At 65.4% G+C, this 54,017-nt stretch carries 59 protein-coding genes (2 of these 59 running past the window's edge); 30 read left to right on the forward strand and 29 right to left on the reverse strand.

Annotated features, from left to right (window positions below; genetic code table 11):
- The 4 genes in view from AC3ANU_RS07070 to AC3ANU_RS07085 are tightly spaced (at most 2 nt apart) and all read right to left on the reverse strand, a layout consistent with a single transcriptional unit that may run on beyond the window.
- Positions 1-64, reverse strand: partial view of a thiamine pyrophosphate-requiring protein gene (locus AC3ANU_RS07070; protein WP_488315743.1) — the 5' portion only. Its footprint begins 1,727 nt before the window's first position; the window shows 64 of its 1,791 coding nt (coding positions 1-64); the start codon lies at positions 62-64; its stop codon lies beyond the left edge, outside the window.
- A gap of 2 nt (positions 65-66) precedes the next feature.
- Positions 67-1,722, reverse strand: a complete 1,656-nt coding sequence (locus AC3ANU_RS07075; protein WP_488315744.1) for a GMC family oxidoreductase — start codon at positions 1,720-1,722, stop codon at positions 67-69.
- Positions 1,719-2,384, reverse strand: coding sequence for a gluconate 2-dehydrogenase subunit 3 family protein (locus tag AC3ANU_RS07080; protein ID WP_134163994.1), 666 nt, complete (start codon positions 2,382-2,384; stop codon positions 1,719-1,721). Before AC3ANU_RS07080 ends, AC3ANU_RS07075 begins: the two co-directional genes overlap by 4 nt.
- Complete coding sequence (locus tag AC3ANU_RS07085) at positions 2,381-2,848, reverse strand: hypothetical protein (protein ID WP_018768701.1); 468 nt, start codon at positions 2,846-2,848, stop codon at positions 2,381-2,383. The genes AC3ANU_RS07080 and AC3ANU_RS07085 overlap by 4 nt, the downstream gene beginning before the upstream one ends.
- A gap of 84 nt (positions 2,849-2,932) precedes the next feature.
- Between AC3ANU_RS07085 and AC3ANU_RS07090 the strand changes: the two genes are divergently transcribed.
- Positions 2,933-3,433 (forward strand): MarR family transcriptional regulator, encoded by a 501-nt coding sequence (locus tag AC3ANU_RS07090; protein WP_051081332.1) that lies wholly within the window; start codon positions 2,933-2,935, stop codon positions 3,431-3,433.
- A 121-nt stretch (positions 3,434-3,554) separates the two neighbouring features.
- Here the strand turns inward: AC3ANU_RS07090 and AC3ANU_RS07095 are convergent, their stop codons facing one another.
- From AC3ANU_RS07095 to AC3ANU_RS07110, 4 genes are all read right to left on the reverse strand, one after another.
- The gene (locus tag AC3ANU_RS07095; RefSeq protein ID WP_018768699.1) at positions 3,555-4,523 is read right to left on the reverse strand and encodes an aldose 1-epimerase family protein; all 969 of its coding nucleotides are present in this window, start codon (positions 4,521-4,523) and stop codon (positions 3,555-3,557) included.
- Positions 4,520-5,593, reverse strand: coding sequence for a glucose 1-dehydrogenase (locus AC3ANU_RS07100; protein ID WP_018768698.1), 1,074 nt, complete (start codon positions 5,591-5,593; stop codon positions 4,520-4,522). Before AC3ANU_RS07100 ends, AC3ANU_RS07095 begins: the two co-directional genes overlap by 4 nt.
- A 133-nt stretch (positions 5,594-5,726) precedes the next feature.
- The gene (locus AC3ANU_RS07105; RefSeq protein ID WP_235509848.1) at positions 5,727-6,419 is read right to left on the reverse strand and encodes a phosphatase PAP2 family protein; all 693 of its coding nucleotides are present in this window, start codon (positions 6,417-6,419) and stop codon (positions 5,727-5,729) included.
- A 222-nt stretch (positions 6,420-6,641) separates the two neighbouring features.
- The gene (locus AC3ANU_RS07110) at positions 6,642-8,747 is read right to left on the reverse strand and encodes a transglycosylase domain-containing protein (protein WP_051081330.1); all 2,106 of its coding nucleotides are present in this window, start codon (positions 8,745-8,747) and stop codon (positions 6,642-6,644) included.
- Positions 8,748-9,182: 435 nt separating this feature from the next.
- Here AC3ANU_RS07110 and AC3ANU_RS07115 point away from each other — a divergent pair, with 435 nt between their 5' ends.
- From AC3ANU_RS07115 to AC3ANU_RS07135, 5 genes are all read left to right on the forward strand, one after another.
- Positions 9,183-9,647 carry a hypothetical protein gene (locus AC3ANU_RS07115; RefSeq protein ID WP_018768695.1) on the forward strand — a complete coding sequence of 155 codons (465 nt, stop codon included), beginning with the start codon at positions 9,183-9,185 and terminating at the stop codon, positions 9,645-9,647.
- Positions 9,648-9,720: 73 nt separating this feature from the next.
- A complete protein-coding gene (locus AC3ANU_RS07120) occupies positions 9,721-10,773 on the forward strand; it encodes a S1C family serine protease (RefSeq protein WP_488315745.1) in 1,053 nt (350 codons plus the stop codon).
- Positions 10,774-10,997: 224 nt separating this feature from the next.
- The gene (locus tag AC3ANU_RS07125; RefSeq protein ID WP_488315746.1) at positions 10,998-12,347 is read left to right on the forward strand and encodes an MFS transporter; all 1,350 of its coding nucleotides are present in this window, start codon (positions 10,998-11,000) and stop codon (positions 12,345-12,347) included.
- A gap of 517 nt (positions 12,348-12,864) precedes the next feature.
- Positions 12,865-13,077, forward strand: coding sequence for a hypothetical protein (locus AC3ANU_RS07130; protein WP_018768692.1), 213 nt, complete (start codon positions 12,865-12,867; stop codon positions 13,075-13,077).
- 54 nt (positions 13,078-13,131) lie between these two features.
- Positions 13,132-13,671: a hypothetical protein gene (locus tag AC3ANU_RS07135; RefSeq protein WP_488315747.1), complete on the forward strand. Its 540-nt coding sequence runs from the start codon at positions 13,132-13,134 to the stop codon at positions 13,669-13,671.
- Positions 13,672-13,780: 109 nt separating this feature from the next.
- Here AC3ANU_RS07135 and AC3ANU_RS07140 read toward each other — a convergent pair whose 3' ends face one another.
- From AC3ANU_RS07140 to AC3ANU_RS07165, 6 genes are all read right to left on the reverse strand, one after another.
- Positions 13,781-15,925, reverse strand: coding sequence for an Ig-like domain-containing protein (locus AC3ANU_RS07140; RefSeq protein ID WP_488315748.1), 2,145 nt, complete (start codon positions 15,923-15,925; stop codon positions 13,781-13,783).
- The gene (locus tag AC3ANU_RS07145) at positions 15,922-16,419 is read right to left on the reverse strand and encodes a hypothetical protein (RefSeq protein WP_488315749.1); all 498 of its coding nucleotides are present in this window, start codon (positions 16,417-16,419) and stop codon (positions 15,922-15,924) included. Before AC3ANU_RS07145 ends, AC3ANU_RS07140 begins: the two co-directional genes overlap by 4 nt.
- Before the next feature lies 1 nt (position 16,420).
- Positions 16,421-17,557, reverse strand: coding sequence for a COG1470 family protein (locus AC3ANU_RS07150; protein WP_488315750.1), 1,137 nt, complete (start codon positions 17,555-17,557; stop codon positions 16,421-16,423).
- A gap of 78 nt (positions 17,558-17,635) precedes the next feature.
- Positions 17,636-18,088: a hypothetical protein gene (locus tag AC3ANU_RS07155; protein ID WP_488315751.1), complete on the reverse strand. Its 453-nt coding sequence runs from the start codon at positions 18,086-18,088 to the stop codon at positions 17,636-17,638.
- 892 nt (positions 18,089-18,980) lie between these two features.
- On the reverse strand, positions 18,981-19,442 hold the full coding sequence (locus AC3ANU_RS07160) for an Lrp/AsnC family transcriptional regulator (protein ID WP_018768683.1): 462 nt from the start codon (positions 19,440-19,442) through the stop codon (positions 18,981-18,983).
- 180 nt (positions 19,443-19,622) lie between these two features.
- Positions 19,623-19,850, reverse strand: a complete 228-nt coding sequence (locus AC3ANU_RS07165; protein WP_056392926.1) for a hypothetical protein — start codon at positions 19,848-19,850, stop codon at positions 19,623-19,625.
- 343 nt (positions 19,851-20,193) lie between these two features.
- On the opposite strand from AC3ANU_RS07165, the gene pdhA reads away from it, so the two are divergent.
- From pdhA to AC3ANU_RS07190, 5 genes are all read left to right on the forward strand, one after another.
- Positions 20,194-21,420, forward strand: a complete 1,227-nt coding sequence (gene pdhA / locus AC3ANU_RS07170; RefSeq protein WP_018768681.1) for a pyruvate dehydrogenase (acetyl-transferring) E1 component subunit alpha — start codon at positions 20,194-20,196, stop codon at positions 21,418-21,420.
- The gene (locus tag AC3ANU_RS07175; protein ID WP_018768680.1) at positions 21,417-22,544 is read left to right on the forward strand and encodes an alpha-ketoacid dehydrogenase subunit beta; all 1,128 of its coding nucleotides are present in this window, start codon (positions 21,417-21,419) and stop codon (positions 22,542-22,544) included. Before pdhA ends, AC3ANU_RS07175 begins: the two co-directional genes overlap by 4 nt.
- A gap of 2 nt (positions 22,545-22,546) precedes the next feature.
- Positions 22,547-24,040 carry a dihydrolipoamide acetyltransferase family protein gene (locus AC3ANU_RS07180; RefSeq protein ID WP_488315752.1) on the forward strand — a complete coding sequence of 498 codons (1,494 nt, stop codon included), beginning with the start codon at positions 22,547-22,549 and terminating at the stop codon, positions 24,038-24,040.
- Positions 24,041-24,211: 171 nt separating this feature from the next.
- Complete coding sequence (locus AC3ANU_RS07185) at positions 24,212-24,358, forward strand: lmo0937 family membrane protein (protein ID WP_018768678.1); 147 nt, start codon at positions 24,212-24,214, stop codon at positions 24,356-24,358.
- A 966-nt stretch (positions 24,359-25,324) separates the two neighbouring features.
- The gene (locus AC3ANU_RS07190; protein ID WP_018768677.1) at positions 25,325-26,053 is read left to right on the forward strand and encodes a glycoside hydrolase family 16 protein; all 729 of its coding nucleotides are present in this window, start codon (positions 25,325-25,327) and stop codon (positions 26,051-26,053) included.
- Positions 26,054-26,330: 277 nt separating this feature from the next.
- On the opposite strand, the gene AC3ANU_RS07195 is transcribed toward AC3ANU_RS07190, so the two are convergent.
- Positions 26,331-27,578, reverse strand: coding sequence for an RNA polymerase sigma factor (locus AC3ANU_RS07195; protein ID WP_488315753.1), 1,248 nt, complete (start codon positions 27,576-27,578; stop codon positions 26,331-26,333).
- Positions 27,578-27,913, reverse strand: coding sequence for a YciI family protein (locus AC3ANU_RS07200; RefSeq protein WP_018768675.1), 336 nt, complete (start codon positions 27,911-27,913; stop codon positions 27,578-27,580). Before AC3ANU_RS07200 ends, AC3ANU_RS07195 begins: the two co-directional genes overlap by 1 nt.
- A 195-nt stretch (positions 27,914-28,108) precedes the next feature.
- On the opposite strand from AC3ANU_RS07200, the gene AC3ANU_RS07205 reads away from it, so the two are divergent.
- Complete coding sequence (locus AC3ANU_RS07205) at positions 28,109-29,560, forward strand: FAD-dependent monooxygenase (protein WP_488315754.1); 1,452 nt, start codon at positions 28,109-28,111, stop codon at positions 29,558-29,560.
- Between the two features lie 14 nt (positions 29,561-29,574).
- Here the strand turns inward: AC3ANU_RS07205 and AC3ANU_RS07210 are convergent, their stop codons facing one another.
- The 3 genes from AC3ANU_RS07210 to AC3ANU_RS07220 form a co-directional block, all read right to left on the reverse strand.
- On the reverse strand, positions 29,575-29,991 hold the full coding sequence (locus AC3ANU_RS07210) for a VOC family protein (protein ID WP_056392939.1): 417 nt from the start codon (positions 29,989-29,991) through the stop codon (positions 29,575-29,577).
- A 90-nt stretch (positions 29,992-30,081) separates the two neighbouring features.
- Positions 30,082-30,273, reverse strand: a complete 192-nt coding sequence (locus tag AC3ANU_RS07215) for an ANTAR domain-containing protein (protein ID WP_488315755.1) — start codon at positions 30,271-30,273, stop codon at positions 30,082-30,084.
- Positions 30,274-30,281: 8 nt separating this feature from the next.
- Positions 30,282-30,818: a GAF domain-containing protein gene (locus tag AC3ANU_RS07220; RefSeq protein ID WP_488315756.1), complete on the reverse strand. Its 537-nt coding sequence runs from the start codon at positions 30,816-30,818 to the stop codon at positions 30,282-30,284.
- A 143-nt stretch (positions 30,819-30,961) separates the two neighbouring features.
- On the opposite strand from AC3ANU_RS07220, the gene AC3ANU_RS07225 reads away from it, so the two are divergent.
- Entirely contained in the window at positions 30,962-32,200 is a 1,239-nt protein-coding gene (locus AC3ANU_RS07225; protein WP_488315757.1) for an acyltransferase family protein, read from the forward strand.
- Between the two features lie 16 nt (positions 32,201-32,216).
- Here the strand turns inward: AC3ANU_RS07225 and AC3ANU_RS07230 are convergent, their stop codons facing one another.
- Together AC3ANU_RS07230 and AC3ANU_RS07235 are read right to left on the reverse strand one after the other, a co-directional pair.
- Positions 32,217-32,945, reverse strand: a complete 729-nt coding sequence (locus tag AC3ANU_RS07230; protein WP_488315758.1) for a cation diffusion facilitator family transporter — start codon at positions 32,943-32,945, stop codon at positions 32,217-32,219.
- Positions 32,942-33,268 (reverse strand): ArsR/SmtB family transcription factor, encoded by a 327-nt coding sequence (locus AC3ANU_RS07235; protein ID WP_488315759.1) that lies wholly within the window; start codon positions 33,266-33,268, stop codon positions 32,942-32,944. Before AC3ANU_RS07235 ends, AC3ANU_RS07230 begins: the two co-directional genes overlap by 4 nt.
- Positions 33,269-33,447: 179 nt before the next feature.
- On the opposite strand from AC3ANU_RS07235, the gene AC3ANU_RS07240 reads away from it, so the two are divergent.
- Positions 33,448-35,037: an HNH endonuclease signature motif containing protein gene (locus AC3ANU_RS07240; RefSeq protein WP_488315760.1), complete on the forward strand. Its 1,590-nt coding sequence runs from the start codon at positions 33,448-33,450 to the stop codon at positions 35,035-35,037.
- Positions 35,038-35,054: 17 nt separating this feature from the next.
- Here AC3ANU_RS07240 and AC3ANU_RS07245 read toward each other — a convergent pair whose 3' ends face one another.
- The gene (locus tag AC3ANU_RS07245) at positions 35,055-36,590 is read right to left on the reverse strand and encodes an LCP family protein (protein WP_268001806.1); all 1,536 of its coding nucleotides are present in this window, start codon (positions 36,588-36,590) and stop codon (positions 35,055-35,057) included.
- Between the two features lie 203 nt (positions 36,591-36,793).
- Between AC3ANU_RS07245 and ftsW the strand changes: the two genes are divergently transcribed.
- Both ftsW and AC3ANU_RS07255 read left to right on the forward strand, forming a co-directional pair.
- A complete protein-coding gene (gene ftsW / locus AC3ANU_RS07250; protein ID WP_488315761.1) occupies positions 36,794-38,095 on the forward strand; it encodes a putative lipid II flippase FtsW in 1,302 nt (433 codons plus the stop codon).
- Positions 38,079-39,413 (forward strand): MFS transporter, encoded by a 1,335-nt coding sequence (locus AC3ANU_RS07255; RefSeq protein WP_488315762.1) that lies wholly within the window; start codon positions 38,079-38,081, stop codon positions 39,411-39,413. The genes ftsW and AC3ANU_RS07255 overlap by 17 nt, the downstream gene beginning before the upstream one ends.
- On the opposite strand, the gene AC3ANU_RS07260 is transcribed toward AC3ANU_RS07255, so the two are convergent.
- Together AC3ANU_RS07260 and AC3ANU_RS07265 are read right to left on the reverse strand one after the other, a co-directional pair.
- The gene (locus tag AC3ANU_RS07260) at positions 39,410-39,556 is read right to left on the reverse strand and encodes a hypothetical protein (protein ID WP_155845532.1); all 147 of its coding nucleotides are present in this window, start codon (positions 39,554-39,556) and stop codon (positions 39,410-39,412) included. The genes AC3ANU_RS07255 and AC3ANU_RS07260 overlap by 4 nt on opposite strands.
- A 295-nt stretch (positions 39,557-39,851) precedes the next feature.
- Complete coding sequence (locus tag AC3ANU_RS07265; RefSeq protein ID WP_018768663.1) at positions 39,852-40,601, reverse strand: ANTAR domain-containing protein; 750 nt, start codon at positions 40,599-40,601, stop codon at positions 39,852-39,854.
- A 228-nt stretch (positions 40,602-40,829) separates the two neighbouring features.
- Here AC3ANU_RS07265 and AC3ANU_RS07270 point away from each other — a divergent pair, with 228 nt between their 5' ends.
- Positions 40,830-41,348, forward strand: a complete 519-nt coding sequence (locus AC3ANU_RS07270; RefSeq protein WP_018768662.1) for a MarR family winged helix-turn-helix transcriptional regulator — start codon at positions 40,830-40,832, stop codon at positions 41,346-41,348.
- Positions 41,349-41,410: 62 nt separating this feature from the next.
- Positions 41,411-41,854: a hypothetical protein gene (locus AC3ANU_RS07275; RefSeq protein WP_224084048.1), complete on the forward strand. Its 444-nt coding sequence runs from the start codon at positions 41,411-41,413 to the stop codon at positions 41,852-41,854.
- Positions 41,855-41,995: 141 nt separating this feature from the next.
- Here the strand turns inward: AC3ANU_RS07275 and AC3ANU_RS07280 are convergent, their stop codons facing one another.
- Complete coding sequence (locus tag AC3ANU_RS07280) at positions 41,996-42,319, reverse strand: aminoacyl-tRNA hydrolase (RefSeq protein WP_018768660.1); 324 nt, start codon at positions 42,317-42,319, stop codon at positions 41,996-41,998.
- A gap of 156 nt (positions 42,320-42,475) precedes the next feature.
- Here AC3ANU_RS07280 and AC3ANU_RS07285 point away from each other — a divergent pair, with 156 nt between their 5' ends.
- The gene (locus AC3ANU_RS07285) at positions 42,476-42,910 is read left to right on the forward strand and encodes an arsenate reductase ArsC (protein ID WP_488315763.1); all 435 of its coding nucleotides are present in this window, start codon (positions 42,476-42,478) and stop codon (positions 42,908-42,910) included.
- A gap of 22 nt (positions 42,911-42,932) precedes the next feature.
- On the forward strand, positions 42,933-43,910 hold the full coding sequence (gene trxB / locus AC3ANU_RS07290) for a thioredoxin-disulfide reductase (protein WP_142071539.1): 978 nt from the start codon (positions 42,933-42,935) through the stop codon (positions 43,908-43,910).
- A gap of 51 nt (positions 43,911-43,961) precedes the next feature.
- Here the strand turns inward: trxB and AC3ANU_RS07295 are convergent, their stop codons facing one another.
- On the reverse strand, positions 43,962-44,303 hold the full coding sequence (locus AC3ANU_RS07295; RefSeq protein WP_018768657.1) for a thioredoxin domain-containing protein: 342 nt from the start codon (positions 44,301-44,303) through the stop codon (positions 43,962-43,964).
- Positions 44,304-44,490: 187 nt separating this feature from the next.
- On the opposite strand from AC3ANU_RS07295, the gene AC3ANU_RS07300 reads away from it, so the two are divergent.
- A complete protein-coding gene (locus AC3ANU_RS07300) occupies positions 44,491-45,105 on the forward strand; it encodes a PAS and ANTAR domain-containing protein (RefSeq protein ID WP_056392957.1) in 615 nt (204 codons plus the stop codon).
- Positions 45,106-45,112: 7 nt separating this feature from the next.
- On the opposite strand, the gene AC3ANU_RS07305 is transcribed toward AC3ANU_RS07300, so the two are convergent.
- A complete protein-coding gene (locus AC3ANU_RS07305) occupies positions 45,113-45,508 on the reverse strand; it encodes a hypothetical protein (RefSeq protein ID WP_223992407.1) in 396 nt (131 codons plus the stop codon).
- 193 nt (positions 45,509-45,701) lie between these two features.
- Here AC3ANU_RS07305 and AC3ANU_RS07310 point away from each other — a divergent pair, with 193 nt between their 5' ends.
- A complete protein-coding gene (locus tag AC3ANU_RS07310; protein WP_268001802.1) occupies positions 45,702-46,133 on the forward strand; it encodes a hypothetical protein in 432 nt (143 codons plus the stop codon).
- A 91-nt stretch (positions 46,134-46,224) separates the two neighbouring features.
- Complete coding sequence (locus AC3ANU_RS07315) at positions 46,225-47,442, forward strand: MFS transporter (RefSeq protein ID WP_018768653.1); 1,218 nt, start codon at positions 46,225-46,227, stop codon at positions 47,440-47,442.
- A gap of 48 nt (positions 47,443-47,490) precedes the next feature.
- Here AC3ANU_RS07315 and AC3ANU_RS07320 read toward each other — a convergent pair whose 3' ends face one another.
- Positions 47,491-48,168 carry an NADPH-dependent F420 reductase gene (locus tag AC3ANU_RS07320; RefSeq protein ID WP_488315764.1) on the reverse strand — a complete coding sequence of 226 codons (678 nt, stop codon included), beginning with the start codon at positions 48,166-48,168 and terminating at the stop codon, positions 47,491-47,493.
- A 140-nt stretch (positions 48,169-48,308) separates the two neighbouring features.
- Here AC3ANU_RS07320 and AC3ANU_RS07325 point away from each other — a divergent pair, with 140 nt between their 5' ends.
- Both AC3ANU_RS07325 and AC3ANU_RS07330 read left to right on the forward strand, forming a co-directional pair.
- Complete coding sequence (locus AC3ANU_RS07325) at positions 48,309-48,887, forward strand: TetR/AcrR family transcriptional regulator (protein ID WP_488315765.1); 579 nt, start codon at positions 48,309-48,311, stop codon at positions 48,885-48,887.
- Between the two features lie 105 nt (positions 48,888-48,992).
- Entirely contained in the window at positions 48,993-49,694 is a 702-nt protein-coding gene (locus tag AC3ANU_RS07330) for an esterase/lipase family protein (RefSeq protein WP_018768650.1), read from the forward strand.
- Here AC3ANU_RS07330 and AC3ANU_RS07335 read toward each other — a convergent pair.
- Positions 49,663-50,790, reverse strand: coding sequence for a flavin-containing monooxygenase (locus AC3ANU_RS07335; protein ID WP_488315766.1), 1,128 nt, complete (start codon positions 50,788-50,790; stop codon positions 49,663-49,665). The two genes, AC3ANU_RS07330 and AC3ANU_RS07335, sit on opposite strands and share 32 nt — an antisense overlap.
- A gap of 148 nt (positions 50,791-50,938) precedes the next feature.
- On the opposite strand from AC3ANU_RS07335, the gene AC3ANU_RS07340 reads away from it, so the two are divergent.
- The 5 genes from AC3ANU_RS07340 to AC3ANU_RS07360 all read left to right on the forward strand — a co-directional run.
- Positions 50,939-51,592: a TetR/AcrR family transcriptional regulator gene (locus AC3ANU_RS07340; RefSeq protein WP_018768648.1), complete on the forward strand. Its 654-nt coding sequence runs from the start codon at positions 50,939-50,941 to the stop codon at positions 51,590-51,592.
- Positions 51,593-51,749: 157 nt separating this feature from the next.
- Positions 51,750-52,301 (forward strand): alternate-type signal peptide domain-containing protein, encoded by a 552-nt coding sequence (locus tag AC3ANU_RS07345; RefSeq protein WP_488315767.1) that lies wholly within the window; start codon positions 51,750-51,752, stop codon positions 52,299-52,301.
- A gap of 74 nt (positions 52,302-52,375) precedes the next feature.
- The gene (locus tag AC3ANU_RS07350) at positions 52,376-52,984 is read left to right on the forward strand and encodes a hypothetical protein (protein ID WP_488315768.1); all 609 of its coding nucleotides are present in this window, start codon (positions 52,376-52,378) and stop codon (positions 52,982-52,984) included.
- The gene (locus AC3ANU_RS07355) at positions 52,974-53,618 is read left to right on the forward strand and encodes a signal peptidase I (RefSeq protein ID WP_018768645.1); all 645 of its coding nucleotides are present in this window, start codon (positions 52,974-52,976) and stop codon (positions 53,616-53,618) included. Before AC3ANU_RS07350 ends, AC3ANU_RS07355 begins: the two co-directional genes overlap by 11 nt.
- Positions 53,619-54,017: the 5' portion of a hypothetical protein gene (locus AC3ANU_RS07360; protein ID WP_488315769.1), read on the forward strand. 96 nt of this gene lie beyond the right edge of the window; the window shows 399 of its 495 coding nt (coding positions 1-399); its start codon is at positions 53,619-53,621; its stop codon lies beyond the right edge, outside the window.

Consider the following 54,017-nt stretch of genomic DNA (forward strand, 5'->3'; position numbering starts at 1 on the left):
AGACCTTGTCCACACCCCACTCACCGAGGCGTGCGAGCAGGTAGTCGGCCACTGTGGTTGCCATGATCAGTCTTCCTTTGCGCTCATCGTGGCGCCGCGGCGGGCGCCTTGGACCAGGACGCGGGCGGCGCGGGCCGCCAGCGCCATGATGGTCAGGGCGGGGTTGGCGCTGCCCTGGGTGGGCAGCACGCTGCCGTCCGTGACCAGGAGGTTGCGTACCGCGAAACTGCGGCAGTTCCGGTCCACCACACCGGCGTCCTGGGTGGCTGCCATCCGGGCCCCGCCCACCAAGTGGGCATAGCGGTTGATGGTGATGACTTCCTCTGCCCCTGCAGCGGTCAGGATTTCTTCCATGACCTGCTGTGCTGCGGACATCAGCTGCCGGTCGTTGTCGCACTGGCCGTAGCTGAAGCGCGCCACGGGAATGCCGTGCCGGTCCGTCTCGTCAGCCAGCGTTACCCGGTTCTCCTTCAGGGGGAGGAATTCGCACAGGGCGCCCAGGCAGGCCCAGTGCGGGTAGTCGCTCATGTAGCGGCGCAGCGCCGGGCCCCAGTGCCCCTGCGCGGCAACATGCTCGGCCCAGGTAATGGGCAACGGGGACACGCACTGGATGGAGAATCCCCGCTTGTATGGCTTTGCCGGGTCCGTTTCGTAGAAGTCCTCCGTGCTGACTTCGGGGGGAGGGGCCTTCCACATCCGCACCTCGGCCTGGAACCGTCCGGCGGTTTGGGGCGCGCCCTGGACCATCAGGTACCGTCCCACCTGGTCGAAGTCGTTGCACATCCCGTCCGGGAAGCGCGGCGTGGCGGAGTTCAGCAGCAGCCGCGGGGTTTCGATCGAGTAGCCGGCCACGGCCACCAGGCGGGCCCGCTGGAACTTCGTGACACCGCCCTGGACATATTCGACGCCGGCTGCCAGCCCGCTGCGTTCGTCAAAGCCGATCCGGGTGGCCATCGAGTCGGGGCGGATTTCGGCGCCGTGGGCCAGCGCGTCCGGGACGTGCGTGATCAGCGGGGATGCCTTGGCGTTGACCTTGCAGCCCTGGAGGCAGAATCCCCGGTAGATGCAGTGCGGCCGGTTGCCGAACCTGCCGTTGGCGATGGCCACCGGACCCACCTTCGCGGTGATGCCGCGGGCGTTGGCGCCGCGCAGGAACAGCTCGCCGTTGCCGGACACAGGATGCGGCCGGTGCGGGTAGCCGTGCGGGTCGCCCCACGGCCAGCGCTCCCCGGCGACCGGCAGTTCCGCTTCGATGTCTTCGTAGAACGGCCGCAGTTCCGCGTACTCCAGGGGCCAGTCGGCGCCCACCCCATCAGCAGTGAAGGTCCGGAAATCGCTGGGGTGGAAACGTGGCGTGTACCCGGCGAAGTGGACCATGGAGCCGCCCACCCCCCGGCCCGAGTTGTTTGACCCCAATGGCACGGGATCAGTCCCGGCAATAACCCGTGGTTCGGTCCAGTACAGGTGGTGGGATCCGGCTTCATCGCTGACCCAGTCCTGCTCGGGTTCCCAGAACGGACCCGCCTCCAACGCCACCGCCCGCCACCCGGCCCGTGCCAGGCGCTGCAGCAGCGTGGAACCTCCTGCTCCGCAGCCCACGATGACCATGTCCACCTCATCGGTTTCGGCGTACCGCCGCATGTTCTCCCGCAGCCGAAGGTTGCTGCCGGGTCCGGAAGGGAGCAGCCACGCGGACTCATTGCGTTCGCGGACCCTGTTCACCGGTCTGCCCCGTGGCCTGCGTCGTGGGTTGGCCCGTGGGTGGGGTCAGCATCGGGGCGGATGTCGCGCACCTCGAACGGCTCCAGGCGGTTCACACCCAGGTTCTTGTAGCCGCGCGGGTAGGCCGGTCCCGCGAAGCCGATTTCGTCCCAGGCCAGGGGATGCGAGTAGAAGGCGGTGCAAGCGTACCGGGTCCAGAGGCTCCACACCCGGTCCGCCGGCAGGCCGTGCCAGAGTTCCCGGTGCAGATTGCAGATGTCCTGCAGGAGCCCGGCCTGCTGCTCTGGATCCAGGCCGGCAAAGGTGGAGCCGGCACGGGAGTGCGCTTCACGGTCCAGCGCCGCGAGCGTTGCCCGCCACGCTTCGCCGTCCCTCGGCATGTTGTCATAGTGCCAGCCGTCGGTTTGCTCATCTGCCAGGCGGGCGTCCACCATGTTCACCACCGGCACCCGGGGCTCGCCCTGCTGGCCCAGTAACTGGTCGAAGAGGGCGCGCGCTGCGGCCTCCTCTGCGGGCGTGAAGAAACGGACGTCCGGCGGCATACCCAGGCGGGACTCGACGACGGCGGCTGTCGCCCGGTCCCAATGGCCCGCCTGGGCGCGGGTGCTGAAGCCGGGGTAGCGGCCGCCGCCGTCGGACATGTCCAGTGGGAGGCTGCTCATGGTTCCCGCCTCAGGACGGAGGCCAGCACCCCCATTCCGCCCACCAGGGTGACCAGCAGCGGCGCGAACAGCGGCGGACCCATCTCCAGGTTGTAGCGCAGGTTGGACAGGCCGCCCGGTTTCTGCCGGATGCCCTGCAGGTGCAGCCAGGTTCCTTGCAGCCCGTTGGCAATGATCGCGGCGCTGGCCAGCGGGAGGGCGGTCTTGGCCATGCGGCGGCTGAATACGCCGGCTACTCCCGCGGCGGCACCCAGCGGGCCCAAGGCAACGGGAACCCACATCCACTTGTTGCCGAAACTGGCCTTGTCATGTTCCAGATAGATTTCCGCCGCCGTGACCAGGGCACCGGCAGCCGTCAGGCCTGACAGGGAGCGCTCAAACCTCCCCGTCTGCACATTCCGTACAAGCCGGTCGATGCCATTCACCGTGCTGCGGACCGGATCTGCCGGGTGTTGCGTCTTCATGATTCTCCTTCGGGCCGCCTGCGAACAGACGAGGGAAGCTGGCAAACTTTGCGGGACAGCAACCATTAGAGGAAACTGGTGCCCATGGATACATCTGCCGGATCTGCGTTGATCCCTGAACCTTCAAGTCGGGAAGTCGAAGCGGTGATGGGCGCCGCCGACACTCTTCTGCGCGTGGTGGCCCGCTCTGTTGCTGAGGTTGAGGACATCGTCAATACGCCACAGCTGCGGGTGCTGGTCCTTATCCATACCCGCGGACCACAAAACCTCGGCGGCGTCGCCGCAGAGCTTGGCGTGCACGCATCCAATGCCACCCGCATCTGCGACCGGCTGGTAGCGGCTGACCTGCTGCAGCGCCGTGAAGACCCCGCGGACCGCCGATACATCCGGTTGGAGTTGACCAGCAAGGGCAAGGAACTGGTCAACTCCGTGTTGGAGCACCGGCGGCAGGCCATCGCAGAGGTGATTTCCAGGATGCCTGCGGGCCGGCGTCCTGCGCTGGCCGCCGCGCTGGAGGCCTTCGCAGCCGCCGCCGGTGGCCAGGGTACCTCCGACGGTCGCTTTACGTTGGGAGCCGGTACGTGACGTGACCGGATCCTGGTGCGGCAAGCCATGTTTTCATTGAAACCCAATATTTGCGTTTGCGCAATAGTTGGCAAAAGTGGGATGTCTTCTCTGCTGGACCCGGATCGGCGGAGGGAATCCTTCAGGCTGGCTTGATGCCCCACTGTCCGGTGTGGGATTGCCCGGGGTCCAGGGTGATCAGGCCTTCGCCGGAGTTGAAGGCGTCAGGGGCGCACGTCATGGGCTCCACGCCCAGCCCGGTCCGGCGGCGGTCCCGTTGGGGGAGGGTGTCCCCGGTGAAGATCTCCAGGTAGGGGTATGTGTCGTCCACCCACAGCTCAACTCCTCCGGAGCGGTCCGGGCGCAGCAGCCTTACGCGGGCGCGCCCATCCCCGCCGCGGAGAAGGTCGGTGTAGGCCACGTCGATGTGCCGGCCACCAAGTTGCTGGAGTTCCCGCAGGTCGTACTTTGTGCCGTCCACACGCTCGTGCCCGGTGGGGATGCCGCGTTCATCCACGGGCAGGTACGTCCGCCCCGGCACCTGGACCAAGGCGGTGTCGATAGCGCCCGCGCGCAGCGTTCCTGTGCTGAGGTAAGGATGCGCCCCAGTCCCGTAGGGGCACGGCGAGTCGCTCCGGTTCACCGCCGTGCTCCGCACCGTCAATCCGTCCGGACCGAGTTGATAGTCCAGCCGGCAGTCGAGGACCCAGGGCCAGCCTTGGCAGGCGTGCAGGGTGTAGGCGAAGGAGATGGATTCGTCGGTCTGCTCCACAACCGGGGCATTCCAGTTCCGCCAGCGGGTCAGTCCGTGGATGGCCCCGCCTTTGTCCGGCTCGCTCAGGTCAAGCTGGAGCCGACGGCCTTCCCACTCATAGCTGCCGGCCTTGATCCGGTTCGGCCAGGGGATGAGCGACTGACCGCGTGCGCCCGTGCACATCTCATCCGGTCCATACCCGTCCAGCAAGGTGCGGCCGTCCAGCAGGTAGTCCCGCAATGCCCCGCCAACCTCCGTGAGGTGCGCGGTTTGCCCGCCGTACCGGATTTCGTACTGGAGCCCGGACGGGTGCCGGTGGTCGATGGTGGCTTCTGTTGGTTCCCGGCGGGGAATCATCGCTGGTCGCCTCTGCCGCCGCGGGACTTTTGCAGGTCCAGCACAACCTTGACGTCGTCAGGCCTGTGATGGAAGGCCTCAGCGTAGTTTTCGAGGGGTACCCGGCGGCTGATGAGGCGGCGCAGCCAGTCGGGGTTGGCAGAGGACAGGGCCTTGGCGCCGGCATCGTAGTGGCGCCGGTTGGCGTTGACACTGCCGAAGACCACGCCGTTCATCAGCACTTCCTCGCGGTTGAGGGCGCCGACATCCACTTCCGTTTGGTTCCCGGTTCCCGAGACGCCGGTCAGGCAGGTGATGGCGTCCTGGGCGCGGCAGCGCAGTGCGTCCAGGACCACGGGGGTGACGCCCGTGCACTCAACCAGGACGTTCGGTTTCAGGCCGGAGTCCGGCAGTGATTCGCTGTGGTAGATGGCTCCGAGGTCCCGGACCAGCTCCGGCTTGGGCCCGTCCTTGACGATGTCGAAGACGTGGACTTCCAGGCCCTGCTGGACGCCCAGAAGTGCGGCGAGCAAGCCAACGGGTCCGGCTCCGGTCACCACGGCGATATGAGGGTCGAAGAAAGCCCGCTGCCCGATCCTGGTGATCTGTTCCCAGGCCTTGGCCACGATGGTAGTGGGCTCCAGCAGCACACCCACGTCTTCCAGCCCCGCCTCCAGTTTCACTATGGACTGCGGGTCGGCGCGCCATTGCTGGCGCGCGAATCCGTCCAGGCCTTTGATGCCGTGCTCGGTGTACTTGCCGTTCAGGCACATGTCCCACTCGCCGGCGGCGCAGGCTTTGCAGGGTTCGGGATCGGGCCTGCGGACAATGCCCACCACCAGGTCTCCCTCGGCGAGGCCGGAATCCCGCGGAGCTTCCCGCACCCGGCCCAGGTTTTCATGGCCCAGCACCAGGTAGTCCTGGCCCGGCGGAGCCTCGCCGTAATCTGCCGCGATGATCTCGGCGTCGGTGCCGCAGAGGCCAACCGCCAGGGCATCCACCAGCACTTGTCCTTCACCCGCTGCCGGTTCCGGAATGTCGCGCAGGTGAAGGGAGTCCTTGACTCCCGGGGTCACTGTCAGCGCACGCATGATGTCTCCCTTTAGCCGTGGTTGTCCTGGCCAGTGTCTCGCTTTATTTGCGATGACGCAACAGTGTGGGGGAAGCAAGCGCTAACGTCCATCGAGCCCGCTCAGCAGCCGGGCAGCCAGTCGGCTTTCGCACTCATTGTTCTGCCGCATGGCCGCCGCGGTTGATATCCAGCATGATCACGACCGCGAGGAGAACCACGGAGATGGAGGCGGACGCGAGCGTATCTGTAAACCAGTGATAGCCGAGGTAAACGCGGCTTGCTGCTTCCAGTGTCAGGCCTCCGGCTGCAGCGCTGAAGGCAACGATCACGGAAACCGTGCGGGAGGAGCGGGAATAGAGCAGGTATGCGCCGATCAGCAGAAAGTTTGAGGCACCGACGACGTGCCCGGAAGGAAACGATGAAGTGGCATCGGCGCCCAGCATCATCAGTGCCGCTGGGGGACGGGAACGTCCCACGGCGTGGGCGATGACCTCCGTAATGATGACCCCCGTGAGCATCGACCCGGCGAGCAGCAAGGGGCGCCAAAGGCGGCGGGTCAAAAGGGCCCAGGCCGTGGTGGCGAGCAGTGTTATCAGCGGAAGGGCGACCGGGCCGAACACAATGGCGAGTCCCGCCAGAACCATGGTGGCAGCACTGGTCCGGTGATTCACGAACCACTCGGTCATGGGACCGTCGGCCGCTGTGACGCCATTGCCGTGAAGCACTTCCCCCAGCGTCAGCAAAAAGGAAGCGGCGCCGGCCAGGGCCAGCGCAAGTGACACTGCGCTCAGGACGAGGAACCGGCCTGGGGGAACAATGAATCCGTCGCCTAAGCGAAAAGCCAAGGATTGAGACTGCGACTCTTTTACATCAGGGCGGACATCGTCGTCATCGCTTGCCACGGCGGCACCCATTCCTCCTGCTGGACTGGTTCCTCGTCGTTGGGGAACTTTCGCGGTTTGGGAAGTGAAGCTCGTGAAAAAGCCACCGTTGCTTCACCGAGTATCAATGAACGATAGCGCAATAATTGTAATTGCGCAATCGAATACGGGGCTGGCCCGCCCCCGTCAGCGGAGCATTGATGGTGGTGGCGAGGGAAAAGGGCCGCCTGGGTATTTTGGGGCCGCGGCGTTCATGAGGTGGGCCCACTGGGTGCCGGCGATGTTTGCTCCGTCCAGACCGGCGTAGTACTTTCCGTTGATGGTGATGTGCTCATTTGCCCATTCCGGCCCGAATCCTTTGTAGCTTCCGAACCATGAGGCGGTGGCGATGCCTGTGGTGGCGCCAACGGTCCATGTCTGGGTGTGTCCGTCGGTGGTGCCGGTTTTGGCGAAGATGTCCTGTTCCTTGTTCACGGGAATGTTGTAGCCCGATCCTTTGGTCAGTACTGGCTTCAGGGCGTACGTGACGCCGGCAGCGACGTCCGGGTCGATGGTCTGGGTGCAGTCCGCGGCTGGCACCGGGTAGTGGTGTCCGCCGGGTCCGGTGACCGTCTCCAAGGCGACGGGTCTGCAGCGGATTCCTCCGGCCGCGAAAGTTGCGTAAGCGGTAGCCATGTCCAGCGGCGCGACATCCTGGGTGCCGATCAGGTTGGCGATACTGGAGAGGTCGTAGGGCTTGTTGGTGTGGCCGTCCTTGATGCCCGCCGCTGTGGCCATCTTCTGGATGTTGCAGAAATCCAGCTGCGTTGCTGACTGGAACGTGATGGTGTTGATGGAGTGGTACAGGCCTTCCAGGACACTCATCCGGTAGTAGTGGTAGGGGTCGTCGTTGGGCAGGGGTGTCTGGCCGAGGGCGGGATCGTAGGACCCGGCCGTCGTGCCGCAGCTGTTTTTCCATGGGAAGCCGGCCTTGTAGGTGCGGACCGAGCCGTCCAGCCGGACAGCCATGGACCGGCCGGAATTGAGCCATTCAGCAAAGACGAATGGTTTCATCGTGGAACCGATCTGGAAGCCGCCGGCACCATGGAGCGGCTTACCGCGGCTGTCCGTTTCTGGGAGGGCGAAGTTGCCCGTGTAGTGTCCGGGCCCAGGCGCCGGGTTGTATATGGTGTTTTGGGCCATGGCAAGGATCTTGCCCGTCCGGGGCTGGACGCTGACAAGGGCGGCCCCGCGCTGCAGGGGATCCGCCGGGGGAAGCGAGGCATTGACCTGTCCCTGGGCCACTTTTTGCAGGTCCGGGTCCAGAGTGGTGTGGATGGACAGCCCACCCTGGTACAAAAGTCTGCGCCGGGCCGTCTCGTCGGCCCCGAAGGCGGGGTCGTTGAGGATCAAACGTTGGACGTAGTCGCAGAAGTATGGAGAAGTCGCCGCGGCGCATCCTTGGACGGTTGGCTGGACGTTCAAGGCGAGGGGCGCGGCGGCAGCCTTGTCGTGCTGGACCGTGGAGATGTAACCCTGTTGGAGCATTTGGTCCAGAACTTCATTGCGCCGGGCCACCACATGGCCTGGTTCGGTGATCGGATCGTAGTACAGGGGCCTGTTGACCACTCCTGCCAGGGCGGCGGCTTGGGTAAGGCTGAGGTCGCTTGCGGCGACGCCGAAATACTCTTTGGCTGCCGACTGGATGCCGTAGGCTCCGTTGCCGAAATACACCAGGTTCAGGTAGCCCTGAAGGATCTGGTCCTTGGAGTACTTGTCCTCGAGGCTGACGGCGAGTTTCATCTCCCGAAGTTTGTCGCCGATGGTCCTGGCCGCGCTGGACTTGACCTCGTCCGCCCTGCCGCTGGAGATCAGCGCCTGGATGAGCACGTTCTTGACGTACTGCTGGGTGATGGTCGATGCGCCCTGCCGGCCGCCCAAGGTGTCCACGTAGAGGGCCCGGAGAATGCCCGCTGGATCGATGCCGCCGTGCTCATAGAAACGGGAGTCCTCGATGGCCACGATCCCGTCGCGCATAAACGGTGATACCTGCTCCAGTTCCACCGGCACGCGATTCTGCGAATAGAACGTGGCGATGACCGACCCATCTTTAGCCAGCACCTCCGAGTTCCGGGCCGGGGGGTTCAGATCCAGCACTGAGGGCAGCTGCTCGAAAAGCTTGGTGGATGTAGCGGCCAGGGATGAGCCCAACGCCGCCGCGGGGACCAGGAGCCCGGTGACCAGGAAGCCGCCGATGACGCAGGCAGCCATGAAGGCGGCAGCCTTTCGCCACAGTTTGTCTCTAAGGAGCATGCAGGAGAATTCCTTGTCGTGTCGTCACTGCACTTCGATCAAGGCGTCGCATGGACAGGGGTGCCTGGAAACAACCCCTCCTGGGTCTAGTGCCGCTTGTCTCGGAATGATTGCCAATGTGCAAACAATGCTATGTCCCGAATCTGCATCGACAGGGCTGAATCCGGTAACAGGAGGGCAACAATTCAGAAAAGTGGAACTTGCTAAGTGGATAGTGATTGCGTTGGCGCAAGTGCTGCGCCACACTGAGGGAGGGGATATATCGGGGAAGCCCACGGATGAAGCCCTAAAGCTAACCACGGTGGGGCAGGGGAAAAGCTGTACTGGGCTGCCAGGCGACCTGCGCCATCTCCGCCGCATTGTCACCTGCAGATCTCATGCAGGCTTCTGTTTTGACCAGCCGGCAGCATCTCAACGCCAGGGAAAGGAACATCCATGAAACCCGCCCACGGCACCATACGGTTTTTCCGCCTCCTGCCCGTCCTGGTGATCTCGGCCCTTCTGGCTACCGGCTGCTACAACCCTTCCGAAGGGGACCGCGATCCCATTGCGCTCGGTTCCGACTTGAACTTTGCCGGGCTGGAGTTGCGAAGCGTTCTGCTTGTGACATCAGGGCAAAATGAACCCGCACGCGTGTTGGGAACGATCATCAACACCACGGCTGCTGATATTGAGATGGTCCTGGCCGACTCCGACGAGCAAGTCCAGGTCAGGATCCCGGCAAGCGGGAACAAGGAGTTTGACCAGACGCCCCTCATTCTCAACAGTGCCGCGGAGGCTCCCGGGGCGCGCACTGACCTGACAGTAAGCGTGAAGGGGCAGGAAACCAGAATCAACGTCCCCATTCAGGACGGGACTTTTGACCAGTACCAGCCTTATGTTCCTTCGCCCAGCCCTTGACGCTGGCAGCAGCCCTGCTGGGCAAGACAGGCGACCGCCCCTCCCGGGCGATCTCTCAAAGAGGAGGTATCCAATGAGGTTAAGACTCTACGCGGCGGCTGGAATGACCGCAGCGGCGCTGACGCTGACGGGCTGTACGGGAAACCCGGCACCGGGGCCCGGTTCCTCCACTGCATCACCGGACGCATCCAAGGCAAGCCTGTCGGGCGGCGGCGGCCTGGCCGCGGTTCCCGGCGTGGTCAGGGAGGTCGAACCATCCGTGGTCACCATCAGGACTGCTGTCGGCCTTGGCAGCGGTGTCATCTACGACGGCAATGGATCCATTGTCACAGACGCCCATGTCGTGGAGGACCAGCAAAAACAGCCCTTTAAGAACGTTGAGGTCCAGTTCGCTGATGGCTCTCAGTCCCAATGCACAATAGTTGGCGTTGACGACGTCACGGACCTTGCTGTCCTCAAGGTCGACCGCACCGGCCTTCCGGCCGCAAAATTTGCTGCAACAGATCCGGAGGTGGGTTCGATGACCGTTGTCATCGGAAGCCCGCTGGGGTTGGAGGAAACCGTCACTGCCGGAATTGTCTCGAGCCTGCACCGGAACATGCCGCCGTCGAAGGAATCACCCCACGGCGCCATCGACCTGCTGCAGACCGATGCGCCGATTTCCCCCGGTAATTCCGGCGGTGCGGTGGCGAATGCCGGCGGACAGGTAATCGGTCTTTCCGAGGCTTACCTTCCACCCAGCACCGGAGCCGTAGCCATCGGGTTCGTTACGCCATCCTCCACTGTCACCGACGTTGCAGACCAGCTGTTGGCCAGCGGATCGGTCAAACACGCCGCCCTCGGTGTGGTCCCCACCGACATCACGCCGCAACTCGCCCAACGGTTCTCCCTGCCCACGACGGCGGGGGCGCTGATCGTGAGCGTTTCGCAAGGAAGCCCAGCGGAACAAGCCGGCATGAAGGCAGGAGACATCATCACCAAGTTCGCCCAGGCAGACATTGGAAACGTGACGGACCTGCTGGTGGCCCTCAGGAAACAGGACCCCGGGCAGCAGGTGGACGTCATCGTGCAGCGCGGCTCAGCATCCCAGAACCTGCACGTCACCCTTGGCGACCTGGCTAAATGACTTATTGCGTTAACGCAATAGTTGCGTAAAAATAAGAAAATGCTGCTCGGGTAAGGATCGCCAACTCAAGGCGTAAAAGCCTGCAACGTCAGGTCGGCTCTATCCGAACAAGTCCCGCTCGTTCCGCCGCTTGGCGGAAAGCGAACCCCGACGAGGTCCGCGGGAGAGCAGTAGCTTTACTGGGGGGGCGGTCTGATCAGCCATATCGCGAAGGAGCATTTCAAATGGCACAGAACGTCAAATCAGCAACGGCAGTGGGCAATGCCCGGTGGAAGCGGTTGATTCCCGTCGCCATTGTCGTCTACATCATTTCGTTTATGGACAGGACCAATATCGGGTTCGCCCTGAACGGACTCCATCAGGACCTGGGCATCGACGCCGCCCAGCAGGGCCTGGCTGCAGGCATCTTCTTCATCGGCTATCTCGTCCTGCAAATTCCAGGCGGCCACCTCGCCGAGCACTGGAGCGCGAAGAAGTTCGTCGGAATCATGGTGCTCATCTGGGGCGTACTGGCCGTTCTTTCCGGATTCATCCAAGATTTCACGCAACTGCTGGTGGTGCGCTTTTTCCTGGGTGTCGCCGAGGCCGGAATCTGGCCTGCGATCCTTGTCCTGATCAGCCACTGGTTCCCGGCCGCTGAGCGGGCACGAGCCTACGCATTCTGGATGATGAACATCGCCATCGCCTCCATCATTACGGCCCCCCTCTCCGGCTGGATTCTCTCCTTCTCGGACTGGCGGTGGCTGTTCATCATCGAGGGCATCTTCCCCTTCGTCATCGCCGCACCCCTGTGGTGGGCCCTGATCGCTGACCATCCGCGCGAGGCGGCATGGTGCTCGGTCCAGGAGCGTGAGTACATCGAGAATGGGCTTGCTGCGGATGCAAGGGAACATCCTCAGCAGGAGAAACTGGGCCTGCGCCACGTTATGTCCAACACGGTTGTGTGGCGACTGACCTTGGTGTACTTCCTCATCCAGATTGGCTTCTATGGCATCAACATCTGGCTGCCGCACGTGATCAAGACAATTACCTCCGGATCGTCTATGGAGGTGGGGCTCATCACCGCAGTTCCGTACGTGCTGGCGATGGTCGGCCTCTGGTACAACGCCAAAGCGGCCGACCGTTCCGGCCGCTACTCCACTCACGTGCTGCTGTCGATGGCAGTCGGTGCTGTTGCGCTGGTGGTCTCGGTAGCAACCGGAGACAATATGCCGTTCCTTGCGGTTACCCTCATTAGCATCGCCGTCGCCGGGGCCTTGGCCTACGACGGTCCATTCTGGGCTTCAGCGTCCCGGGCCATGCCGGTGGCCGTCGCCGGCACCGCTATGGGACTGATCAATGCGGTAGGAAACCTCGGCGGATTCGTTGGACCCTACGTTGGTGGTTTCCTGCAGGATGTGACGCACGGCAGTTTCCTGGCCACGTCCATCTTCCTGGCATGTTGCCTCCTGGCTGCAGGCCTGGTGATGCTGACATTGCGGCGAAGCGGTGACAGGCCGCTGTCCGGTGCCCGGCTGCAGGGTGCCCTCTCCGGCGGGGCAGAGGCAGAAGCAACCAGGAAGAAAACATCCTGACGGGCGCCCTTGCAGCACGGGCAACTGCGCCGGTAGCGGGATGCCGGTCGCAGCCTCGTCACTGGTAGGCGCTCGGCACGGTAACTCAGCGGTGAGGGTGGGCCATTCCGAGACATGACCCACCCCCGCATCAGTTGCGCCAGTGCAACGGATTGTGGGTTTGTGGGGGAGGGGAGTCCGCATATCCACGCGAACAACTAAGGGCCGGAGAGGGTTCCGGAGGGGTGGGTGTTGGGGGATAAGCCTCCAGGAGGAGGGGATTTTCCTTTCGTTGCGTAGGCCCACCCCGCGCCCGTTCCCGGGATTGCGGGAGTCATGATTGGGTAGGCCGTGCTGCATAAGGGGTGCCCGGGACCCTTATGGCTGCCCGGGCGGTTCATGTACTTTGGTCCTGCCGGAGAGTCCTGAGCTGGCAGGATTCGCATTTTGGGGAATCGGCTGGGGACCCAGTTGCGCTGGCCCTCGTCCAGGGCCGGCCGCCCGTCAATCTCCCTTGCCGAATCCAAGGAGCCCCCCGTTGCACAAGCGCACTGTCCCGGTCATCGCTGCCGTTTTTCCGGCACTCTTCCTCTCCGCAGGGCCAGCCCCGGCCACCGCGGGCTATGACGAGGAAGTCCTTAACACCTACGTGGATTGCCCGCTGGAGCGCATCGGCACCCAGCTGGTCCGCTGCGACAACCTCACAGGAGCGGGGGTGAATGCCCCGTTCTGGATACCCGAGCAGAAGTAGGCAGCGGCTGCGGGTGCAGATGCACCAGCCCGCAGCGGGGCGCATGATTGTCGCATGCAGAGAATTGCAGGCTGGCTGGCCGCCGCTGTCATCATCACGCTCGTTTTCGCGGCCGTGTATCTGACGCTGCAGCAAAGTGGCCGCCAGGCAGTCAATACAGCGCCGGCGGCTGCGGTGGCAGCACAGGTCCAGCAGATCGGATCAGATCCCGCGACGGGGCCGCGCCTCGAACTAACGAGTGACAGCGGGCCGTTCATGATCATCTACGGGGAGGACAACAAGGCAGTTTTCACAACAGTGACTCTGCATGGGGAAGTGCCGAACCTGCCGGTCGGCGTCCTGGACACCACACGGTCCGCTGGAACTGATGTTGTCACCTGGCAGCCGGAACCTGGCCTGCGGATGGCCGTCGTCGCCCGGCAGGCCGCCGGCAAAGTGGTTGTTGCAGGGCAATCCCTTACCCCGTTTGAAAACGCCGACAAGAGAACGCAACTTGTACTGACGGCAGGATGGCTGGCCAGCCTGATGGTGCTCGTTGCCGCCTACGTTGTGGCGGGCTTGTACAGCCGCCGCCGGCGTCCATCGCAGTCTTGATTATTCCCGCGGTCCGGACTCCTGAACGGCCCTGCATCGTGGCGGGAACAGAACTGGCAACGGCTCCCCGCGACTAATCGCTGGGAAGCCGTTACTGCACCCCGTGGTATCAGAATCTTGACGCCGGAGAATTGTTGAACGGTGTGATGGGTGTCGTGAATGGGTTACCGGCAATATCGGTAAGGCTAGACGCCGGGGTGTAGGAAGGTACATTCGTACCGATATTGCTCCCCTGGGCCCCTGTGTTGTTCTTGGTGTCACCCAGCCTGACCGTCAGAGAACTCGTGGCTGGATTCCAACTTACGGTGCTCACGCTGCCGTTGGCGCCCACGAATACCACCGGCGCAGTGGTTGTAGCGTAGTTCGCGTTGGCTCCAAGCGAAATGGTGCCGACGTTCAATGTGCATGTCTTGCTGGTCACTGTCATCGAGTTGCTAGTAGTCGTGTGGTTGAACGTGACGGTGACGTCGTTGTTGGCACTGAGCGTCTGTAGTCCGATATTGCTCCAGGAGGAGCAGAACTTCGTGGCATCCATAATCTCCGAGTACTGGATGGTAACTGTATCGCCAGCATCGGCCGTGCCGGGGGTGCCCCCGTTGGCCAACGTCATGCCCGTAACCGTCGGCGGCACGGTCTCCTTGCTGGTAGTCCCAGACGCTGAGGCTGTGCTGCTGTTGCCAGCGGCGTCAGTACCTGATGCCGTGTAGGTAAGGGCGCCGTCCTTGAGTCCGGATAGGTCCAACGTCGCGGACCAGGAGGAACCCGAGACAGCAGCCGCCTTGGTTACGCCATTGAGAACAGAATCCCGGACAGTCACGCTGACAGCTGTGCCGGCCTCGGTGGTTCCGCTGACGGTCACACCGCCTGCCGTGACGCTGTTCACGTACATCGGTGCGCTAATGCTGAGAACCGGCGCCTGGGTGTCTTTGATATCCGTAGCAGTAGCGGCCGTGCTGGTATTTCCAGCCGCATCCTTCACGGTGGCGGCGTAGGTGAGCGTTCCGTCGTTCAGAGTGGCCAGGTTCATGGTCATGGACCAGCTGCCCGTCCCCGATGCTGTTGCCGTCCCCGTCACAGTATGGGCCGAACCGGCGTCAGCGGCCGTGACGGTGACCGTTCCGCCGGCCTCGGCGGTCCCCGAGACCGGCACCGCCGAGGCGTTGGCAATGTTCACGAAGGCCGGGACACTCAGCGCCGAGGGCGCGGCAGGTGCCACGGTGTCCTTGGTGTTCGAAGCCGCAGTTGCCGCTCCCGTGTTCCCGGCGGCGTCCGCGGCCATGGCGCTGTAGTTGACCGTTCCCTGCTTGAAGGTGCTCAAATCCAAGGAGGCGGACCAGCTTCCGGTTCCCGATGCGGTAGCCGTAACCGTCACCGAATGTGGGGCGCCGGAACCGGTATCGCTGGCAGTAAGGGTGATCTTGGCCCCCGCCTCCGCCGTTCCGGTGACGGGTACGGCGGCAACGTTGGCGGAGTTCACAAAGCCGGGCACGCTGAGCCCCGGCGCGGCAGGCGCCTGGGTGTCGATCCGCACCGTCTGGCTCTGCGCCGTGCCGGCATTGCCGGCGTTGTCGGTGGCGAAGTAGGAGACCGTGTGCGTTCCGTCGCCGCTCACCGGGATGCTGGTGACGCTGCCGCCCACAGTCTGCTTGGCGCCGCCGTCGACCGCGTAAGTAATGGAGGCGACGCCGGATCCAGCCGTCCCGTCGTCGGCGGTGATGGTCACGGTGACCGGGCTGGTGCTGTTCCAGCCGGCGGCGTTGGGGGTGGGCGAAATGCCGGACACCGAGGCCACCGGGGCGGTGGAGTCACTGCTGACGCCGGTGCTGCGCGGGCTTTCCGAACCCGTCCACAGCGCGATGGTGGGGGTGACCGTGTAGTACCAGATGCCGCCCGGGACATTCTGTTCGGTGCAGGTGAGCGTGGTGACGGTCCCCGCGCAACCACCTGTTGCCGGTGTTCCGGTGCCGCCCGTGGCCGCCGCGTACCTGGTGACGGTGTACCCGGTGGCCGCCCGGCCGTTGACCGTGATGCCGGCCGCCCAGCTGACGCTGAGCGAGGCACCGTTGGCGGTGACGGCGGGCTTGGACCCCGCGGAGAGCGTGTCGGCAGCGGCGGCCGCGTTGTTGCTGCTGGTGGTGGAGGCCCAGAAGGCATAGGCCGCGGTACCCGTGCCCAGCAGGAGCAGGAGCGCGGTGATGATCCAGGGCACCCGGTGCGACGGGCGGCCGAACAAAGCACGGATGGCGAGGCTCATTTGCGCACCTCCGCCGTGACGGGAAGGCGGAAGGTGGCGCCCTGGCAGGCTGCGAGAGAGGTGGTATCCATGGCGGCCGATCCTGGAAGGGTGAGCAGGGTGGACGAGTTGGCCGGAACGAAGGTGGCCGGGGACAGTGGCGCCGCGCTCCCCACGAAGCTGACTCCGGTGGTGGTGCAGCCGGGGTGTGCCGCGTCCGCGGTGGCGGCCCCGTTGGCCGTGACGCTGTAGACCTGCACGGCGTAGGGGTTGGGGTTGGTAAGGCGGAGGACGACGTCGGCAGTGCCGCCGGGAACAAGCGTCGACTTCGGGTTGTCCCCGGCGACGAGCGCGTCCACGGTGACGGCCTGCATGGTGGCCGCGGCTGCGGACCCGGTGCCGGTGCCCGCGGTGCCCCAGTACGCGTAGGCGGTTCCGGCGCCGGCAGCGGCCAGGAGTCCGGCGAGGGCCGCTGCCCTGACCGCACGACGGCGGGTGGTTGGGTTGGCGGTCATCTCAGTTCCCCTGTCCTGATCCTGAGTAGCTGAGCTGGAGCGAGGCACCCTTGCAGCCGTCCTGGTTGGCGGAGGTGTCCAGCATTCCCACCCTGGGCCACACCGACGGTGCCAAACGGAGCCCGGAAAGGGAGCTGCTGCCCGCCGGAACGGAGACCGGGTAGGGGCCGCTGTACTGCGTGACCACGAAGTCCGCTGCGGTGCAGGAAAGGTTCCTGGCCACGGCGTCCGCGCTGCGAGTGACGCCTGCCACCGCCACGGACATGTTGGTCAGCGAGAGCGCCTTGTTGTTGGGGTTGCTGATTTGCAGGTCCAGGCCGGCCGACGTGCCGGGGGACAGGGTGCCGGGGACGTTTCCGGAGAGGACGAACTGCTTGATGGTGGAGTCCAGGACCAGCTGCACGTTGGCGTAGGCGTACTGGGCCTTCCCGGCGGCATCCTTGCCCGTGCCCATGAGGTAGAGGCTGTAGCTGCCGTTCGGTGAAGCGGCCGTTGTTGCCACCTGCAGGGTGGTGGAGGTGCCGGTCACCGGATTGGGCGAGAACGTTGCGGCGGCGCCGGAGGGCAGTCCGCCCAGGACGCTGAAGGTGACCGGCCCGGACAGATTGTTCCGGGTGATCTGCAGGGTGTACACCGCGGTGGAACCGGGCGGGACGGTGAGGGAATCAGGGGAGGCGGCGACTGTCAGGCCGGAGGAGATCTTGTAGTTCACGGTGAGGCCGGCGGTGACGCTGCCGGAGACCTTGTTGCTGGTGCCGGTGATGGTCAACGAGCTGGTGCCCGCCGGGGTGGTGGCTCCCGTGCTGACGTTCAGGGTGGAAGTTGACGTGGTGCCTGAGCTGAGGGGGACGGACGACGGCGTGAAGGCACCTGTTGCTCCGGCCGGCAGTCCCGCGGTGGTCAGGTTGACCGCACCGCTGAAGCCCCCGGTGGACGTCACCGTCACCGTGTACGCCGCGGACTGCCCCTGCTGGACCGACTGGCTGGCGGGCGAGACCTGGACCGTGATGCCCGCTTTGGTGCTTTGCGTTGCGGCGAACAGCGCCCCCGCGCTGGCCAGCATCACCGCAAGCCCGATCAGCGCCACCTTGATGGCCTGCCGCAGGCGATGCCGCGGTTGCCCGTCTTTGTTGTGCACCCCGTGCCCCTTCCACTTTGGTGCGGTTGACGACGAACCGGGGACGGGGTTTTCACCCGTCCCCGGCCCGCTCGTTTGTTAGTTGCTGCCGACGGTCACAGTGATCATGGCGCCCTTGCAGGCGTTTTGGTCCGTGTCAGGGAGATCGCTGAGCGTCAGCGTTCCGGTGCCAAGGCCGGTGGTTGCGCCGGCGAGGACTGTGGTGGGGCCGGCCGGGACTGTGGCCAGGAACCAACCCGGCAGGCACTTTGCGTCGCTGGTTGAGACCTGTGGGTTGACCAGTGTCACCGGGGTGCTGCTGGTGTTCGGGTTGGTGGCCGTGTAGGTGATGCTCTTGGGGGTGCCCGGGGCGACGCCCTGTTCCACCGTCACGGTGATTGAGACCGGCTGGGTAGTGGACGCCGCCGTGGCTCCGCCGGTGCCGGAGCCCGTGGTGCTCCAGTAGGCGTAGGCGGCACCCCCGCCAACAGCCACCAGGGCGGCGGATGCGGCAACAGCGGCGATCTTGTTCTTCTTGGTCATTGGGCGCATGGAAAGACTCCTTGTGAATGTGATTGAGAACCCGTTCCCCCATGAGCGGCCCCATCCTGGTGCCTTTCGGTGGATCGATGACCCAATGTTTTCGGCTGGCGCTCTGCCCAACAACACGTACCGGTACTCGAATTTTCAGGGGAGTGTGAATTCCACTACTGGGATTCGTGCGCCCCTACTCGGGTGGCCAAAGTCAAAGCGGGTGCCAATGCCCCCAGTCCGCTGTCCGCAGCCGGCGGGGCGACGACGACGGACGGACGTATGCTGTTGGCGTCAGTAACGATGTCTCGCTGGAGAGGAGTTCCGGCATGCTTGACGGTCCCAGCGCAGGAGTCAGCATCGGCGCGTTGGTGGCGGTGGCTGTTGCCCTGTACATCGTGCTGGTGGTGCGCCGCAGGAAGTGAACTTCGACGCGCTTCGTGATTTTCGACGCGCATATTCCGTGGCGCGGCTCGAATGTGGGCGGCGAAAGGGAATGTGCGCGTCGTGGGCGAATATGCGCGTCAATCAACGCAGGGACGCGAGCGTACGACGGCGGCCGCGTCCCGCCGTCGTATGTCCCACTTGGGGTGCGGGGGCCGGCGGCTTTTTCGGATCGACGCTGATCCGTGCCTCCGCCGCAGGCCCCTGGTCTTGTGTGGAAAGTTGAGTTGGATGCCTGGCGGCGCCCTTGCTTAGCGCCGCCAGGCTTCTGAGACCGTCGGTGTTATCCGACGCAGGCGCGGGTTGACTGGGACCCAGTACCCAGGTGCATCAGCGATGCGCTCCCGTCCTTCACGCATCACTTTGGAGGGAACGCCTCAAGGACGTCCCCGGATCCGGTCAAGAATTCATCAAGGTCGGCTCAATATTGGCCGCTTGATTTCGGTGCGCGGCAGCGAGGAAGGCCGGCTTACCGCGTATCCACGTCCTCGAACACCAGGAACGTCTGCGTGTCCAGCACTCCGGGCATGGTCTGCAGCTGGTCGAAGATGACGCGGCGCAGGTCGATGTTGTCCACAGCCCGGACCAGCAGGATCACGTCGAAGTCGCCGCCCACCAGCGCGATGTGGTGCACCTCCGGGATGGCGCCCAACTGGTCGCGGAGTTCCCGCCACGAATCCTGCTTCAGCTTCAGCGTCACGTAGGCGGAGGACTTCAACCCTGCCTTGATGGGATCCACCAGCGCGGTGAACCGGGTGAGCACGCCGTCACCGGTCAGCCGGGCAATGCGGGAATAGGCATGCGCCCGGGAAATGTGCACGTTTTCCGCCACCTGCGTGACGGACATACGGCCGTCCCGGGTGAGTTCGCTGATGATGCGCCGGTCGATCTCATCCAGCGGAACCTCGGCCGCCACATCCTTGCCCGCCATTGTGCACTCGGCTCCCGTCGGTACTCCACCTCACGAATACAAATCGTCTTCCATAGTAGGCAGATTTGAGGAGAGTCTCCGTGGCCGGAGCGCGCGGGAATACAAAACCGGCAGCAGGAACGCCGCTGGAACGAATGATGCTCGACCGGTCGGCCTTTCCCTGGCCGTCCGGGGTGTGGATCAGGACCCGTGGTGGCGGGTCCCGGTCCCCTCCGCTGCGCCGCGGATGAAGTCGCAGTCGCCGGGGGAGAGCACGGTTTCGCCATGCCGGTCCTGTTCGAATTCGACTCCGGTGCTCTTCATGATGGCCGCCGCGACGGTGCGCGGAAGGATCTTGCAGCCGGGATTATCAACCAGCCATTGCCGCGTGTCCGGGTCGAGCCTGTCCCACAATTTGGCTATTTCCATAGCTAACGCCCCCGCCTGTCACTGCTGTTAGGAAAATGCCGCAGTCCCGGATGTCCCGGGACGGTGCGTACCCGCATCATCCGAGTGTGGGCCTTCGGGAGACAGGGGTCAATGCACTTCTTTCCGTTGGCCGCCAGGCTTTCGCGCCCGGATGGAAGCAGGTGCAGTTTCCCTGCCCGGCATTTTGTCCACGGCTCCGGTCGGTAATCCACGTCACAGTTACAAATCGTCTTCCAAACCCGGCACTTCAGGGCAGCTTCTCCACGATTTGCGCAGGTGCTGGATACGAAACCTCGCCCGGGACAATACTGGGAGGGAATAGTGGCTACCGAAGGACGGACCAATGACGATCTCCGCAGACCACACCGCGCCGGACACCGCCAGCACCGAGCCCGCAGACGATGCGCTCACGGAAGCTGTGAAGAAGTTCGGCATCACGGTGGAGGACTACATGCTCCCCGCCCGGCACCAGATCCAGATGGTGGATCCGGACGGCCGGCTCATCCCGGACAGCGAGCAGGGCACCCAGCCCGGCCACGAATACCCTGTACCCGGCGATGACGAACTGCTGGCAGCGTACGAACGCCTCGTCGTCGGACGCCGCGTCAACGACCAGAACTCCGCCCTGGTCCGGCAGGGCCGCATGGCCGTCTACCCCTCCAGCCACGGCCAGGAAGCCTGCCAGGTGGCCGCCGCCCTCTGCCTGTCCGAGCGTGACTGGATGTTCCCCACCTACCGCGACGCCGTGGCCGTGATGACCCGCGGCGTGGACCCGGTACAGGTGATGACCATCTTCCGCGGCGACTGGCACGGCGGCTACGACCCCCTCAAATACAAGGTGGGCATCCAGTGCACGCCGCTGACCACCCAGTTGCTGCATGCCGTGGGCGTGGCGCACGCCGCCAAGCTCCGCGGCGAGGACACCGTGGTGCTGGCCATGTGCGGTGACGGTGCCACCAGCGAAGGCGACTTCCACGAAGCCCTCAACTTCGCCGCCGTCTTCCACCTGCCGGTGGTCTTCTTCGTCCAGAACAACAAGTACGCCATCTCGGTGCCCCTGGCGCACCAGTCCGTGGCGCCGTCGCTGGCGCACAAGGCCGTGGGCTACGGCATGGCCGGCGAACGCGTGGACGGCAATGACGTGGTGGCCCTCCTCGCCGTCCTGGACCGCGCCGTGAAACTCGCCCGCGAAGGCTCCGGACCGCTCCTGGTGGAAGCCAACACCTACCGCATGCAGGCCCACACCAACGCCGACGACGACACCCGCTACCGGGAAAACAGCGAGGTTGCGGAGTGGCGGGCCAAGGATCCCGTCAACCGGATGCGGACGTACCTGACGGACCGGGGGCTGCTGGATGACGACGCCGAAGCACGCATCGCTTCCCACGCTGAAGCGGTTGCCGCCCAGCTGCGCGAGGGCTTGAGCGAGGACGTGCAGGTGGACCCGCAGGAACTGTTCCGCCACGTCTTCGCCCGGCAGACGCCGCAGTTGAAGGAACAGTCCGCCATGCTCGCCGACGAGCTGGCCCGCGACGCAGCAGCTACTGATTCACAGGAGGCCGGCAAGTGAGCCCCACCATAACAACCTCGTCCGAAGCCAACGGCAACGTCAGTGCCGCCACCGCCCGGGCCGCAGCCTCGGCCGCCGCGTCCGCCGAAGCCGCGGGTCCCCAGCCCGTCACCATGGCCAAGGCCCTCAACACCGCCCTGGCGGACGCCATGCACGCCGACTCCTCCGTCCTGGTGTTCGGCGAGGACGTGGGCATGCTGGGCGGGGTCTTCCGCATCACCGACGGCCTCACCGCCACGTTCGGCGAGCAGCGCTGCTTCGACACCCCGCTGGCCGAGTCCGGCATCGTGGGCATGGCCGTGGGGATGGCCATCAACGGGATGCGCCCTGTCATCGAGATGCAGTTCGATGCGTTCGCCTACCCTGCGTTCGAGCAGATCGTCAGCCACGTGGCCAAGATGCACAACCGCACCAAGGGGGCCGTGAAGCTGCCCATGGTGATCCGCATCCCCTACGGCGGCGGCATCGGGGGCGTGGAGCACCACTGCGACTCCTCCGAGTCCTATTACGCCCACACCGCCGGCCTGAAGGTGTACACCCCCGCCACGGTGGCCGACGGCTACCGGATGCTGCGCGAAGCCATCGACTCCGACGACCCCGTCGTCTTTATGGAGCCCAAGAAGATGTACTGGACCAAGGACTCCGTGGACCTTGCCGAGCTCCGCCGCCTTCACGAGGAAGGTGCTTCCGCGGAAGGCACGACGGCGGGACGCACCTCCGAAGGCCGTGCCGCCGTCGCACGTCCCGGCACGGACGCCACGCTGATTGCCTATGGCCCGTCCGTCCCCACCGCGCTCGCCGCCGCCGAAGCGGCCGCGTTGGAAGGCCGCTCGCTGGAGGTCATCGACGTGCGGACCATCGTCCCGTTCGACGACGACACCGTGTGCGCGTCCGTCCGCAAGACCGGCCGGGCCGTGGTGATCGCCGAGGCGCACGGCTTCGCGTCCGTGTCCTCCGAGATCGTGGCCCGGGTCCAGGAACGCTGCTTCCACTACCTGGCCGCCCCCATCCGCCGCGTTACCGGATTCGACGTCCCCTACCCGGCACCCAAACTCGAGAAGTACTACCTGCCCGGCGTGGACCGCATCCTCGACGCCGTTGACGACCTTCAGTGGGAGAACTGACCATGAGCGAACCACGTGTGTTTTTGCTGCCCGACCTCGGCGAGGGCCTTACCGAAGCTGAACTCGTCTCCTGGCACGTTGCCGTGGGCGACGAGATCGCCGTCGACCAGCCGATTGCCGAGGTGGAGACCGCCAAGTCCGCCGTGGAGGTACCGTCCCCGTATGCCGGGATCGTCACCGAACTGCACGGCCAGCCGGGCGAGACCCTGGACGTGGGGAAGCCGCTGATTACGGTGACGCCTGTTGGTGCTGCTGCCGGGGCCGCGGACGATGCCGCCCCCGCCCCTTCGCCGGCCCAGCCGGAAGTACAGCCCACAGAGACCGAGCTTGCCGAGCCCAAGCCGGCCAATGCGGCAGCCGAAACCTACCGGGAAGAAGAGAAGGCCGGATCCGGCAATGTGCTGATCGGTTATGGGACTCCCGGCGGACACGGTGTTGCCCGGCGCACCCGTGCCCGGAAGACCGCCGTCGCCCTCGCTGAGCCGGCTGAACCGAAGCCCACCGAGGACGACCTCACCCTCCTGCGCACCCGCGTCCCCGGCAAGCTCGGCGCGGTGATCTCGCCGCTGGTCCGGCGCATGGCCCGGGAGCACGGCGTCGATCTCGGGGACATCTCAGGCTCCGGCGACAGCGGCCTGATCATGCGGCGCGACGTTGAGGCTGCGCTGCGGACCACTGCACCGGTGGAAGCCCCCGCAGCCAAGCCCGAGGAGGCCAAGCCCGCCGAAACGCGACCGGCCACGGCGCCCCGGGAAGCCACCCCGGCCAACGGCGTGGACGCCCGCACCGGGCTTGGCATTGCCGCCCGCACCCCGGTCCGTGGGGTCCGCAAGGCCGTGGCCGCCAACATGGCCCGCAGCCGGTCCGAGATCCCGGAAGCAACCGTATGGGTGGACGTGGACGCCACCGCATTGCTGGAGCTCCGCGAGGGACTTAAGGCCAACGGCGCCGAGGCTCCTGGCCTGCTGGCATTCATCGCCCGTTTCGTCATCGCAGGGCTGAAAAAGTACCCGGAGCTGAACACCCGGATCGAAGCCGCGGAGGACGGGTCGCAGGAGATTGTCGCGTTCGACGGCGTCAACCTGGGCTTCGCGGCGCAGACCGACCGGGGCCTGGTGGTCCCGTCCGTCCGCGGCGCCGAGAAGCTCAGCGCCAGGGAGCTCGACGGCGAGATCCGCCGCCTCACCCAAGTGGCCCGCGACGGGAAGGCGACCCCCACCGAGCTGGGCAGCGGCACGTTCACCCTGAACAACTACGGCGTGTTCGGTGTGGACGGGTCCGCGGCGATCATCAACCATCCGGAGGTGGCCATCCTCGGCGTCGGCCGGATCATCGACAAGCCGTGGGTGGTCAACGGTGAGCTGGCGGTCCGCAAGGTCACCGAACTCACGCTGACCTTCGACCACCGCGTCTGTGACGGCGGCACCGCCGGCGGCTTCCTCCGCTTCGTGGCAGATGCCATCGAAAACCCCACGTCGCTGCTGGCCGACATCTAGTGGCCGCTGTTTGAGGGACGAATTCTTGGTGCAATTCGTGGCGCCATTTTCCCTAATGGAAATCTGAATTAGGGTAAGAGGCACCACGCGGTAAACCTTTGTGGGCCTTTCCAGGGGCCGCCCCTGGCGGGGTATATATGTGCCATCTGGAAACGAACCAAGGAGATTCTGATGTTGCTTTGGATAGCCATTATCATCGCGGTCCTCTGGCTTCTGGGCCTGCTCGCCAATATCGGCGGGGGACTGATCCACATACTTCTGGTTGTCGCCGTGGTGGTCCTGATCTTCCATTTCCTGCGTGGCAGGACCCGCGCCTGACATTCCTGCAAAGGCCCGTCCGTCACACAAAGGCCCGGTCCCGGTACTCGGCTAGCACCCGCGATCCAGGGCCGGGCCTTTGCGCGGGCTCGTGCGGTGCCCCGCACCCAAAATGTCAGGGAATCATCATCCTGTAGACACCCGGCAGTCAGCTTGCGCAGGAAGGATATGAGACAGGGGGATCTGTAAGCCAAGAGAAAAGGATGAGTCGTGACAAGTCTTGACCTCCATGTCGTTGGATCCTGCAGTGAGCTCGTTTCCGGCGATGCGATCGAAGCTTTCTACCAGAACACGTTGATTCATCGGGGCCCGGTGACGGACACAGACCCGGAATACGGGCGGGTTTGGATTCTGGACACATTGACCGGAAGCAGGTGTCTGCTCGATATATTTGAACTCGAAATTGTCCGTATTCCGCCGCCTATGGCCGAGTCAGGGACAGGGCTTTTTTCCCGTAACGCGCACCAAAAGGAAACCGGCGCAACCTCATACTGGCGCACGGTATCCCCATTGGGCTGACGGTCCTCCCCGTAATCAACCTAACGCGTAGCCCCCTCAAGGCCCTGAACGGAAATATGAGTACCCACTACTCGTGACCGAATGCGCGGCTTGTCCGTAGGCTGAATTGACTAGGGGGACCAGGCTCCCGTCCAAGGTCTTCTGGGAGGAGCGAAACTCTTGAAGAGGATTCAGCATCGTGCATGGACTTGCGTCGTCCTCGTCTTGGTTATGACGCTTTTATCAGCTGTGGCATGCGGCGACCTCAGGCGTGCTCCAGGTTCATCGCCGCCCCAGGGAGCCGAACCGGAGAGCACGGTCTCCGATTCTGCGCAGGCGGCGACGGACGTCCCTTCCGCGGCCTCTGAGTCAGCACAGCCACCAACAGAGGAGCCCTCGCCTGGTTCGGTACCGCCCCTTGTCCTCGATCGACCCTCAGACCCTTCTGCAGCCTCCCTGTCCGTGCCAGTGGGAGACCTGCCTGGCTGGAGGCAGGTTTTTGTTGAGGACTTCGCCGAAGGAGACGTTGGCACTGGCGGATTCCCGGGCCCCGTCTACGGCACGCGCTGGAGCGCCAACTACGCGGACGGCACGCCGGACACAGCCGCCCAGCAGCAAAACAAGGGCGAACGGACATCCGGGTATTTCCCGTCGAAGGTCCTGAGTGTCCACGATGGCGTCCTGGACTTCTACCTGCATTCTGAAAACGGTGTGGCAATGGGTGCTGCTCCGTCACCGAAACTGGATGGGGCCAGCCAGCGGCCGTACAACAGCTTGGTGTACGGGCGCTATTCGGTCCGCTTCAAGGCCGATGTCCTGCCGGGATTCAAACTGGCATGGCTGCTGTGGCCGGACAGCAAGCGATGGCCCGAGGATGGCGAGATCGATTTTCCCGAGGGAGACCTGTCAAAGCTCATCTACGCAGCCGTACACGGCGTGGAGAACGGCGTGCACCGTTGGGACGCCCTACGTCCGGAAGTACCGTACGGGGACTGGCATATCGCTACTACTGAGTGGCGTGCCGACGGCATCGAATTCTTCCTTGATGGAAATTCGATCGGCGTGTCCAGGTCGTTCGGACTGAACACACCCATGCACTACATCCTGCAGACCGAGTCCTGCTCGCCAAAATGCCCGCTGCCCGAGACCAGCGGCCACGTCCTGGTCGACTGGGTGTCCATCTGGGCTAAGTCCTAGCCACGGCGAAGGCTTGGACTGACCCAACCAGCCATGGCACGACGGCGGCCCCGCGCCGTCGTCGTTCCTTTCAAGTTTTTCGGCACAAGGGTCTTTACGCACTGGCCACATGTTATTAAAGTGGGTTGGGTCATAGTCCGGATGGGCGCCGGGGGCGTCCGGGAAGGGGGAGTGCATCACCACTGACCGTTACCTACAGACAAATGACCACTACGTTGAAAGCCCCTCCTAGGAGGGGCTTTCCCTTTGCCCGGAACAGGACAGGAACCGGCGATGGCTACTCCACGAGTTGACCCAGGCGGGCCCGGAGGCCACGCCGCTCCGCCTCATTGCCGGTGAGGATCAGGGCTTCCTGGAACGCCACCCGCGCCTCCTCCGGGTGCCCAAGCCGGGCCAGGAAGTCGGCCCGCGCCGCGGCAAGATACGGGTACCGGGCGAGCTGCGGCTCGGCACCGAGCGCATCCAGCTCCGCCAGGCCTTCCGCATAACCCACGGCGAAGCCCAGCGCGATGGCCCTGTTGAGCTGGACCACCGGGGACGGCCACCTTTCCATCAGCAGGTCATACAGGACCAGGATCTCCTGCCAGTCGGTGTCCGACCAGGATCCGCTTTCATCGTGCACAGCGGCAATCGCGGCCATCAGGGCGAACCTGCCCGGAGGCCGCGAAACCAAGGCCTCCCGCAACAGCCCAACACCTTCCGCGATGGCACGCCGGTCCCATTTCGACCGGTCCTGGTCCTCGAGCAGAACCTGGTCGTCGTGCTTGTCTACCCGGGCGTCCCTGCGGGCGTCCGTAAGCAGGACCAGGGCCAGCAGGCCGGCAACATCGGGGTCAGCGGGTAGCAGGACCCGCAGTGTCCTGGCCAGCTCCAAACCGCGTTCGGCAAGGTCGCGGCGCATCAGGTCCGAACCTGACGGGGAGGTGTGCCCCGTCGTGTACACCAGGTACACCACCGACAGCACGCCGTCCACGCGTTCGTGCAGCTCAGACACCGGCGGTACCCGGTAGGGGATGCCGGCGGCGGCAATCTTCTTTTTCGCGCGGGTGATCCGTGCCGCCATGGTGGCTTCCGGGACCAGGAACGCGCGCGCCACATCGGCGGTGGACAGTCCGCACAGCAGCCGCAGCGTCAGCGCCACCTGGGCTTCGAGCGCCAGGGCGGGATGGCAGCAGGTGAAAATCAACCGGAGCCGGTCGTCCGGGATGTCATCAGCGTCCGGCGCGTCGTCGCCATACTCCTCAGGTTCCAGCAGCTTGGGCAGGGCCCGCTGGAGGGTGGCCACGCGGCGCCGCATGTCCAGGGCCCGCCGTCGTGCCGTAACCGTAAGCCAGGCCCCGGGATTCCTGGGGATTCCGTTCACGCCCCACGTGGACAAAGCACTGGCATACGCGTCCTGGACCGCCTCTTCGGCGGCGTCGATATCCCCGGCAACACGCACCGTGGCCGCCAGCACGAACCCCCATTCGCGCCGGTGGGCGTCGGCCACCGCCGCGGCGACCTCGGAGCTGGCGGCGTGCGGCATCAGCTGACCACCCGAACGGGCCAGACCTCGACTCCAACCCCGGCGGGTACCTCCTTGGCGATTTCGAGGGCTTCATCCAGGTCGGCTGCCTCCACCAGGTAATAGCCGCCCAGGGTTTCCTTCGACTCCGCGAACGGACCATCCGAGACCAGGAAGCCGCCCGACCCATCACGCCGGACGGACGTCACGGTCGAGGATGGCTGCAGGGCGGCCCCGTTGATCAGGTTGGAACCGCGCCGCTGCATGAACTCCTGGTAGCTGGCGCTGATCGACTCGCCTTCGGCCTGCCGCGCTACCGCCTCATCCTGGAAAATCAGGATCAAATACTTGGACATGTCGTGCTCCCTTCGCTGTTGGCCGGAGCCCTTCAGTGGAGCCCCTACCCATACGACGCGCACCGGAAGCGAAAATCGACAGCAGCGCGGGAATCCCCTTCCATTTCCAAGGTACCCCTCCGCGGGGGCCTTGCCGCAAGGCCCCGGGGGTGCCGCATACTGGCGGTCGACTATTCGTGGATTGAGGGGGACGGCATGCATGACGTGGTGATTGTGGGGAGTGGGCCCACGGGGTTGATGCTGGCGGGCGAGCTGCGGCTGGCGGGGGTGGACGCCGTTGTCCTTGAACGGCGGGAGTCCCAGGAGTTGGCGGGCTCCCGCGGGGGCGGAATCCATTCCCGCACCCTTGAACTGCTGGACCAGCGCGGCATCGTGGACAGGTTCCTTGCCGAGGGCAAAACGATTAACGCGGCCACGTTCGGCAACACCCCGCTGGACCTGGGCGGGCTGCCCACCCGGCATCCATACACGCTGGCGCTGTTCCAGAACCACATTGAGCGGCTGCTGCTTGAGTGGGTGGAGGAGCTGGGCGTGCAGGTCCGGCGCGGTGTAGAGGTCACCAGCGTGGAGGCGGACGACGGCGGCGTGGACGTTCAGCTTGGCGCGGGCGGATCGCTGCGGGCCCGGTATGTGGTGGGCACCGACGGGGGCCGCAGCACGGTGCGGCGTTCGGCGGGCATCACGATGGCGGGCCCGGACGCAACCCGGAGCAGCCTGATTGCCGAGGTGAAGGTGGCGGGGGAGCCTGTCCAGCAGGGAAAGGTGGACGCCCGCGGCATCCACGGCCTCTACCCGATGGGGGACGGCACGGTCCGCGTGGTGGTGACCGAGGCTGTGCTCGGTCCAACCACCGAGCCCACCCTGGCGGACCTGCGGCAGGCGCTGACCGACGTGTTCGGCACCGACTTCGGCGTGCACAGTCCCACCTGGCTGTCACGGTTCACCGACGCCACCCGCCAGGCGGAGACCTACCGGAAGGGCCGGGTGCTGCTGGCCGGCGACGCGGCGCATGTCCACTCACCGACAGGCGGGCTCGGTATTGGCCTCGGCGTGCAGGACGCGGTCAACCTTGGGTGGAAGCTGGGGCAGGTGGTGCGGGGCCTCACCGGCGAGGAACTGCTGGACACCTACCACGCGGAGCGCCACCAGGCGGGGGAGCGGGCGCTGAAGTACACCATGGCGCAGTCGCTTTTCCAAAAATCAGACCCCCGGCAGGAGGCGCTGCGCGACCTGCTGGGCGAGGTGCTCCGCGTGGAGGGGGCCGGGGTTCCCATCGCGGCGCTTGTGACAGGGCTCGACGTGGCCTACGACCTGGGCGCCGGCCATCCGCTCCTGGGTCGCCGGATGCCGGACCTGGAAGTCACCACTGCCGAAGGTCCCATCCGGGTCTTCGAACTGCTGCACCAGGCGCGGCCCCTGCTGCTGGACTTCAGCGGGCAGGAGTTGGGTGCGGGCCTTTCCAACGGCAGGGTGCGGCATGTTCCGGCCACGTACGACGGCGGCTGGCTGCTTCCCGTGCTGGGTGCTGTAGGTGCGCCCGCCGCAGTCCTGGTGCGGCCGGACGGGTACGTCGCCTGGGTGGGTGAGGGCTCAGCAGACGGGCTTGCCGAGGCCCTGGACACCTGGTGCGGCAGGGCCGGCGGCTGACCTCTCAGCGCAGGTTACTGCTTCGGCCCGGCGATGTTCACCAGCCACTGGACACCGAATTTGTCGGTGCACATGCCAAAGGTGTCACCCCAGATGGCTGTGTTCAACGGCATTGTCACCGTGCCGCCGTCGGACAACTTCTCCCAGTAGCCCCTGAGTTCCGCGTCGTCACCGCCGCTGAGGGAGATGCTGAACGTGTTTCCGGGCGTGTAGTCCATCCGCTGCGGAGTGTCCGACGCCATCAGGGTCAGCCCCGTTGGGGTATCGAGTTGTGCGTGCATGACCAACTGGTCTTCGGAGGGATCCTGGCTGGCCTGGAATTCCGCGAACGTGCCGATGTTCAGTTCACCGCCAAAGACGTCTTTGTAGAATTCCATGGCTTCACGGGCATTGTTTCGAAAGCTCAGATAGGGATTGAGCCGGGTGGGCATACGGGGACTCCTTTTGTGAGCGGGACTTCGTTGTCGGCACGCGTCATGCTAACAGGGCCCTCCCCAAGCGGGAAGGGGTCGGGTGAAGCCTCAGTCGTCGAAGTGGGCCTCAGCTGTTCCAGGGCCCGAGAACCGGTCCACCAGCGTTTCGGCGAGTTCGTTGAGCTTTTGGTTCCGGGTGCTGGAGGCGTTGCTGAGAAGGCCGAAGGCGGCATCCCTGCTGCAGTTGTTCTGGGCCATAATGATGCCGCAGGCCAGGTCGATGGCGGTCCTGGTGTCCATGGCCGACTTCAAGTGCTCGGCCCGCTGTTCCGCAGCCACGATCCGGACTGCGAGCCGCAGGGCCTTTCCCGCCATTTCGGCGAACCGGAGCCCATCAGACACCGCCTGCTCAGTGAAGCACCCGTGGAGGGGGCAAAGAAATCCAGGACTGCCCCGGCGTCGTCATCCATCTTCATGGGGATGCCAAGGGCACTGGCAACCCCCGCGGCAGAAAGGGCGCTCCGGTATTCCGGCCACCGCAGGTCGGACGAAACGTCTCCCAACAGGACGGGAACTCCGCTTTCCAACGCTTCCACGCAGGGCCCGTCTCCCAGCGTTTGTTCAATCCGGTCAAGCACCGCGGCCCTGCCGCTGCTGCCGCCGATGGTGGCCGTACGCTTGCGCCGGTGCAGGGTGACAGCGCATTCGATAGGCACTCCGGTAGTGCTGGTCATGCTGGCTGCCGCGAAGCCGGTGAGTCCATCCAGCACCGACTTGATGTCCTCCGTCCCGGCGATCAGATCCACAATCCCTTCAAAGTCGTCCGCCATGTCCTGGTCCACCATCTTTTCAATGTAGAAGCAGCAGGAATCAGCCACAAGGGCGGGATCAGCGCACCGATACCAGCCTTCTCCAAGCCCGCGCACAGCGCAGTTATGGAAACGTTATATATGCTTGCTTAGTGGTTTTTAGGTCCAGCAGCGGAAATTTGTCAGTACCGGAACGCCCGTCGGCGCCCCAAGCGGGGCTGATCGCGGGGCGCAAGCATGCCCTGGATGGGCTCCGGAGCATCGCCGTGGCGGGCGTGTTCTTTTTCCATACCGCCACCGACTCCATGCCGGGTGGATCCATCGGTGTTGACGTGTTCTTCACGCTGAGCGGCTTCGTGATCACGCTGCTGATCATGAAGGAACGGATCGCCACCGGCCGGCTCCTGGGCGTCTTCTACGCCAAGCGCCTGGCCCGGCTTTGGCCGGCGCTCCTGGCACTCTGCGCGGTGATCGTCGCCGTCGGCCTTCTCTTCCCGGCGTCAGGCTGGGGCGGCCAGGCGGGGTTCGTCCTTCCCGCTGCCGCGTACGTGATGAACCTGGCGCACTTTGGCATGTTCGGCGAGTCCATTGCGGGTGAAACCCTCGGCCCCACCTGGACCCTCGCCGTGGAAGAGCAGTTCTACCTGGTGTGGCCGCTGCTCCTGCTGCTGATGCTCCGCTTCTGGAAGGTCCGTACCTCAGCCTTGGCCACCGTCGCCCTGGCCGCCGTCTTCGTACTGAACCGGTTCCTGCTGGTGAACGCGGGCGAGCCGCTGGACCGCATCTACAACGGACCGGACACCCGGGCGGACGAACTGCTGATCGGCTGTGCGCTCGCCTTGATGTTCACGGCCGTGCGGGACGGTTCCCGGCTGCACCGCGCACTGGTGTCCGCTGCCCGCTGGGCTGCACCGCTGGCCGGCATCTCCCTGGTGGCAGCGCTGTTCCTGCTTAAGGAGCCGGACACCCCCGGCGACTGGTTCAACCTGTTTTGGACGTGGGGGCCCGCGGCGCTCGCGTTGTTGTCCGCGGTACTGATCGGTTCCCTGGTGCTCCAGCCGGCCGGGTTCCTCTCCCGTATCCTCAGCCACCCCTGGCTGGCCCGCCCCGGCCGCGATCTGTCCTACGGCCTGTACCTCTGGCACCTGCCGGTCTACCTGCTGCTGATGCCCCTGATCCCGGCGCTGCCGCTCCGCATCGCACTGACCGCAGCCCTCACGGTATTGCTGGCGTACGCGTCCTTCCGCTTAGTTGAGCGGCCGCTCCGGGGATGGGCGAACAAAAGGTTGGAGCCCGCCGTCGACCGTTCAACGCCTGCAGGTTCCCTTCCCGGGACTCCGGGCCGCGCGCCTTCGGCGCCTAATGCTTCCAAGCAACCAGCGCAGGAACCCGAGCCTGCCGGCCAATTGACCAACTGACGCCTGAAGCTGCAGGTCAGTCCTTTCGGATGCCGGGCATACCCATGGGCTCCGGTTGAGCGGTGCTGGAACAGTCCGGGCAGCACGCAGTGTTTTCGGCTTCGTCAGCCACCACGTGGGGAACGGCGCAGCAGGCGTCCCCGCGCCACGCGTTGACGCCTTCACGCACCGCAATGCCGGCGATCACCAGCGCCGCGCCGGCGTCTGCCCACCACCAGCCCAGGGTGCTGTTCAGGACCAGGCCAACCAGCAGCACGGCGGAGAGGTAGGTGCATAGCAGCGTCTGCTTGGAATCGGCCACCGCTGTCCGTGATCCCAGTTCCCGCCCAGCCCTGCGTTGGGTCCAGGACAGGACCGGCATGACGGCCAGGCTTAGCGCCGCGATCACGATGCCGGGCACCGAGTGCTGGGCTTCTCCCGCACCCGCCAAAGAGCGGATGGCATTCACAGCCACGAATGCGGCCAGGGCGAAGAATGAGATGGCGATGATGCGCAGGGTCAGATGCTCACGCCGCTCCGGGTCCTTGGCGGAGAACTGCCAGGACAATGCCAGTGCGGAGGCTACCTCGATCACCGAATCCAGGCCGAAGCCGATCAGCGCCGAGGAGTCGGCCGCGCCGCCCGCCCACAGGGACACGACGGCCTCGATGACGTTGTAGGTGATGGTTGCTCCCGCCAGAAGCCGGATTCGCCGGCTCAGCACCCTGCGGCGTTCCACGGTGGGGGAGTTAAGTGCAGCGGTCATGCGAAGCATTCCCCATCCGGAGCGCAGCAGGCTGGGTCCACCGCGAGGACAACATTGATGAGGTCCTTGATAGCGTGGCCGATCCGGGCGTCCGCCAGTTCATAACGGCTCCGCCGCCCGTCCTGCACCGCAACCACCAGTCCGCAGCCGCGCAAACAGGTCAAGTGATTGGACATGCTCTGCCGGGACACCCCTAAGTTGTCCGCCAGGTCGGAAGGATAGGAAGGGGCGTCTGCAAGTGCCAGAAGGACTCGGGCGCGGGTAGGGTCCGACACCGCATAGCCAAAACGGGCCAGCACAGGGGCGTGGGTGAGGGTCTGCATGGGCTGGAGGGTTTGCACGGTTTTAGAGTACATCCATCACTGTATTCAGGTGAAGATGAACCGTAATCCCAGTCCCCGCGACAAGTTTTCGGCTTGAACAACCGCCGCTGAAGTGAAGGAGGCGTTCAACGTTCGGTGGCCCGCCGGCAATTGTCAGACCCCCTTGTCATAGTTGGTTTATGGGGAAAGCGGCGGTGGTGAGGGCGTTCGAGGACATTCGCGCTGCCCTTGCTGTGCTTCAGGCTGAGGTGGACGGGGCGGGTCTGGAGGCGTTCGCGGATATTGATGCGGTTTCTGATCCGCTGGCCGGTCTGGCGGATGGGTGCCTGGAGATTCTTGCAGGGGCCCGGGAGGTGGAGGCGCGGGTTGCGGGGGTGAAGGCGAAGGCTGCGGTGGGGTACGCGGAGGCTGCGCATGCTGTGGCGGGCCCGGAGGTGCCGGTGGTGGCGCAGGAGCTGGCGGTCGCGGCGGAGATCGGGTGCGTGCTGGCGTTGGGTCCGCGGGCGGCGGCGTCGTTCCTGGCCACGTCCCACGCCCTGACCAGCAGCTTGCCGCGGACTTTGGAGGCGTTGCAGTCCGGGACCCTGTCGTGGCAGCACGCGATAGTGCTGGCAGATGAGACGGCGGGTCTTGATGTGGCGGGGGCGGCGGCGTTGGAGGCGCATTTCCTGGACCCTGAAGCACAGGACGCCGCCCGCGGCTGCCCGGTTGGGGAGCTGCCGGCGCACCGGTTCCGGGTCAAGGCCCGGACCTGGCGGGAACGCCACCACGCCGAATCGATCGAGAAGCGGCATGCCAGGGGTGTGGCGGAGCGGCGGGTGGAGTTCCGGGCGGACCGGGACGGGATGGCGTGGCTGGGCGCGTACCTGCCCGCGGACCAGGCCATGTCTGGGTGGAACCGGCTCACCGCTGCCGCACGAGGCCTGCAGGGCCCGGCCGAGGACAGGACCATGCCCCAACTGCGCGCGGACAGTTTCACCGCCGCGATCCTCGGCAGCGGTAACACCCGGGGCGGCAGTACCAGTCTCTTCAGTGCCAGTGCCAGTGCCACTGCCGGCGTCGTGGCTGCTGCCGGGCCGGGCGCCGGCACCAGCGGCAGCGGTACCAGCGCCGCATCGGGAACTGGCCACCGGCCGTCGCCGGTCCGCGCCGAGGTGCTGGTTACGGTTCCGGTGTTCGCGCTGATGGGTTTGACCGATGAGCCGGCGATGCTGGACGGGTATGGTCCGGTGCCGGCGTCGATGGCGCGGCGACTGGTCGCGGACGGGGCGGGCTCGTTTTACCGGGTGTTGGTGGACCCGCGGGACGGGGCGCCGTTGGAGATTGGCCGGAAGAGTTACCGGGTTCCCAGGGCGATGCGGGCCTGGCTGCGGATGCGGGACGGGAAATGCCCGTTCCCGGGCTGCAGCAACACCTCCCTGGACACGGAGGCCGACCATCTCCTCGCCTGGCACCACGGCGGCACCACCGGCATCAGCAACCTGGGACAGCCCTGCCCGAAACACCACCGGCTCCGGCACACCACCGGCTGGAAACCCACCCCGGCCAGCACGAACGAACCACCGGGCTGGACCTCGCCCACCGGCCGCCACTACACAAGCGAACACCAGGACTGGGAACCACCAAAGTGGCCGCCAGGGTTCCTGCCCGGCGAACGAAGCCGGGCCCGCGAACGAAGCCTCCTCGGCGAACGATGCCGGACCCGCGAACGAAGCCTCCTGGGGAAGCACGCCTTCAGCCCCATGCCGTGTGAGCCGCCGCGCCGGTAGACCGGCCTGTAGTCCTGCTACCCCAGCGGGTTGGCCGATTGGCAGGTCTGGTCGCTGCCCGTCTGGGCCACCACGCCGCCTGAGGAGTCGGCGGACGACGGCGGTGCGGCGGGTTTGGTGCCGGCGGCAAAGTCCGTGCCCGCGTACAGTTGCACGCCCTGGATGTTCGCCACCTGCTGCACGTTGCCTGCGGGCAGGCCGAACAGCGCTGCCACGTCCGCGGCCACGTCCTCGAACCCGGCCGAGTAGTAGACCATGGTCTTCTCCTGCGCCTGGGCCTGCAGCTTGGTCAGGTTGGTGAAACCGGCCTCAGAGAGCAGCCCGGCAATGGCATTGCTCCGCCCCGTCACGCCGGTGCCGTTGGCAATGGAGACGGGCTGCAGCGACTTGTCGTAGGCGGGTGCCGCGGGAGTTGCAGGCGCCTGCGTGGGGGAGGCGGAGGAGGGCTGGCTCAGGTCCGGGCTGCTTCGGAGCGCGGCGAAGAAGTTGGAGGCTGTCGGCTCATTCAGTGCCAGCCGGTTGGGGTCCGCCGGCGCCGGCACCGTGGGCGTGGTGATGAAGTTGATGTTGGCCGGGTCGATGTTCTTCAGCCGGTTGGCGATGGTCAGCAGCGATGGGATGGAGGACAGGCCCGAGTCAACGGTCAGGTTCCTGGTGATGGTATCGGCAATGGTCAGGGTTTTCTGCGGATTGCCCAGCGTGCCCTCGGACTTGAGCTTCCGGCTGAGCGAAGCCAGGAAGCCCTGCTGGGCCTGGATGCGCCCCAGGTCCCCGCCGTTGGCGAAAGCGTGCCGGGTCCGCAGGAACGCCAGCGCCTGTTCGCCCTGCACCTGGGACGTTCCGGCAGGCAGGTTCAGCCCGCTGTCCGGATCGTGCACGGCATCGCTGACGCAGACCTCCACGCCACCCACGGCATTGGACAGTTCCTTTACCGCGTTGAAGTCGGCCATCATGAAGTGGTCCACCTCCAGGCCGGTCAGTTTGTTCACGGTGTCCACGGCGCAGCCGATGCCGGCCTGTGCCATGGCGCTGTTGATCATCACGTCCTGGCGGGCGGGATATGCCTGCTTGGTTTTGGGGTCCGTGCACGCCGGCACGTCCACCAGCAGGTCGCGCGGGAAGCTGACCACGTTGACGTGCTTGTTGTCCGCGGAAATGTCCAGCAGCATCATGACGTCGGACTGGCCATAGCCGGAGGAGTCCTCCGCGCTGCCGTACTGGCTGTTGCTGCCGTCCCGGGTGTCGGAGCCCAGGACCAGGATCTGCATCCGGTCCGTGCTGTCGTTCACGGTCCCTTCGGTCCGCTCCCCACCCGCCGTCAGTTCAGACGTTGTGATGTTCGACTGCAGGCGCCACGCCCAGTAGCCGCCGAAGGCCACGGCACCGACAAGCAGCGCGGACACCACGGCGGTAACGGCCTTGAGCCAGCGCGGGACCCGGCGTACAGGCCGACGGCGGCGCAAACTGGCGGCGTACAACTCGCCTTGGCCGGGGTAGGCGCCGGGGGCGGAGCCAACCTGATCCGGGTCGGGGGATTTTCTGGAACCGAACACGAAAAAATGACCTTCGGGAGGGGACAGGTTTCGGCTACCCTACAGGCCCAAGCTGGCAATTCCCCAAGAACGGCAGCCTGCAGCCGCGCCGTCCCGGTCCTGGCGGCGGCAGAGGGCGTACTCTTTTTTCTCGGCGGGTACCCGCCCCGGAGATGGGCCCGGCCATGGGGAAAGCCCTGCTGTGCAGGCTGAGGAACGGACAGATGAATACAGGACAAAAGCAGCGCGTGGCGGGCCGTCCTGCCCGGCGCGGGCTGGGCAAAGTGGCGGTGTGGCTGGTGGATGACTCCCCGGGACGCCTCCGGCCGCTGATCCTGGCGGTGGTCCTCACGCTCTCGGCGATCGGACTCGTGGAGGTGGCATCGGCGTCGTCCGTGGAATCTGTGGCGGCAGGAAACAATCCGTACGACCTGCCCCTGAAGCAGGCCATGTGGACCGTGGCTGGCGTGGTGATCATGCTGGTGCTGGCCCGGATGCCCGTGCGGCGGATCCGATGGCTGGGTTGGCCGCTGCTGATCGGCTCCCTTGTTGCCCTGGTGCTGGTGTTCACACCGCTGGGAATGTCCGTCAACGGCAACCGGAACTGGCTGAGCGTGGGAGGTTTCACCGCGCAGCCCTCCGAGTTCGCAAAGCTCTCGCTGATCGTCTGGGCCGCCGCCATCCTGGACCGCAAGCAGGCCCTCCTGGGGCAGTGGAAGCATGCGGTCATTCCGTTGGCACCCGCAGGGGGACTGATCATGCTGATCGTGGCGCTGGGGCACGACCTGGGCACCACCATGATCATCATGATGATCCTCGCCGCCACCATGTTCTACGGCGGGGTCCGGATGAAGGTGTTCTCGGTTGCGGGGCTGGTCTGCGCGGTGGCAGCGCTGCTGCTCGCGGCCACCAGCGGCAACCGGATGGGGCGGATCTCATCGTGGCTGGGCATGGGATCCGACGAGGACGCACAGGGCATGGGCTACCAGGCGCAGCACGGCGCGTACGCCCTGGCCTCCGGCGGCTGGTTTGGCGTGGGCCTGGGACAGAGCCGGCAGAAATGGAACTGGATCCCCGAAGCCCACAACGACTTCATCTTCTCCATCCTCGGCGAAGAACTCGGCTTGGCCGGAACCCTGCTGGTGCTGGGGCTGTTCGCCATCCTGGCCATCGCGGTGTTCAAGACCATTGCCCGCACCACGGACACCTTCTCGCGGATCGTGGCCTGCAGCGTGATCACCTGGATCCTGGGACAGGCCGTGATCAACATCGCCATGGTCAGCGGACTGCTGCCGGTGATCGGCGTGCCGCTGCCGTTCATCTCCTATGGCGGATCGGCCATGGTCTCCTCACTGGCCGGCATCGGGGTGATCCTGGCGGTAACGCGTCCGGAAGGTGTACACCCTCACCCCACCCGGTCCCGTCGCGCCGGACCCGGCCGTCCCGTGTCAGCCCGGCCCGTGTCAACCCGAGCTGTGTCCGGCCGGGCCGTGAAGCAGGCCCCGGAGCATGCGTACCAGCGGTAGCGCCGGCGGGACAACTCCTCCGGCGCCCATGACTGCCATCCGCTTCATCCTGGTCTTCGGGGTGGTCAGTGCGCTGATGGACATGGTCTACGAAGGGGCGCGGAGCGTCACCGGCCCTTACCTGGGTGCGCTGGGCGCGTCCGCGCTCCTGGTCAGCGTGGTCACGGGGGCTGGTGAAGCGGTGGCCTTGGTGCTCCGCCTGGTGTTCGGGCGGCTGGCCGACCGGCCGGCGCTGCGATGGACGCTCGCACTCAGCGGTTATGCCCTGACCGCGCTGTCCGTGCCGTTGCTGGGGATCACCGATGCGCTGTGGATAGCCTGCCTGCTGGTCCTGGCGGAAAGGCTGGGCAAGGCGGTGCGGAGCCCGGCGAAGGACACCATGCTGGCCGAGGCCGGTTCAGCGATGGGGCAGGGCAAGGCGTTCGCGCTGCACGAGGCGCTGGACCAGGTGGGGGCACTGGTGGGGCCGCTGCTGGTGGGGGCGGCCCTGGCGCTGTCCGGCAGCTACGGTCCCGGGTTCCTGCTCCTGGCTGTTCCAGGGCTTGCTGCCATGCTGATTCTGTTCCGCCTCAGGCGACGCGTTCCCGACCCCGGTGTCTACGAGCCTTCCGCCGCGCCGCCAGCCCCACCCAGCCCCGCTCCCGCCAGCCCCGTTCCCGCCAGCCCCGTTCCCGCCAGCCCCGCTCCCGCCAGCCCCGTTCCCGCCCAGGACACAATTGCTGGGAAGCCGGCCCCAATGCCGCGCCAGTACTGGCTCTACGCAGCCTTCAGCAGCCTGACCATGTTCGGCTATGCCACGTTCGGCCTGCTGTCGTTCCATCTGGTGGCCACCGGACTCCTGCCGCCCTCATTGGTCCCGGTGCTTTACGCCGCGGCCATGGGAGTGGATGCCGTGGCGGCATTGGTTTCCGGCTGGCTTTTTGACCGGGTGGGGTTGAAGGTTCTCCTGGCCCTTCCGGTCCTGGCCGCCGCGGTCCCGTGGCTGGGCTTCAGCAACAGCACGGCGCTTGCGATGGCGGGAGTGCTGCTGTGGGGAGCAGCGATGGGTGTCCAGGAAAGCACCATGCGGGCCGGGGTGGCGGGCCTCGCTCCGGTGGCCCGGCGGGGGAGTGCTTACGGGATGTTCACTGCCTGCTACGGCCTTGCCTGGCTGGCCGGCAGTTTCGTCATCGGCCTGCTCTACGAGATCTCAGTTCCTGCACTTGCGGTTACCGTCACGGTGGTCCAGGCCGCGGCCCTGGCGGTCTTCGCCGTCGTGCGTCCGCACGCCTCCGGCATGGAAGGCCAACTGCCGTCTTCGGGGAACGAAACTACCTAGGCGACCGCCCCGGCAATCTCGGGGCACTCAACGCAGCGGACGTCCGCAACCAGGGACCCGGCGTCGTCCTTTTGGAAATGGGTGACGTGATTGGTGGTCCTGCCGCAGGTGGGGCAGAAGCTCTGGCTTTGTTTTGTCCACATGCATGAATAATACGGAACGCCCCTACAAAGAGAAGATCGCGGGCCAAAGTATGTGGATCGCCGCAGTTTTCCTTTACCGGATCTTGACCAAAGCTGCTGGCGATCCTTCAGGAAATGCTGAGTTTCGCCGCATAGCTTGGGCTCATCAGGCAGTACGGAAGGAGCGCAGGACAATGACCATTACCGATTACTTTGTGGCTCTCGGCGGCATGCTGGCTTCACTCGGAGGTGCAGGGCTGGTGGCGGCCGGCCTTATCAGGGCACGGGCACGGCACTAGGATTTTCGCCGCAGTTCCTACGCGATTGCGGGGGGCTCGAACCGTGTTCCGGGCGTGCCGCTGGGCAGTGACCTCAGGATGTTCTCCGCAACGCTGCGGACCTTCAGGTTCCGGTGCCGCGAGGTGCCGGCAAGCTTGCTGAACGCCTCCGTGTATGAGCAGCGGTTCTGCGCCATGAGCACGCCGCAGGCCACGTCGATGCTGGTCCGGCTCTCCAGTACCTGTTTCAGGTTGTCCCCGGCGCGGATGACGCCGTGCACGTCGAGGGCCAGCTTCAGGCTGTGCGATGCGACCTCGCCAAACCAGGCTGCCTCGTTGATCACCTTGGCGTTGAAAACGTAGTTTGCCGGTCCCAGGAACACGAGGGCTCCAGCCGAGCCCGGCTGCAGTTCCAGGGGAACGGCAAGCGCTGAGCCGAAGCCTTTGTCCAGCAGCCGCCTGCGGTACGCCTCCCAGCGGGCGCCGGCCTGGTTGATCACTGCCGGCGCCATCAGCGGCGAACCAAGAGCGGTGGGGCTGTCCCCGTGCTCGTCCTCCGATGCCACGCTGGCCGCGGCCGGAGTGCTGCCGGCGGTGGCAAAACAGGACCGCTGCCGGTGCAGGACGGCGGCGCACTCCAGTGCCCTTCCGGCGGAAGTGCTGATCCAGCGGGCGGCAGCATCGGTGAGCTTCTGCAGGGACCCTGCATCGCCGTCGGCCCCTGTCACCAAATCCAGCAGGAACCCCTGCCGTTCGGGCTCCACATTGTCTGCCGGGCCAACCGCCACCCTGCACCCCCGTCTCGTCACGCCCCTTGGCCGTGGCGCCGCGGGTTGGATAGAAACTTATTGGGCCGGGACGGTGTGCGGCACGAGTAGCCGGTACTCTACTTTTCCCGTGCCGCCCGCCCGGGTACTTGCCTGCTGCTTTTCAACGTTGTGGAGGTGGCGGGGGAACAAGTGGGCTACCATGGGTTTGTTAGACAGCCAAGCAAGTAGGATATCGAAGGAATTCGCATGAACCCGCATGGTGCAAGCGAAGGCTACTGGTACCCACCCGTCGAGGGCGTCGAGCCCGGGGCTGTTGATGTCATCAACGCGCTCCGCGAATTCCGGACCTCGGAGAGCGCTATGAGAAGGCGCACCCGCTCGTCCGCCGCAATGGGGGAGACGGACCTCCTGGCGCTGCGGTACCTCATCGATGCAGAGGCTGCCGGCGTGGGAATCCGACCCACGGAACTTGCAGCCCGCCTGTGCATCACGTCCGCCTCCATGACCAGTCTTGTGGACCGCCTGGTGTCCGGCGGCTACGTCACCCGGGAGCCCCACCCCTCGGACCGCCGCGCCGTCATCCTGCGGCCTACTCCCGGCGCCGACGAGGAAGTCCGGCACAACCTGAACCAGATGCACAAGCGCATGCTGGAAGCCGCCGAATCGTTGTCTTCCGAAGAAATCAAGGCCGTCATGCACTTCCTGGTGCGCATGCGGGAAGCAGTGGACGCCGTTAACTCGGGCCCTGGCATTACCGGCCGGTAGACAAAGAGATAATCCTAGTTAGACTAGCTACATTGTTAGTTAACTACCGGACGGCGGATTGCATGACTGCAGTACTTGAACCTCAGGCGCCGGGGCAGTCGACCCGCGTTGAGCATTACGAAGAACTCCCGCTTCAGCCCGCGCCCTCTGTGATTGGCGACCCCGCGGCACCCTTTCACTGCGGCGCAGCGATGGCGGCCGGCCCCGTACCGATAGCGTCGCTGGGGTGGGCACCATTGGAGCTTGGCTCGGCGGAATGGTCCTGCGCATGCGGTTACAGGATCGTCGACGGCGGCACTGCCGGTGATCCGCTGGAGGCCGTCCAATTGGCTTCCGCAAGGGTGGAGAGCCTCCAGTGGGAGCTGGATGCGGCGCAGGAGCGGTTTGAGCATGCAGTCCAGAGCGCCGCGAGGCTGGGTGCAGGGCAGGAGGACCTGGGCAGGGCCGCCGGCCTCACCGTTGAGGAGCTTCAGGACATCCTGGTTGCCAAGGACCAGCTCCGGTAAAACAAAAACTGCTCCACCATCCCGAAGTGCAGCCATCCGTTTGTTCAGATGCAGCTGCACTTCGGGCTGTTGGAGCGGAAAGAGAAGCGGTGGTCGGCCTGCTCTGGCCCGAAAAATGGGCGCGGCGAGCGGCCGGGAAATTTATGCGGCCAGGCGGCCGGCCGTGTGACGCGGATGTCGGCGGTCAGCCAGCACGCTGATGGTGCAGGGAGCCTGTTCCGGATCGATTTTGGCTGGAAGGTGCCTTGTTTCAGAGGCGGCGCGGAGCATTTCCAGTGCTTCCTCGTCCACCCAGGCGCTGGAAACGTCCAGTTCCAGGTCCAGGCCTCCCCTGAGGGAGTTGGCACGCTTTGCCACTACATAGAGGGCGTTGACGCTGTGAATGGTGATATGCCCCGTTGCAATCACCTTGGCCTTGCTGTGGTCCAGATCCACCCGGACTACGATGTTCAGCTTAGAGTTCAAGTTGTAAAGCCTTCCCCGGCATTGGCTGCGACGCTGCAGCTTCTTGCATGGCCCGTTTGCATGAGCCTCAATTAGATTAGGCAACAAATGTGACCTGCGCAACACGGGGGGCCTTTATTACACCGAACGTAGTTTCCTACCAGTTTGAGGAGTGCCATGAGCATCGACCCCGCAGGAAAGCCTTCCGTCCTCTTTGTCTGCGTCCGCAACGCCGGCCGGTCCCAGATGGCGGCAGCGTTCCTCACATCCTTGTCCAGGGGAGCCGTCGAGGTGCGCTCCGCCGGTTCCCAGCCGGCCGACAAGGTCAATCCGGCGGCGGTGGAGGCCATGGCCGAGGTAGGCATCGACATGTCCGCAGAGGTCCCCAAGGTACTCACCACCGAGGCAGTGAAAGAATCGGACGTGGTGATCACCATGGGCTGCGGTGACGAGTGCCCGTTCTTCCCGGGCAAGCGCTACGAAGACTGGGTCCTGGAGGACCCGGCAGGCAAGGGCGTTGAGTCCGTCCGTCCAATCCGTGATGAGATCAAGGCACGCGTTGAACAACTGATCACCGAACTCCTGCCCGCGCAGCACGCGGACGCCCAGTAGTACCGCCACCGAAGGACAATCCATGAGCAAAGAACAGCTGATCATCATCGGCTCCGGCCCCGCCGGCTACACCGCCGCCATCTACGCCGCCCGCGCGGGCCTGAACCCCCTGGTCCTGGCCGGCTCCGTCACCGCCGGCGGCGCGCTGATGAACACCACTGAAGTGGAAAACTTCCCGGGCTTCCCCGGCGGCATCCAGGGCCCTGAGCTGATGGACGGGCTGCAGCAGCAGGCGGAAAAGTTCGGCGCGCGCATTGAGTACGACGACGCCACGTCCGTTGACTTGAGAGGTTCCGTTAAGCGCGTGGTCACCGGCGGCGGGGAGACTTACGAGGCTACGGCCGTCATCCTGGCCACCGGCTCTGCGTACAAGGAACTCGGCCTGCCTGAGGAGAAAAAGTTCAGCGGCCACGGTGTTTCCTGGTGTGCCACCTGCGACGGGTTCTTCTTCCGTGACCAGGACATCATCGTGGTTGGCGGCGGCGACTCCGCCATGGAGGAAGCCACCTTCCTGACCCGGTTCGGCAAGACCGTGACCGTGGTGGTGCGCAAGAACGAGCTGCGCGCCTCCCGCATCATGGCGCAGCGGGCCAAGGACAACCCCAAGATCCGCTTCGCCTGGAACTCTGCCGTTACCGCCATCCACGGCGACGGCAAGGTCACCGGCGTAACCCTCACAGACACCCGTTCCGGTGAGACCCGGCACCAGGACGCCACCGGCATCTTCGTGGCCATCGGACACCTGCCGCGGACCGAACTGGTGGCGGGCCAGGTGGACCTGGACGAGGAAGGCTACATCAAGGTGGACGCCCCCACCACGTGCACAAACCTGCCGGGCGTCTTTGCCTGCGGCGACGCCGTGGACCACCGTTACCGGCAGGCCATCACCGCCGCCGGCACCGGCTGTGCCGCCGCCCTGGACGCAGAGCGGTTCCTGGCCGCACTGGAGGACGCGGCCAGCATCGCCACCGCCCTCGTGGAAGAACCCACGCACAGCTAAGTACTCCTGCCCGGGCACTCACTGTTGCCCGGGCAGGCTTCATTCCGCGGGTCAGACGACTTCGGGAAGCCGTCCGGTTAATACTGAAACTGGAGCTGCGGACCAGCGTTCACGCTCCGGCTCGTAGGAGATCACCATGGACGCGTCGTTCTCGCGCGCCTCGTCGATGGCCAGCAGCAGGGCGTCTTCCATATGCCTGGCGTATTCCAGCCGTTCGGGCAGGGACCCCTGCAGCCCGCCGTCGTCAATCAGCACGTGGCCCTTGCCGTCCACGATCACTTTCAATGAATACCCGCTGTCCTCATGCAGGGACCCGCGGGTAGATGAAATCTCCGTGACTCGATCTGCCCGGACCAGCCCGTTGCCCAGCGTGCGGATCCACACTTCGCCCATGAATTGACCTCCCCTTGGCTGCGGGCGCGGATCAGCGCCCATAAGGCGAACGCTACTCCTCCGCGCGGCTTTTGTGACCCCCCGAATCCGCCTGCTGCGCCAGCGGATATGGCAACCAGCGGCCGCCGGATTCAGCTATTGTTGTGCGAGAAAACCCGCACTGGGTATGTGAGTTTTGGAGGAATGCATGTGGTCGAAGTTGGATGCGTACCTCTTTCCGCTGCCGATCACTGCCGTCTGTCCGTCGGGGACCTTTGAGCTGGACGTTGCCTCAGGAAGCATGAACTGGTCCGAGGGCATGTTTGGCATTCACGGGCTGCAGCCAGGTGAGGTGGTGCCCACTTTTGACGTGCTGATGGCCCACAAGCACCCGGGGGACCGGGAACCGGTGCGCGCGCTGTGGGCGGACCTCCTTGAGGGCGGTGGCCAGGGTGCCCTGCTGCACCGGATCATTGACGTCCGCGGCAGGGAGCGGCGCGTCTTTTCTGCGATCCAGGCCGTCGCCGCGCCTTCCGGGCGCGTAGAGCTGGCCCGCGGCTTCATGGTGGATGTGACCCAGAGCCTGCGCATCGAGTCCCAGCATGCCGCGACGGAGGCCATCGAGGGTGCGTTCGGGCACAAGGCGGTCATTGAGCAGGCGAAAGGCATTGTCATGGCCCTGCACAGTGTGGATGCCGAATCGGCGTTCCGGGTGCTGGCCGCCAGAAGCCAGCACGCCAACGTCAAGCTGCACCTCGTGGCGGAGGAGTTGACCAGCGCGGCGGCAAACGGGAAGGCCAGGGAAGTCCTGGAGGGTTACTGATTCCCGGTTATCCCATGACCTGCTGGTTCACCCACCGCTCCAGCGACGGGACCAGCAGCAACACCGCGACGCCGGCCACCATCAGGACGTGGACGAACACATTCCACGCCGTGGTCCCGACAGTTTCGCCCCCGCCGATGGCTGCGAACCAGAAGGGCGCCAGGGCCACAAGCCCAAGTGCAGCCGACGCGAGGGCCGCATTTTCCCACCAGCTCCACCGGGCAAACAGTCCCCACGTGGCCACCAGGAACCCCAAGACGGTCAGCAGCGCAAGCACCATGGTGATGTTCCACCAGATACCTGACGTGTTGACCCCGCGGGTGGCGAAGGTGGGCGTAATCCACAACCAGCTGCTCCCGGCCATCAAGAGGGCGATGCCGCCCAGGGTGCGAAGCGTAAACATCTTCCACCACCTCCTTCAGCCAGCGTGGTTGCCCTGGGCGTCGGCGAAACAGGGCCGAAGGGCCCGCCGTTGTCCGGTTCGTGGGTCCGTGGGTTCTCGGCGGCTGGGCGGTAGGGCTGGGCGGTGGCAGGAAGGCGCCGCCGGGGGACCTTCGGCACTTTCGGGCATGGTCCCTATGCCGGACCCTGTTGCCATGGCGGACAGGACAACCACCAGCCGCAGCGGCAACCTTGGCTCAGCCATCGTCAACGCCCTGCTGCTGTACGGGATCAACATGTGGCCTGGGTGGCAGGTGCTGCCGTTCCTGACAGCCGACATGTCCCGCGTCCTTGACCTCATCAACGCGTCCCTGATCGCGGGCATCATCGTCAACCTCGTCTGCGTGGTGATCCACGCACGTACCCTCGTGGCGCTGGGCAACCTGGTGGTCATAGGCGTCGGGGTTGCCGCCATGCTGCGCCTGTGGGAGGTATTTCCCTTCGACTTCGGCACCGGCTGGTCCGGCTGGCCGGTGCTGGTGCGGGTGCTGCTGGTGCTCGGCATCGTGGGCTCGGCCATCGGGGCGGTGGTGGAAGTCGTCAACCTGTTCCGCGCCCTGGCCGGGTTGGAACCAAGGGCCCGTTGATCCACTCTCCGCGGAGGCCACTGTGAGTCCCTGTCCGCTGCGTCACACTGCAGCCTCCCCACAGGGAGGGGGCGGCCATAGGATAAATCTGATGACTTCCCCGGACCCCTCCCAGCCCTTCAGCCTGCGCAGCATTGCGGTCGCCGCTTTCGGACCCACACTGCTCTTCGGAATTGGGCAGGGCGCCATCCTTCCGGTGGTGGCATTATCTGCCCGCGAGTTGGGCGCTTCGGTGGCAGTGGCGGCCCTGATCGTCACCCTCATCGGACTGGGATCCTGGTTCTTCAACCTGCCGGCGTCGCTGGTAACCCTTCGCTTCGGTGAACGCTGGTCCATCGTGGGCGCCGCCGTCGCCGGTGGCCTGGCGCTGGCAGCCGCCGCCACCTCCGCCCTGGCCCCGAACGGACTGTGGCTGCTCGCCGTGGCGATGGCCGTCGTCGGGATGTCCGGGGCGGTGTTTGGCCTGGCCCGCCAGAAGTACCTGACGGAGGCGGTGCCGGTGGCCTTCCGCGCCCGGGCGCTGTCCACGCTGGGCGGCGTGAACCGCATCGGCGTGTTCATCGGCCCGTTCGCGGGCGCGGCGGTGATGCAGTTCTTCGGCATCGCCGGCGCCTACTGGGTGGGGGTGGTGGCCATGGCGGCCGCCGCGCTGCTGTCCCTCACCATCCCGGACCTTGCGACGCCGGATGTCCCCTTGGGCGGGGACGCGGGCCCCCAGCCCACGCTTCGGAGCGTCGCGGTGTCGCATGCCGGCGTGTTCCTTTCGCTGGGCGTGGGCATCCTGCTGCTCAGCGCGCTGCGGTCCTCCCGGCAGGTGGTGATCCCGCTCTGGGCCGACCACCTGGGCATGGACGCCACCTCCGCATCCCTGATCTACGGGCTCTCCGGTGCCATCGACATGCTGGTGTTCTATCCCGCCGGGAAACTGATGGACCGGAAAGGGCGGCAGTGGGTGGCGATTCCCTCCACGCTGCTCATGGGGACTGCGCTGCTCCTGATCCCGCTCACCGGTTCCTTCGTGGGACTGCTGCTGGCGGCGCTGCTGATCGGCTTTGGCAACGGCATCAGCTCCGGCCTGGTGATGACGCTGGGCGCCGACTTTTCGCCGGACCGGGGCCGCGGCCAGTTCCTGGGCCTCTGGCGGTTCATGGCGGATGCCGGCTCCACAGGCGGCCCGGTCCTGCTGTCCGGGGTGACCGCCCTGGCCTCCCTGGGCCCGGGGATCTCAGCCACAGGCCTGCTGGGGTTCGCGGCGGCGGCCGTGTTCGGCGTCGTCATTCCCCGCCTGAAGCACCGCCGCAACTACTGACCGCCGGGACGCCACCCCAAGGCTGGCGTCCCGAACCGGTTCCCCGGGTCAGCGAACGATCTTGAAGTTGAACTCCGGCGTGCCGAGGGCGCCCCAGAGGCGAAGCCAGACAGGGAGGAGCATCTCCGTGCCACGGGCGGTCGAGATGTCCCCGAGCTCGATGACGTCCTGGTGCCCGAAATCCTTCAACAGTTCCGTGACCATGTGCTTGGCGTCCGCGTCGTTTCCGGAGACGAAGACAGTGCTGGCCTCGGGAAGGGTGTCCGGACGCGCCATGAGGTCGGCATTGAGGGTGTTGAGGGACTTCACCACGCGGGCGGTGGGGAAAGCGCGCTGGATCTGCTCACCGAGTGAATCGGTGTCCTTGACGAACAGGGTGGGCGGCATGCCCTGGCTGAAATCGAGCGGGTTGGCGATATCCAGAATGACCTTGCCGTCAAGGTTCTCCGCGCCTACCTGTGCCAGGGCATCCAGGGATCCGTTGCCGTTGGTGGCGTTGATGATGAGCTCTGCCCCGACGGCGGCCTCTGCGTAGCCGGCCAGCGAGACGCCCGGGTTTGCTGCAGCCCAGGTGGCGAAGGGTGCGTTGCCCATGGCGTCTGCCCCAGTGCGGGCGAGCGTGGCTTCGGGGCTGCGGGTGCCAATGGTCACGGTATGTCCGAGCTCTGCCAGGCGGGCGGCGATGGTGCGGCCGACAGTGCCGGTTCCGAGGACAGCAGTCTTCATGGTGGTTCCCTTAGCTTCATATTTAACGGGGTCGGATCCGATGTGACGGATCGTTCTCATTAGTTTGTGACGGATCGATCCGTCTGTCAAACTAAAGGCGGTACATTTTTCGGCTTGGGTTTTGGAAGGGTGGGTTTGCCGTGGCGCGCAAGAGCGGCGAGGAGAACCGGCGCAATGTGCTTGAGGTGGCCACGCGCCTGTTCTACCAGCGGGGAATCCGCGCGGTCGGGATGGATACGGTGGTCAAGGAATGCGGGGTGGGAAACGCCACCATTTACCGCCAGTTCCCCACCAAGGACGCTCTCGCCACAGCGTTCGTTCAGGGACGCGCGGACGCCTGGTTCGAGCGGATGCGGCAGGCGGCCGGGGAACGCGACGACGCCCGGGAGAAACTCACTGCCGTTTTTGAGGTGTTGGCCGGAGATACCGCCGGTGCTACCTACCGCGGCTGCCCGATGCTGAACACGAACACCGAGTTTCCGGAGGGCAACCACCCGGCCCATCTGGTGGCGGCAGCGCACAAGCAGCAGGTGCGGGACTGGTTCCAGTCGCTGGCAGCCGACGCCGGTGCGCAGGACCCTGGCGAGCTGGCCGAGGAGTTGCTCATCGTCCTCAACGGGGCCTATGCAACAGGCGCGGTTCTCGACGGCGCCCGCTACGGCAAGCGTGCCCTGAACCTGGCCCGGCGCCTCGTGGACGACGCCTGCACCCAGCGCTAGTCACGGTGAAGCTGGTCGGGGCTAATACGCCAGGTCCAGCTGCGGCTCCACTTCCCCCGGACCGTCATTGCGGGAAGTGTCGCAGGAGCGCGTTATTCTCGACACATGAGTGATCCCGGCGCTGAAGCCCGCATCAGCCCGCTGCAAAAAGCCGTGTGGTGGGCGCAGGACTATGTTTATGCCGCGGGCTGGCAGGTCCGCGGATTCCTGTCGCGCGTGCAGCCGGAGTCCTTCCGCAACGGCACCCGGCAGCCCGTGCTGATCATTCCCGGCGTGTACGAAAACTGGCAGTTCATGATGCCGCTCATCCAGGCCATCCACGACGCCGGGCATCCCGTGCACGTGGTCACGGTGCTGCAGCGCAACAAGATGAAGGTCCCGGACGCTGCAAAGCTGGTGGCCCAGCACCTGGAGGAGGCGGGACTGCGCGATGCCATCCTGGTGGCGCACAGCAAGGGCGGCCTGATTGGGAAGTACGCCATGCTGTCCCTAGACCCGGAGCACCGGATCGACCGGATGATCGCCGTGTGCGCACCGTTTTCCGGCTCGCGCTACGCACGGTACATGCTGCTGCCCAGCCTCCGGATCTTCTCGCCGCGCAACGCCCTGACCCTCCAGATGTCCCGTGAACTGACCATCAACAGCCGCATCACGTCCATCTACGGGCCGTTCGATCCGCACATTCCGGAGGGGAGCGTCCTTCCCGGTGCCACCAACATTGAACTCCCGGTGGCGGGACACTTCAGGATCCTGGGCGACCCCGGAACCGCGCGGATCATTGTGGAGCAGCTGAACCTTCCGGCCTGACGCCGGCCGGTGTCTTTGTTGCCGTGGATGCCTTGGTTGCTGCGACGTGCCTGGCGATGAAGGCTGCGTCCGTGCCTACGCCGTGGACCATGGAGGACGCCAGCGACTGCTGGAAGACGGCGCCCAGGAAGTAGAGCCCCGCCTGCGCCCTTGCGACGCCGCGGTGCTGCTCCGGCTCGCCGTCCGGGCCGAACACTGGCAGACGGATCCACTCCAGCGCGGGCCGGAAGCCGGTGCACCACATGACGTTGGCGACCTCAAGGGTCCGGCCGTCCGCCAGCAACGGGCGGCCGTCCTTGACGCCCTCCGTCCTGGGGACGCGTTCGACGCCGGCACGCACCAGGTCCCGGTTTTTCACCCTGACCAGTGGTCCGCTGTGCGCAAGGATTTGTGGGCGGGCCTTGCGGCCCATCGGCGTGTTGAGCGTCAGGACGTGGGAGAAAGCGAAGAAGACCGCGAGGGTCAGTGGCCTTGCTGCCACGCCGTCGATGGGCCAAGGAATCTCGCCGGGATGCCTGCCGGAGAGATATGTCGTGCGGCTGGTGGCCAGCTCCAGGGCAATGTCCGCGCCCGAATTGCCCGCGCCGACCACCAGGGCCGGGCCCGGGGCGAGGTCTCCTGGGTTCCTGTAGCTTGCCGCCGTGAACTGCTGGATGTCAGGGTTGAGGTGATGTGCGAATGCCGGAACTTTGGGCTTCCGGTCCCAGCCGGCGGCGACCACCACGTTGTCCGCCTCGAACTGCCGGCCGCTCTCGGCTTCAATGACGAAGTGATGTCCGTTGCGGCTGAGGCTGGTGACCCGGACGTTGTTCCGGATCGGCAGCGCGAATCTTTCCGCGTAGCTGCGCAGGTAACCGGCAAACTCCTCCCGGGACGGGTAGGACCACGGGGGAGCCGGGTAGCGGCTGCCGGGAAGGGCGTCGTACCGGGCCGGGGTGAACAGCCGGAGGGAGTCCCAGCGGCTGCGCCAGCTGTCCCCGGTACTGGCGTTCTCATCCAGGATGACGTAGGGGCGCTTGAGGAGGGACAGGTGGTAGCCCATGGCCAAACCCGCCTGGCCGCCGCCGATGACGACCGTATCGAAGTGCCCTGACATGACGCCTGCCCTTCCGCCCCGGACTGCTGTGAGCCTGCCACGGCGTTGCGGCTTTTGCCGCCGCCTTGCGGGTTCGCTACTGCCTGTCCGGGCTTCCTGCTAAGATTTATCCGAATATACTTCGGATGAAATTAGGGTAGGCCTCCCGATGGATGCAGTCAATGCCCCGGCCCGCCGCTATCACTCGCCGCTCCGGAAGGAACAGGCGGCGGCCACCCGCGACGCCGTGTTGGCTGCTGCCCGTGAACTTTTTGTGGGGGAGGGCTACCGTTCCAGCACCGTGGCCGGCATCGCACGGCGGGCTGGCGTCGCCGTCGACACCATCTATGCCACCATCGGCCGAAAACCGGACCTCCTGCGGGAAGTGGTGGAAACGGCCATCTCCGGGACCGGCCAGGCGGTGCCCGCCGAGCGCCGCGACTATGTAATCCGAATGCGGGAGGCGAAGGCGGCAGCCGAAAAGATTTCCATCTACGCCCATGCTCTGGCCCGCATCCAGCCGCGCCTGGCTCCGGTATACGTGGCGTTGCGCGATGCCGCCGGCACGGATCCCGACTGCGCAGCACTGTGGCAGGAAATCTCCAACCGGCGCGCGGCCAACATGCTGAAGTTCGTTGAGGACCTTGCCTCCACCGGGGAACTGCGGACGGACCGGCCTGCCGAAGAGCTTGCCGACGCCGTATGGAGCATGAACGGGCCCGAATACTGGGTGCTGCTGGTGGACCAGCGCGGGTGGAGTCCGGAACGGTTCGCAGACTGGCTGACCGATGCCTGGTGCCGGCTATTGCTGGAGCAGAAATAAGCTGCATTCCGATAGAAGTGCAGGTCAGGGGCGGGTTGAAATTTCAAATAACTTGAGCTTTCGTTGACGTTTTACCCCCTCACTTCCTGAGCTTGGCACGGCAATGTTGTCCCCAGCTAGACAAAACGCACACACCAAAAAAGTCTGAGGGGACATCATGAAGAACAGCACTCTGATCAAGGGAACCGCAGCCATCGCCGTTGGCGCAGCACTGTTGCTGGGCGGCGGGGGAACCCTGGCCAACTGGAACGCGGCAGATGCCGCGACTCCCGGCATCATCGTGGCCGGTGACCTCAATGTTAAGGCTGGCGCCGGCGTATGGACGGACCGCAACGGTGCCACCATTGACATCAGCACTTACAAAGTGGTCCCGGGTGACAAGCTCACCTTCACCCAGGATCTGACCGTAACCCTGGTCGGCAACAAGATGGCCGCCAACGTTGTTCTCGCCGATGTTCCCACCAGCACTTTCACCACCGACAACGTCATCGTTTCACCGCTCAAACTCACCAACAGCGCGGGCGATGTAACGTCCAGCACTGTCTTGAAGCCCGTTACCGGAAGTACCACCCAGACGGTCACGGCAACAACCGTTTTCGAATTCAAAGGCGCCACGACCGGCCGCAGTGATGTCACCAAGAACTACAACCTCGGAAACGTGAGCTACACCCTGACCCAGGTGAACTCCGCTAACGACGGTCTTTCCTAGCCTTGCGCAGGCGGGTGGCCTCAAGGTCACCCGCCTGGATTGACCGAAGCCAGGAATCAGGACCAGGAGGAACCATGCGCACCAAGCGCAGGCTGCAGGCGGCAGCGCTGACCGCCGTTGCAGTGGTCCTGGGACTGTTCACCGTTCAGGGAACCTACGCGTTGTGGAGCGCGGCGGCATCAGCCTCCCCTGGGACCATCACGTCGGCGTCGTTCGATACGGCGCTGACGGCGGTCAACACGGGACAAACAACCACAATGACCCTTGCTGACGGTTCGGCTGCCACCTTGACCCTTTCTCCCGCAGGGACACTGGGCCCGGGCACCTCGGTCTACGGCGGAGTGGTGGTCACCAACAACACCAATGCCGGCGGCCAGTTCAACACGGCGATCACGGCAGGCCAGCCCACCATCGCAAACGTCAGCGGCGGAACCCTCGCCAGTTACGTCAGCGTCAACGCCAAAACTGCGGCTTCCTCCGCGGAATGCAGCACCGCCACAGGCTTCGGGTCAATCAGTACCGCAGGGCTTGTCTCGCCCACGGTTGCCAAAGGCGGTTCCACCGTCTTCTGTTTCCAGGTGAGCCTGAGCACCAGCGCCCCCTCCACAGTGAAAGGACAGGCAGTGAACATCTCGCTCCAACTCACCGCACGTCAGCTCTGCGGGGTGCCCAGTGGCTGCTGACCTGACCGAACGCCTCCTGGGCGGCGAAGCCGACCCGACAGAACCGCGGAGCGGGACTCCGGCAACCACCCGGCAGCGTGGACGAAGGCGCACTGCCGCCTGGGCCGTCGTCGGACGTTTCCTGAGCATGGCAGCCATGCTGGTGTCACTGTTCGCCGCCCTGGTCCTCATCGTGGTTCCGGTGGCGACGGGTTCGCAGACCTACACGGTGCTGACCAAATCCATGGCGCAGAAGTACCCGCCGGGCACGTTCATGGTGATGAAACCTGCCCCGTTTGATGAGCTGAAATATGGTGACGTCATCACTTTCCAGCTCTACTCAGGCCGGCCCGATGTGGAGACGCACCGGATCGTGGGGTTCGGGTCCACCCAGCAGGGCGAGAAGACACTGATCACCAAGGGCGACAACAACGGCGCCAACGATGAGAACCCCGTCCGCGCCATCCAGGTCAAGGGCAAGCTGTTCTACGCAGTCCCGTACGTGGGTTTCGTGGCCAACTTCCTGGGGAATTCCGACCGTGGGACCTGGACAGTCATCGCTGCCGTGGCACTCATCGGCTACGGAGCCATCACCGTGTACAGGTCGGTCCGCAAGACCCGTTCCCGGGACAACGCGGCCGCCGGGGCGCAGTAGATGGCACGGATCCGGAATGCTCCCGGTGCGGGCCTCGCCGTCGGGGCCTTCATCCTCACGGTGCTGCTGGGCATAGGCGGCGCCTCGGCCTCGGCCCTCTGGCAGCAGAGCGCCACGGCCACCATGACCGTCACTGCCTCCGGCGCGTGGCCGAACCAGTTCTCGGGATTCACCTGCACCAATGACAACCCGCGGCAAACCGCAACCTTGTCAGCGGTGGGGACGACGGCGCCAACGACACTTACCTACGCCGCACTCCAGCCGAACGGCACGTATGGGCCCTCCTACAACGAGTCCGTAAGCCTGGGAACAACCAGCACCATCACCCTGACCATCAACTCGCAGATCGTGCTGGCCAACAGGACCACCACCCCACTCACCATCCGTGTCACAGCGACA

It is taken from the genome of Arthrobacter sp. SDR-2R (assembly GCF_057747955.1).

What these genes read in the sequence shown, in the direction of transcription:
- AC3ANU_RS07110 (WP_051081330.1), bottom strand. Translation starts at nt 8,747, where the DNA reads ATGCTCCTTAGAGACAAACTGTGGCGAAAGGCTGCCGCCTTCATGGCT.
- trxB (WP_142071539.1), top strand. Translation starts at nt 42,933, where the DNA reads ATGAGCAAAGAACAGCTGATCATCATCGGCTCCGGCCCCGCCGGCTAC.
- AC3ANU_RS07340 (WP_018768648.1), top strand. Translation starts at nt 50,939, where the DNA reads ATGGATGCAGTCAATGCCCCGGCCCGCCGCTATCACTCGCCGCTCCGG.
- AC3ANU_RS07210 (WP_056392939.1), bottom strand. Translation starts at nt 29,991, where the DNA reads ATGCCCACCCGGCTCAATCCCTATCTGAGCTTTCGAAACAATGCCCGT.
- AC3ANU_RS07140 (WP_488315748.1), bottom strand. Translation starts at nt 15,925, where the DNA reads ATGAGCCTCGCCATCCGTGCTTTGTTCGGCCGCCCGTCGCACCGGGTG.
- AC3ANU_RS07120 (WP_488315745.1), top strand. Translation starts at nt 9,721, where the DNA reads ATGAGGTTAAGACTCTACGCGGCGGCTGGAATGACCGCAGCGGCGCTG.
- AC3ANU_RS07165 (WP_056392926.1), bottom strand. Translation starts at nt 19,850, where the DNA reads ATGGAAATAGCCAAATTGTGGGACAGGCTCGACCCGGACACGCGGCAA.
- AC3ANU_RS07275 (WP_224084048.1), top strand. Translation starts at nt 41,411, where the DNA reads ATGACTGCAGTACTTGAACCTCAGGCGCCGGGGCAGTCGACCCGCGTT.
- AC3ANU_RS07100 (WP_018768698.1), bottom strand. Translation starts at nt 5,593, where the DNA reads ATGCGTGCGCTGACAGTGACCCCGGGAGTCAAGGACTCCCTTCACCTG.
- AC3ANU_RS07195 (WP_488315753.1), bottom strand. Translation starts at nt 27,578, where the DNA reads ATGCCGCACGCCGCCAGCTCCGAGGTCGCCGCGGCGGTGGCCGACGCC.
- AC3ANU_RS07160 (WP_018768683.1), bottom strand. Translation starts at nt 19,442, where the DNA reads ATGGCGGGCAAGGATGTGGCGGCCGAGGTTCCGCTGGATGAGATCGAC.
- AC3ANU_RS07145 (WP_488315749.1), bottom strand. Translation starts at nt 16,419, where the DNA reads ATGACCGCCAACCCAACCACCCGCCGTCGTGCGGTCAGGGCAGCGGCC.
- AC3ANU_RS07270 (WP_018768662.1), top strand. Translation starts at nt 40,830, where the DNA reads ATGAACCCGCATGGTGCAAGCGAAGGCTACTGGTACCCACCCGTCGAG.
- AC3ANU_RS07205 (WP_488315754.1), top strand. Translation starts at nt 28,109, where the DNA reads ATGCATGACGTGGTGATTGTGGGGAGTGGGCCCACGGGGTTGATGCTG.
- AC3ANU_RS07310 (WP_268001802.1), top strand. Translation starts at nt 45,702, where the DNA reads ATGGCGGACAGGACAACCACCAGCCGCAGCGGCAACCTTGGCTCAGCC.
- AC3ANU_RS07260 (WP_155845532.1), bottom strand. Translation starts at nt 39,556, where the DNA reads ATGTGGACAAAACAAAGCCAGAGCTTCTGCCCCACCTGCGGCAGGACC.
- AC3ANU_RS07125 (WP_488315746.1), top strand. Translation starts at nt 10,998, where the DNA reads ATGGCACAGAACGTCAAATCAGCAACGGCAGTGGGCAATGCCCGGTGG.
- AC3ANU_RS07230 (WP_488315758.1), bottom strand. Translation starts at nt 32,945, where the DNA reads ATGACCGCTGCACTTAACTCCCCCACCGTGGAACGCCGCAGGGTGCTG.
- AC3ANU_RS07090 (WP_051081332.1), top strand. Translation starts at nt 2,933, where the DNA reads ATGGATACATCTGCCGGATCTGCGTTGATCCCTGAACCTTCAAGTCGG.
- AC3ANU_RS07115 (WP_018768695.1), top strand. Translation starts at nt 9,183, where the DNA reads ATGAAACCCGCCCACGGCACCATACGGTTTTTCCGCCTCCTGCCCGTC.
- AC3ANU_RS07085 (WP_018768701.1), bottom strand. Translation starts at nt 2,848, where the DNA reads ATGAAGACGCAACACCCGGCAGATCCGGTCCGCAGCACGGTGAATGGC.
- AC3ANU_RS07180 (WP_488315752.1), top strand. Translation starts at nt 22,547, where the DNA reads ATGAGCGAACCACGTGTGTTTTTGCTGCCCGACCTCGGCGAGGGCCTT.
- AC3ANU_RS07330 (WP_018768650.1), top strand. Translation starts at nt 48,993, where the DNA reads ATGAGTGATCCCGGCGCTGAAGCCCGCATCAGCCCGCTGCAAAAAGCC.
- AC3ANU_RS07220 (WP_488315756.1), bottom strand. Translation starts at nt 30,818, where the DNA reads ATGGTGGACCAGGACATGGCGGACGACTTTGAAGGGATTGTGGATCTG.
- AC3ANU_RS07155 (WP_488315751.1), bottom strand. Translation starts at nt 18,088, where the DNA reads ATGCGCCCAATGACCAAGAAGAACAAGATCGCCGCTGTTGCCGCATCC.
- AC3ANU_RS07240 (WP_488315760.1), top strand. Translation starts at nt 33,448, where the DNA reads ATGGGGAAAGCGGCGGTGGTGAGGGCGTTCGAGGACATTCGCGCTGCC.
- AC3ANU_RS07315 (WP_018768653.1), top strand. Translation starts at nt 46,225, where the DNA reads ATGACTTCCCCGGACCCCTCCCAGCCCTTCAGCCTGCGCAGCATTGCG.
- AC3ANU_RS07345 (WP_488315767.1), top strand. Translation starts at nt 51,750, where the DNA reads ATGAAGAACAGCACTCTGATCAAGGGAACCGCAGCCATCGCCGTTGGC.
- AC3ANU_RS07185 (WP_018768678.1), top strand. Translation starts at nt 24,212, where the DNA reads ATGTTGCTTTGGATAGCCATTATCATCGCGGTCCTCTGGCTTCTGGGC.
- AC3ANU_RS07285 (WP_488315763.1), top strand. Translation starts at nt 42,476, where the DNA reads ATGAGCATCGACCCCGCAGGAAAGCCTTCCGTCCTCTTTGTCTGCGTC.
- ftsW (WP_488315761.1), top strand. Translation starts at nt 36,794, where the DNA reads ATGAATACAGGACAAAAGCAGCGCGTGGCGGGCCGTCCTGCCCGGCGC.
- AC3ANU_RS07305 (WP_223992407.1), bottom strand. Translation starts at nt 45,508, where the DNA reads ATGTTTACGCTTCGCACCCTGGGCGGCATCGCCCTCTTGATGGCCGGG.
- pdhA (WP_018768681.1), top strand. Translation starts at nt 20,194, where the DNA reads ATGACGATCTCCGCAGACCACACCGCGCCGGACACCGCCAGCACCGAG.
- AC3ANU_RS07350 (WP_488315768.1), top strand. Translation starts at nt 52,376, where the DNA reads ATGCGCACCAAGCGCAGGCTGCAGGCGGCAGCGCTGACCGCCGTTGCA.
- AC3ANU_RS07135 (WP_488315747.1), top strand. Translation starts at nt 13,132, where the DNA reads ATGCAGAGAATTGCAGGCTGGCTGGCCGCCGCTGTCATCATCACGCTC.
- AC3ANU_RS07300 (WP_056392957.1), top strand. Translation starts at nt 44,491, where the DNA reads ATGTGGTCGAAGTTGGATGCGTACCTCTTTCCGCTGCCGATCACTGCC.
- AC3ANU_RS07295 (WP_018768657.1), bottom strand. Translation starts at nt 44,303, where the DNA reads ATGGGCGAAGTGTGGATCCGCACGCTGGGCAACGGGCTGGTCCGGGCA.
- AC3ANU_RS07095 (WP_018768699.1), bottom strand. Translation starts at nt 4,523, where the DNA reads ATGATTCCCCGCCGGGAACCAACAGAAGCCACCATCGACCACCGGCAC.
- AC3ANU_RS07235 (WP_488315759.1), bottom strand. Translation starts at nt 33,268, where the DNA reads ATGCAGACCCTCACCCACGCCCCTGTGCTGGCCCGTTTTGGCTATGCG.
- AC3ANU_RS07335 (WP_488315766.1), bottom strand. Translation starts at nt 50,790, where the DNA reads ATGTCAGGGCACTTCGATACGGTCGTCATCGGCGGCGGCCAGGCGGGT.
- AC3ANU_RS07320 (WP_488315764.1), bottom strand. Translation starts at nt 48,168, where the DNA reads ATGAAGACTGCTGTCCTCGGAACCGGCACTGTCGGCCGCACCATCGCC.
- AC3ANU_RS07215 (WP_488315755.1), bottom strand. Translation starts at nt 30,273, where the DNA reads ATGGACACCAGGACCGCCATCGACCTGGCCTGCGGCATCATTATGGCC.
- AC3ANU_RS07255 (WP_488315762.1), top strand. Translation starts at nt 38,079, where the DNA reads ATGCGTACCAGCGGTAGCGCCGGCGGGACAACTCCTCCGGCGCCCATG.
- AC3ANU_RS07080 (WP_134163994.1), bottom strand. Translation starts at nt 2,384, where the DNA reads ATGAGCAGCCTCCCACTGGACATGTCCGACGGCGGCGGCCGCTACCCC.
- AC3ANU_RS07200 (WP_018768675.1), bottom strand. Translation starts at nt 27,913, where the DNA reads ATGTCCAAGTATTTGATCCTGATTTTCCAGGATGAGGCGGTAGCGCGG.